At 64.1% G+C, this 57,409-nt stretch carries 49 protein-coding genes, 1 tRNA gene and 1 pseudogene; 29 read left to right on the forward strand and 22 right to left on the reverse strand.

The window, feature by feature from the left end:
- Positions 1-191: 191 nt before the first annotated feature.
- From pimD to AOQ71_RS41245, 4 genes are all read right to left on the reverse strand, one after another.
- A complete protein-coding gene (gene pimD, locus AOQ71_RS41230) occupies positions 192-1,334 on the reverse strand; it encodes a pimeloyl-CoA dehydrogenase small subunit (RefSeq protein WP_057759497.1) in 1,143 nt (380 codons plus the stop codon).
- A gap of 183 nt (positions 1,335-1,517) precedes the next feature.
- Complete coding sequence (gene pimC, locus AOQ71_RS41235; RefSeq protein WP_057759499.1) at positions 1,518-2,708, reverse strand: pimeloyl-CoA dehydrogenase large subunit; 1,191 nt, start codon at positions 2,706-2,708, stop codon at positions 1,518-1,520.
- Between the two features lie 39 nt (positions 2,709-2,747).
- Positions 2,748-4,430, reverse strand: coding sequence for a dicarboxylate--CoA ligase PimA (pimA, locus tag AOQ71_RS41240; RefSeq protein WP_057759501.1), 1,683 nt, complete (start codon positions 4,428-4,430; stop codon positions 2,748-2,750).
- Between the two features lie 109 nt (positions 4,431-4,539).
- A complete protein-coding gene (locus tag AOQ71_RS41245; protein WP_057759503.1) occupies positions 4,540-6,636 on the reverse strand; it encodes a 3-hydroxyacyl-CoA dehydrogenase NAD-binding domain-containing protein in 2,097 nt (698 codons plus the stop codon).
- A gap of 128 nt (positions 6,637-6,764) precedes the next feature.
- Here AOQ71_RS41245 and AOQ71_RS41250 point away from each other — a divergent pair, with 128 nt between their 5' ends.
- The 12 genes from AOQ71_RS41250 to AOQ71_RS49495 all read left to right on the forward strand — a co-directional run bounded on the left by AOQ71_RS41250 (position 6,765) and on the right by AOQ71_RS49495 (position 20,417).
- A complete protein-coding gene (locus AOQ71_RS41250) occupies positions 6,765-7,631 on the forward strand; it encodes an IclR family transcriptional regulator (protein ID WP_057759505.1) in 867 nt (288 codons plus the stop codon).
- Between the two features lie 66 nt (positions 7,632-7,697).
- On the forward strand, positions 7,698-8,495 hold the full coding sequence (locus tag AOQ71_RS41255; protein ID WP_057759507.1) for an ABC transporter ATP-binding protein: 798 nt from the start codon (positions 7,698-7,700) through the stop codon (positions 8,493-8,495).
- The gene (locus AOQ71_RS41260) at positions 8,492-9,205 is read left to right on the forward strand and encodes an ABC transporter ATP-binding protein (RefSeq protein ID WP_057759509.1); all 714 of its coding nucleotides are present in this window, start codon (positions 8,492-8,494) and stop codon (positions 9,203-9,205) included. Before AOQ71_RS41255 ends, AOQ71_RS41260 begins: the two co-directional genes overlap by 4 nt.
- A 12-nt stretch (positions 9,206-9,217) precedes the next feature.
- Positions 9,218-10,096 carry a branched-chain amino acid ABC transporter permease gene (locus AOQ71_RS41265; protein ID WP_057759511.1) on the forward strand — a complete coding sequence of 293 codons (879 nt, stop codon included), beginning with the start codon at positions 9,218-9,220 and terminating at the stop codon, positions 10,094-10,096.
- Between the two features lie 2 nt (positions 10,097-10,098).
- Positions 10,099-11,115: a branched-chain amino acid ABC transporter permease gene (locus tag AOQ71_RS41270; protein ID WP_057759513.1), complete on the forward strand. Its 1,017-nt coding sequence runs from the start codon at positions 10,099-10,101 to the stop codon at positions 11,113-11,115.
- Between the two features lie 40 nt (positions 11,116-11,155).
- A complete protein-coding gene (locus AOQ71_RS41275; protein WP_057759515.1) occupies positions 11,156-12,382 on the forward strand; it encodes an ABC transporter substrate-binding protein in 1,227 nt (408 codons plus the stop codon).
- A gap of 119 nt (positions 12,383-12,501) precedes the next feature.
- A complete protein-coding gene (locus tag AOQ71_RS41280) occupies positions 12,502-13,728 on the forward strand; it encodes an ABC transporter substrate-binding protein (protein ID WP_057759517.1) in 1,227 nt (408 codons plus the stop codon).
- 261 nt (positions 13,729-13,989) lie between these two features.
- The gene (locus AOQ71_RS41285; RefSeq protein WP_057759520.1) at positions 13,990-15,219 is read left to right on the forward strand and encodes an ABC transporter substrate-binding protein; all 1,230 of its coding nucleotides are present in this window, start codon (positions 13,990-13,992) and stop codon (positions 15,217-15,219) included.
- Positions 15,220-15,392: 173 nt separating this feature from the next.
- The gene (locus tag AOQ71_RS41290) at positions 15,393-16,622 is read left to right on the forward strand and encodes an ABC transporter substrate-binding protein (RefSeq protein WP_057759522.1); all 1,230 of its coding nucleotides are present in this window, start codon (positions 15,393-15,395) and stop codon (positions 16,620-16,622) included.
- Positions 16,623-16,824: 202 nt separating this feature from the next.
- Entirely contained in the window at positions 16,825-18,108 is a 1,284-nt protein-coding gene (locus AOQ71_RS41295; protein ID WP_057759524.1) for a glycerate kinase type-2 family protein, read from the forward strand.
- Positions 18,109-18,315: 207 nt separating this feature from the next.
- Positions 18,316-19,811: sensor domain-containing protein (locus AOQ71_RS41300; protein WP_245317435.1), on the forward strand; the 1,496-nt coding region annotated here is incomplete at its 3' end.
- Between the two features lie 27 nt (positions 19,812-19,838).
- The gene (locus AOQ71_RS49495; RefSeq protein WP_283809642.1) at positions 19,839-20,417 is read left to right on the forward strand and encodes an EAL domain-containing protein; all 579 of its coding nucleotides are present in this window, start codon (positions 19,839-19,841) and stop codon (positions 20,415-20,417) included.
- A gap of 24 nt (positions 20,418-20,441) precedes the next feature.
- Here the strand turns inward: AOQ71_RS49495 and AOQ71_RS41305 are convergent, their stop codons facing one another.
- From AOQ71_RS41305 to AOQ71_RS41335, 7 genes are read right to left on the reverse strand one after another with little or no spacing between them, the layout of a single operon-like run.
- Complete coding sequence (locus AOQ71_RS41305) at positions 20,442-20,966, reverse strand: NADH-quinone oxidoreductase subunit B family protein (protein WP_057759526.1); 525 nt, start codon at positions 20,964-20,966, stop codon at positions 20,442-20,444.
- Between the two features lie 3 nt (positions 20,967-20,969).
- Positions 20,970-22,490, reverse strand: coding sequence for a hydrogenase large subunit (locus AOQ71_RS41310; RefSeq protein WP_057759528.1), 1,521 nt, complete (start codon positions 22,488-22,490; stop codon positions 20,970-20,972).
- Between the two features lie 2 nt (positions 22,491-22,492).
- On the reverse strand, positions 22,493-23,932 hold the full coding sequence (locus tag AOQ71_RS41315) for a hydrogenase 4 subunit F (RefSeq protein WP_057759531.1): 1,440 nt from the start codon (positions 23,930-23,932) through the stop codon (positions 22,493-22,495).
- On the reverse strand, positions 23,929-24,591 hold the full coding sequence (locus tag AOQ71_RS41320) for a hypothetical protein (RefSeq protein WP_057759534.1): 663 nt from the start codon (positions 24,589-24,591) through the stop codon (positions 23,929-23,931). Before AOQ71_RS41320 ends, AOQ71_RS41315 begins: the two co-directional genes overlap by 4 nt.
- Positions 24,592-24,594: 3 nt before the next feature.
- Entirely contained in the window at positions 24,595-25,551 is a 957-nt protein-coding gene (locus AOQ71_RS41325) for a respiratory chain complex I subunit 1 family protein (protein WP_057759536.1), read from the reverse strand.
- Entirely contained in the window at positions 25,548-27,548 is a 2,001-nt protein-coding gene (gene hyfB / locus AOQ71_RS41330; RefSeq protein ID WP_057759538.1) for a hydrogenase 4 subunit B, read from the reverse strand. Before hyfB ends, AOQ71_RS41325 begins: the two co-directional genes overlap by 4 nt.
- 40 nt (positions 27,549-27,588) lie before the next feature.
- Positions 27,589-27,858: a helix-turn-helix domain-containing protein gene (locus tag AOQ71_RS41335; protein ID WP_057759540.1), complete on the reverse strand. Its 270-nt coding sequence runs from the start codon at positions 27,856-27,858 to the stop codon at positions 27,589-27,591.
- 49 nt (positions 27,859-27,907) lie between these two features.
- Here AOQ71_RS41335 and AOQ71_RS46145 point away from each other — a divergent pair, with 49 nt between their 5' ends.
- Entirely contained in the window at positions 27,908-28,144 is a 237-nt protein-coding gene (locus AOQ71_RS46145; protein ID WP_057759543.1) for a hypothetical protein, read from the forward strand.
- Between the two features lie 81 nt (positions 28,145-28,225).
- Here the strand turns inward: AOQ71_RS46145 and AOQ71_RS41345 are convergent, their stop codons facing one another.
- Positions 28,226-28,759 carry a MarR family winged helix-turn-helix transcriptional regulator gene (locus AOQ71_RS41345; RefSeq protein WP_057759545.1) on the reverse strand — a complete coding sequence of 178 codons (534 nt, stop codon included), beginning with the start codon at positions 28,757-28,759 and terminating at the stop codon, positions 28,226-28,228.
- A 177-nt stretch (positions 28,760-28,936) separates the two neighbouring features.
- On the opposite strand from AOQ71_RS41345, the gene AOQ71_RS41350 reads away from it, so the two are divergent.
- The 3 genes from AOQ71_RS41350 to AOQ71_RS41360 are packed head-to-tail and all read left to right on the forward strand — an operon-like array spanning position 28,937 to position 32,482.
- Positions 28,937-29,977 carry a branched-chain amino acid ABC transporter permease gene (locus tag AOQ71_RS41350; protein WP_057759547.1) on the forward strand — a complete coding sequence of 347 codons (1,041 nt, stop codon included), beginning with the start codon at positions 28,937-28,939 and terminating at the stop codon, positions 29,975-29,977.
- A 7-nt stretch (positions 29,978-29,984) separates the two neighbouring features.
- Complete coding sequence (locus AOQ71_RS41355; protein ID WP_083514877.1) at positions 29,985-31,754, forward strand: branched-chain amino acid ABC transporter ATP-binding protein/permease; 1,770 nt, start codon at positions 29,985-29,987, stop codon at positions 31,752-31,754.
- Positions 31,751-32,482 (forward strand): ABC transporter ATP-binding protein, encoded by a 732-nt coding sequence (locus AOQ71_RS41360; protein WP_057759551.1) that lies wholly within the window; start codon positions 31,751-31,753, stop codon positions 32,480-32,482. The genes AOQ71_RS41355 and AOQ71_RS41360 overlap by 4 nt, the downstream gene beginning before the upstream one ends.
- Here AOQ71_RS41360 and AOQ71_RS41365 read toward each other — a convergent pair whose 3' ends face one another.
- On the reverse strand, positions 32,483-33,025 hold the full coding sequence (locus AOQ71_RS41365; protein WP_057759553.1) for a disulfide bond formation protein B: 543 nt from the start codon (positions 33,023-33,025) through the stop codon (positions 32,483-32,485).
- A gap of 218 nt (positions 33,026-33,243) precedes the next feature.
- Here AOQ71_RS41365 and AOQ71_RS41370 point away from each other — a divergent pair.
- The 5 genes from AOQ71_RS41370 to AOQ71_RS41390 all read left to right on the forward strand — a co-directional run bounded on the left by AOQ71_RS41370 (position 33,244) and on the right by AOQ71_RS41390 (position 38,405).
- Positions 33,244-33,328: transfer RNA gene (locus AOQ71_RS41370), tRNA-Leu, on the forward strand.
- A 613-nt stretch (positions 33,329-33,941) separates the two neighbouring features.
- Positions 33,942-34,961, forward strand: a complete 1,020-nt coding sequence (locus tag AOQ71_RS41375; RefSeq protein WP_057759555.1) for a substrate-binding domain-containing protein — start codon at positions 33,942-33,944, stop codon at positions 34,959-34,961.
- Between the two features lie 38 nt (positions 34,962-34,999).
- A complete protein-coding gene (locus AOQ71_RS41380) occupies positions 35,000-36,475 on the forward strand; it encodes a sugar ABC transporter ATP-binding protein (protein WP_057759557.1) in 1,476 nt (491 codons plus the stop codon).
- 35 nt (positions 36,476-36,510) lie between these two features.
- The gene (locus AOQ71_RS41385) at positions 36,511-37,458 is read left to right on the forward strand and encodes an ABC transporter permease (protein ID WP_162268473.1); all 948 of its coding nucleotides are present in this window, start codon (positions 36,511-36,513) and stop codon (positions 37,456-37,458) included.
- On the forward strand, positions 37,458-38,405 hold the full coding sequence (locus tag AOQ71_RS41390) for an ABC transporter permease (protein WP_057759926.1): 948 nt from the start codon (positions 37,458-37,460) through the stop codon (positions 38,403-38,405). Before AOQ71_RS41385 ends, AOQ71_RS41390 begins: the two co-directional genes overlap by 1 nt.
- Before the next feature lie 98 nt (positions 38,406-38,503).
- On the opposite strand, the gene AOQ71_RS41395 is transcribed toward AOQ71_RS41390, so the two are convergent.
- The 6 genes from AOQ71_RS41395 to AOQ71_RS44500 form a co-directional block, all read right to left on the reverse strand.
- Positions 38,504-41,602, reverse strand: a complete 3,099-nt coding sequence (locus AOQ71_RS41395; RefSeq protein WP_083514878.1) for an EAL domain-containing protein — start codon at positions 41,600-41,602, stop codon at positions 38,504-38,506.
- 380 nt (positions 41,603-41,982) lie between these two features.
- Positions 41,983-42,315: a hypothetical protein gene (locus AOQ71_RS41400; RefSeq protein ID WP_057759560.1), complete on the reverse strand. Its 333-nt coding sequence runs from the start codon at positions 42,313-42,315 to the stop codon at positions 41,983-41,985.
- Positions 42,316-42,511: 196 nt separating this feature from the next.
- Positions 42,512-44,134, reverse strand: a complete 1,623-nt coding sequence (groL, locus tag AOQ71_RS41405) for a chaperonin GroEL (RefSeq protein ID WP_057759563.1) — start codon at positions 44,132-44,134, stop codon at positions 42,512-42,514.
- Between the two features lie 34 nt (positions 44,135-44,168).
- The gene (gene groES, locus AOQ71_RS41410) at positions 44,169-44,483 is read right to left on the reverse strand and encodes a co-chaperone GroES (RefSeq protein WP_057759566.1); all 315 of its coding nucleotides are present in this window, start codon (positions 44,481-44,483) and stop codon (positions 44,169-44,171) included.
- Positions 44,484-44,747: 264 nt separating this feature from the next.
- Positions 44,748-45,641 (reverse strand): RNA polymerase sigma factor RpoH, encoded by an 894-nt coding sequence (gene rpoH, locus AOQ71_RS41415; protein ID WP_057759570.1) that lies wholly within the window; start codon positions 45,639-45,641, stop codon positions 44,748-44,750.
- Between the two features lie 472 nt (positions 45,642-46,113).
- A complete protein-coding gene (locus tag AOQ71_RS44500; RefSeq protein ID WP_083514881.1) occupies positions 46,114-46,380 on the reverse strand; it encodes a hypothetical protein in 267 nt (88 codons plus the stop codon).
- Positions 46,381-46,680: 300 nt separating this feature from the next.
- Between AOQ71_RS44500 and AOQ71_RS45820 the strand changes: the two genes are divergently transcribed.
- Positions 46,681-46,863 carry a hypothetical protein gene (locus AOQ71_RS45820; protein ID WP_157083817.1) on the forward strand — a complete coding sequence of 61 codons (183 nt, stop codon included), beginning with the start codon at positions 46,681-46,683 and terminating at the stop codon, positions 46,861-46,863.
- A gap of 52 nt (positions 46,864-46,915) precedes the next feature.
- Here AOQ71_RS45820 and modD read toward each other — a convergent pair whose 3' ends face one another.
- Entirely contained in the window at positions 46,916-47,848 is a 933-nt protein-coding gene (modD, locus tag AOQ71_RS41425) for a ModD protein (RefSeq protein WP_057759576.1), read from the reverse strand.
- A 236-nt stretch (positions 47,849-48,084) separates the two neighbouring features.
- Between modD and AOQ71_RS46760 the strand changes: the two genes are divergently transcribed.
- Positions 48,085-48,360: a hypothetical protein gene (locus tag AOQ71_RS46760; RefSeq protein WP_057759578.1), complete on the forward strand. Its 276-nt coding sequence runs from the start codon at positions 48,085-48,087 to the stop codon at positions 48,358-48,360.
- 49 nt (positions 48,361-48,409) lie between these two features.
- Here AOQ71_RS46760 and AOQ71_RS41435 read toward each other — a convergent pair whose 3' ends face one another.
- Positions 48,410-49,249: an SDR family NAD(P)-dependent oxidoreductase gene (locus AOQ71_RS41435; protein WP_057759580.1), complete on the reverse strand. Its 840-nt coding sequence runs from the start codon at positions 49,247-49,249 to the stop codon at positions 48,410-48,412.
- Positions 49,250-49,566: 317 nt separating this feature from the next.
- Between AOQ71_RS41435 and AOQ71_RS41440 the strand changes: the two genes are divergently transcribed.
- Together AOQ71_RS41440 and AOQ71_RS44510 are read left to right on the forward strand one after the other, a co-directional pair.
- A complete protein-coding gene (locus AOQ71_RS41440) occupies positions 49,567-50,403 on the forward strand; it encodes a hypothetical protein (RefSeq protein WP_057759583.1) in 837 nt (278 codons plus the stop codon).
- Positions 50,400-50,561: pseudogene (locus AOQ71_RS44510) on the forward strand ((2Fe-2S)-binding protein); the annotation flags it as partial. The gene AOQ71_RS41440 and the pseudogene AOQ71_RS44510, both read left to right, overlap by 4 nt.
- Positions 50,562-50,871: 310 nt before the next feature.
- Here AOQ71_RS44510 and AOQ71_RS41445 read toward each other — a convergent pair.
- Positions 50,872-51,321, reverse strand: coding sequence for a DUF6314 family protein (locus AOQ71_RS41445; protein WP_245317437.1), 450 nt, complete (start codon positions 51,319-51,321; stop codon positions 50,872-50,874).
- Between the two features lie 108 nt (positions 51,322-51,429).
- Here AOQ71_RS41445 and AOQ71_RS41450 point away from each other — a divergent pair, with 108 nt between their 5' ends.
- The 4 genes from AOQ71_RS41450 to AOQ71_RS41465 all read left to right on the forward strand — a co-directional run bounded on the left by AOQ71_RS41450 (position 51,430) and on the right by AOQ71_RS41465 (position 57,403).
- On the forward strand, positions 51,430-51,663 hold the full coding sequence (locus AOQ71_RS41450) for a hypothetical protein (RefSeq protein WP_057759589.1): 234 nt from the start codon (positions 51,430-51,432) through the stop codon (positions 51,661-51,663).
- Positions 51,664-51,930: 267 nt separating this feature from the next.
- A complete protein-coding gene (locus AOQ71_RS41455; protein ID WP_057759592.1) occupies positions 51,931-54,642 on the forward strand; it encodes a T6SS phospholipase effector Tle1-like catalytic domain-containing protein in 2,712 nt (903 codons plus the stop codon).
- Between the two features lie 173 nt (positions 54,643-54,815).
- Entirely contained in the window at positions 54,816-55,487 is a 672-nt protein-coding gene (locus AOQ71_RS41460; protein ID WP_057759597.1) for a response regulator transcription factor, read from the forward strand.
- Positions 55,484-57,403 carry a sensor histidine kinase gene (locus AOQ71_RS41465; protein ID WP_057759600.1) on the forward strand — a complete coding sequence of 640 codons (1,920 nt, stop codon included), beginning with the start codon at positions 55,484-55,486 and terminating at the stop codon, positions 57,401-57,403. Before AOQ71_RS41460 ends, AOQ71_RS41465 begins: the two co-directional genes overlap by 4 nt.
- Positions 57,404-57,409: the final 6 nt, after the last annotated feature.

Below are 57,409 nucleotides of genomic sequence, written 5' to 3' on the forward strand. Positions count from 1 at the left end.
GCGCGCAATTGCGCGCTAGGCCGGGACGACGCGGAAAGAGATTCTGCGAGGCTTACACCGCCTCTCCAGTGCGTCATTCCGGGGCGTGCGTAGCGCGAGCCCGGAATCCATTTCACCGCGCGTGACGCCGCCCGATGGATCCCGGGCGCATCGCTGCGCGATGCCCCGGGATGACAGTCGTTGTGTGTCGACTAGATCAACCCGCCCGCATCCGCGACGCGGCGCTGGTGGTAGTCGGTGTCGCCGAACGTGTTCTCGATCATGGTGAGGCGCTTGAAGTAGTGGCCGATTCTAGCCTCCATGGTCATGCCGATGCCGCCGTGGAGCTGGATCGACTGCTGGCCGACGAATTTCAGCGACTTGCCGATCTGCGCCTTGGCGGCGGCAATGGCATTGCTGCGCTCCCTGGCGTTCTCGAAATCGTTCGCCATGGTCGCGAACATCGACATCGAGCGCGCCTGTTCAGTGGCGACGAACATGTCGGAGGCGCGGTGCTGCAGCGACTGGAACGAGCCGATCGCGACGCCGAACTGCTTGCGCGTCTTGATGTACTCGACGGTGGTCTTGAGCGACTCATCCATCAGCCCGACCGCCTCGGCGCAGAGCGCGACGCGGGCTTCGTCCACCACGCGCTCGATCAGGGCCAGCGAGTCGTCGGGGTTGCCGATCGCCGCATCCGCGCCGACCTCGACACCGGTGAAGGTGATGTCGGCGGCGTGCAGGCCATCCTGGGTCGGGTAGGACTTCTTGGTGATGCCCCTGGCGCTGGCAGGCACCAGGAACACGCCAATGCCGGTCGTATCACGACGATCGCCCCTGGTGCGCGCGGTGACGACAAGCGTATCGGCGTTCTCGCCGTTGAGCACGACGAACTTCTCGCCGTCGATCACCCAGCCGTCGCCCTTCTTCTTCGCTGACGTGGCGACGTCGAACAGATCGTAGCGCGAATTCTTCTCGAGCTGGGCAAAGGCCAGCGTCTTGCTGCCGTCGACGATCCCGGGCACATGCGCCGCCTTCTGCGCCTCGGTGCCGGCATGACGCAGGAAGCCGCCGCCGATCACGACAGTCGCCAGATACGGCTCCAGCACCAGCGCCTTGCCGAGCGCTTCCATCACGATCATGGTCTCGACGCCGCCACCGCCAAAGCCGCCATCGGCTTCGCTGAAAGGCAGGCCCAGCAGGCCCTGCTCGGCGAGCTTGAGCCAGACGGCCTTGCTCCAGCCACCCTTCTCCTTCATGTACTTCTTGCGGCTCTCGAAATCGTAGGAATCGGTCAGCAGGCCGTCGATGCTGTCCTTGAGAAGCCGCTGCTCCTCGGTCAGGTCAAAATCCATTTCTTTGGTTCCTCGTACCCGGATCATCAGACTTCGTCATTCCGGGATGGCCCGAAGGGCCAGGCCCGGAATCCATTTCGCCTCAGCGTATGCGGCCCGATGGATTCCGGGTTCGCGACTTCGTCGCTTCCCGGAATGACGGTGGAAACAATGTCCTCCCCGCCGCGGCGGAGAGGAAGCAGATCAGAGCCCCAGCACCGCCTTGGCGATGATGTTGCGCTGGATCTCGTTGGAGCCGCCGTAGATCGAGACCTTGCGGTTGTTGAAGTAGCTCGGCGCGATCTGGGCGGTCCAGTCCATGGCTTCGTTGGAGCCGTCATCGCCGTGCACGTCGTAGGGAGCCGCGAAGGGGCCGATGACTTCCATCAAGAGCTCGGTGGTGGTCTGCTGGATCTCGGAGCCCTTGATCTTCAGCACCGAGGACGCCGGATTGGGCTTGCCCTTGCCGTGCTTGCCTTCGTCGGCGACGACGCGCAGCTGCGTCAGCTCGAGCGCTTTCAGCTCGATCTCGCAGGCGGCGAGCTTCTCGCGGAAAGCCGAATCCTGGATGATCGGCTTGCCGCCGGATTCGACCTTGCCGGCGAGATCGCGGATGCGGCGCAGCCGCTCCTTGGAAACGCCGACGCGCGCGATGCCGGTGCGCTCATTGCCGAGCAGGAATTTTGCGTAATCCCAGCCCTTGTTCTCCTCGCCGATCAGGTTCTCGTAGGGCACCTCGACGTCGTCGAAGAACACCTCGTTGACCTCATGGCCGCCATCGATGGTCTGGATCGGGCGCACGGTGACGCCCTTCGACTTCATCGAGAACACGATGAAGGAGATGCCCATCTGCTTCTTGGCGGACGCATCCGTGCGGCAGAGGCAGAAGATCATGTCGGCATGCTGGGCCAGCGTGGTCCAGGTCTTCTGGCCGTTGATGATCCACTTGTCGCCACGGCGCTCGGCTTTTGTCTTGAGCGAAGCGAGATCGGAGCCGGAGCCGGGCTCCGAGAAGCCCTGGCACCACCAATCGTCGACATTGGCGATGCGCGGCAGGTACTTCTTCTTCTGCTCTTCATTGCCGAAGGTGTAGATGACGGGGCCGACCATGCTGACGCCGAAGGCGAGCGGCTGCGGCGCCGGATAGGACTGCAGCTCCTCATTGAAGATGTAATGCTGCACGGAGGTCCAGCCGGTGCCACCATATTGCTTCGGCCAGTGGCTGACGCCCCAGCCCTTCTTGTTGAGGATGCGCCACCACGTCACCATCTCGTCCTTGGTGAGATGGCGGCCTTCCACCAGCTTGCGCCGCGTATCCGGCGGCACGTTGTCGCGGAAGAATGCCCGCACTTCCTCGCGAAATGCCTGCTCTTCCTTCGTGAATGCGAGATCCATCGGATCCTCCTGTGAGCGAAACCAAGCTTTTATTCTTCGTCATCCCTGGCGAGAGCCAGGTGTTGGGGCGGATTGTGCGGATTTCTGCTGCTGGCGCAATTCGTGGCGCGACAGTTTTCCGACCGGCGTGCGCGGCAGATCGTCGACAAACTCGACCGCAGCAGGCATCTCGTGCTTGCCGACCTTGCCGGCGAGCTGCGAGCGCAGCTCGTCGAGCGAGAACGGCTTTGCGTCCGGCCTGAGCTTGATGAAGGCTTTGGCGGCTTCGCCCCTGTATTGATCGGGAATGCCGAGCACGATCACCTCGTGCACGCCCGGGACGGTGTAGATCGCCTGCTCGATCATCTGCGGATAGACGTTGAAGCCGCCCGAGATGATCATGTCCTTCTTGCGGTCGACCAGGAAGAAATAGCCGTCGGTGTCGACATAACCGATGTCGCCGGTGAGAAAGCGGCCGTCGATGAAGGCCTCCGCGGACCCCGCCGGCTTGTTCCAATAGCCCTTGGTGACGTTCGGGCCCTTGATGCGGATCTCGCCGACTTCGCCCGGCGGCAGCACTTTTGTCGGATCGTCCAGCGAGACCACGTCGAGCTCGATGCCGGGGAGCATGAGGCCGATCGAGCCGGGCTTGTCGGGACCTGCAGGCGGATGGCCGGTGCCGGGCGAGCAGGTCTCGGTCATGCCCCAGCCGCTCCTCAGCTTCTTGCCGACCTTGCGCTCGAAGAAGCTTGCGACCTCGACCGGCAGCGGCGCGCCGCCGGAGCCGATGGCGGCGAGCGACGAAAAGTCGCGCTTGTCGAGATCCGGCAGCGCGGCGATCGCGATCCACATGGTCGGCACACCCGGGAAATAGGTGGCGCGCTTGACCTCGATGTCGCGCATCACGGCTTCGACGTCGAAGCGCTGGTGCAGCGAGATCAGATTGCCGCGCCTGATCGAGGACAGCAGCACGACGGTCAGCGCAAAGATGTGGAACAGCGGCAGCACGCAGATCACGCGCTCGACGACGTCGCCGCGGGCCGCACGGGCCGGCCTGCCCCAGACGTCGTAGATCGACACCGCCGAGGTGAGATTGCCATGCGTCAGCATGGCGCCTTTCGGCAGGCCGGTGGTACCGCCGGTATATTGCAACAGCGCGACGTCATCGGCCGCAACCGCCGGCCACTCTGCCGGCGCGGTGGCACCTTCGACGAAGGCCTTGAAGGTGACGATGCGGGGATCATCGGGAATCACCGCCTGCGGCGTGCCGATCTTGCCCCAATGATCGTCCTCGCAGACGACGAGGCGGTCGATCAGCCCCTTCTGCAGAAATTTCAGTGCCGTCGGCAGCAGGGCCTGGAGGTTCGAGGTGACGAGCAGGCGCGACCCGGAATCGGAAATCTTGTGCGTGAGCGCGATCTCCCCGTCCAGCGGCGACAGATGCGCAACGCGGGCGCCTGCCTTCAGCGCGCCGAAGAAATTGACCGGATGATCCGGCGTGTTGCCGAGGAACAGCGCGACGGACGTGCCCTTGCCGCAACCGGCGCGGAGAAACGCAGCCGCGGCGCGATCGGCTTGAGCTGCGAGCTCGGTATAGGTGATCGGACGGTCGCGGAATTCCAGCGCGGTGCGCGGGCCGTAATTTGCAGCGGCCGTCGCGAGCAGGTCAGGCAGCGTGCCCTGGACGATGGTGTCGTCCCAATGCACGCCCTCGGGGTAAAACTGTTCGCCGGGATGGGTCATGGATACCTTAAACCACACAAACCGTCATTCCGGGGCGCCCGAAGGGCGAACCCGGAATCTCGAGATTCCGGGTTCGATGCTGCGCATCGCCCCGGAATGACGCCAATCATCAAGCCGCCTTCGACTCGGCGGCCAGCGAGGCGAAGGTCTTGCCCTCCGCGGCGAGCTTCTTCAGCAGCGGGGCGGGTTCGAGGCTCGGGTCGTTGGTCTCCTTGGCGTAGTAGGAGAGACGATCGGCGATGTGCTTGAGGCCGACGCTGGCGGCCCAGTACATCGGGCCGCCGCGGTAGATCGGCCAGCCATAGCCGTAGAGCCAGACCACGTCGATGTCGGAGGGACGCGCCGCGATGCCCTCTTCGAGGATCTTCGCGCCCTCGTTGATCATCGGGTACATCATGCGCTCGAGGATCTCGTCGTCGCTGACCACGCGCTTCTTGCGGCCGAGACGCAGCAGCGTCTCGTCGATCAGCTTCTCGACCTCAGGATCGGGCAGCGGCGCGCGCGAGCCGGCTTCATATTTATAGTAGCCCTTGCCGGTCTTCTGGCCGAAGCGGCCGGCCTCGCAGAGCGCGTCCGCGATCTCCGACTTGATGCCGCGATCTTTCCGCGAGCGCCAGCCGATGTCGAGGCCGGCGAGATCACCCATCGCGAACGGGCCCATCGGCATGCCGAACTTGGTCACGACGGCGTCGACCTGCTGCGGCAAGGCGCCTTCGAACAACAGCTTCTCGGACTGCTTGCCGCGCTGGGCCAGCATGCGGTTGCCGACGAAGCCGTCGCAGACGCCGACCACGACCGGCACTTTTGCAATCTTGCGCGCGATCGAGACGGCCGTCACCAGCGCATCCGGCGCGGTCTTGTCGGCACGCACGATCTCGCACAGCTTCATGACGTTCGCGGGCGAGAAGAAGTGCATGCCGAGCACGTCCTGCGGACGCTTAGTCGCCTTCGCGATCTCGTCGATGTTCAGGTACGAGGTGTTGGAGGCGAGCACGGCGCCGGGCTTGGCGTACTGGTCGAGCTTGCCGAATACCTCCTTCTTCACCGCCATGGTCTCGAACACGGCTTCGATGACGAGGTCGGCATCGCCGACATTCTCGATCCCGACAACGCCGTTGATCAGCGCCATGCGCTTGGCCGGTGCATCCGCCGGAATGCCGCCGCGCGCGGCGGTCGCTTCCCAGTTCTTCTGCATGATGCCCATGCCGCGCTTGAGCTGCTCCTCGCCGGTCTCGATCAGAGTGACGGGAACGCCGGCATTGGCAAAGGACATCGCGATGCCGCCGCCCATGGTGCCGGCGCCCAAAATCGCAACACGGTTAACGGGACGCGACTTGGTGCCTTCGGGAACGCCTGCAATCTTGTTGGCCTCGCGCTCGGCGAAGAAGGCGTAACGCTGCGCCTTGGACTGGTCGCTGGCGACGAGCTTGAGGAAGCCCTCGCGCTCCTTCTTCAGGCCTTCGTCGAACGGCAGGTCGATGGCATAGCCGACGGCGTCGGCTGCCGCGAACGGCGCTTCCAGGCCACGCGACTTCTTGGTCATCGCGGCGACGGCATTGGTGAAGATCGAGCGGTCGGCCTTCGCGGCTGCGATCTTGGAATCGTCGTCACGCAGGCGGCGCAGCGGGCGCTTCTCGGCCAGCAGTTTGCGCACGAAGGCTTCGCCGCCGGAGGCCGGGCCCTCGATGATCTCCTCGATCAGGCCGGCCTTGAGCGCTTCGGCCGCGCCAATGGGGTCGCCGCCGACGATCATCTTGACCGCGAGCTCGGGACCGACGGCGCGCGGCAGCCGCTGGGTGCCGCCGGCGCCCGGCAGCAGGCCGAGCTTGACCTCGGGCAGGCCGAGCTTGGCTTCCTTGACCGCGACGCGGAAATGACAGGCGAGCGCGACTTCGAGACCGCCACCGAGCGCGGTGCCGTGGATCGCGGCAACGACGGGCTTCGGCGAATTCTCGATCTCGGACAGCACGTCGTTGAGGGCCGGCGGCTTCGGCGGCTTGCCGAATTCGGTGATGTCGGCACCCGCGATGAAGGTGCGCCCGGCGCAGGTCAGCACGATGCCCTTGATGGCGGGATCGGCGACCGCGGCCTTGACGCACTCCAGGATACCGCCACGGACTGCGGCACTCAGCGCATTGACCGGAGGGCTGTTGACCGTGACGATCCCGACTTCGTCATGACGCTCAAGCTTGACCACTTCGCTCACGGTTTCCCTCCTTGGTGGGATTTACTTTTGTTCGATTTCGCGGTGCGGAATTTAATTCCGCATCTTGACGGCAGGGTTATTTTGAAGCACGGACGTTGTCAACGACTCCGCGCAAGAGCAGATCAGGGATGAAGCGTACAGGAAAGAAGACCGCGAACGATCGGAATTTCGTCGTCGCGCTTTCCCGCGGGCTTGATGTCTTGCGCGCATTCCAACCCAGCGACGGACTTCTCGGCAATCAGGAGATTGCCGCCCGCACCAATCTGCCGAAGCCGACCGTTTCGCGGCTGACCTACACGTTGACGAAGCTCGGCTATCTGACGCCGGTTCCCCGCTTCGAGAAATATCAGCTCGCGCCCGCCGCAATGGCGCTGGGCTACGCGGCGCTCGCCAATCTCGGTGTTCGGCATTTGTCCGAGCCGTTCCGCGAGGAAGTGATGCGCGCGACGGGTGGCGCGGTCGCGATCGGCGGCCGCGACCGTCACAGCATGATCTATTTCGGACAGAGCCGCGGCAGCGAGACCGTCGGCGTTCAACTTGACGTCGGCTCGCGCGTCCCGATTGCAACCACTGCGATGGGCCGCGCCTATTTCTGGGCGCTGGGCGAGGACGACCGCGCCGAGCTGTCGCGCGTGCTGCGCGAGCATTACGGCAGCCGCTGGCCGAAGATGCGCGACGGGCTGGAGCGTTCCGGCGAAATGGTCGCCAAGCATGGCTTCGCGATCTCGGTCGGCGACTGGCACGACGACATCGGCGCCGCCGGTGTTGCGCTCAAGCTCAACGACGGAACCGGGCCCTACGCATTCAATTGCGGCGCACCGGCATTCCGCTTCACGGAAGAACGATTGATCAACGACATTGGACCGCGTCTGCTTGCGATGGTAAGGAACATCGAAGCGGCACTTGGCGGTCTGATGTCGCTATCCAAAAAAGACGACAGCAAAAAGCTGAAATCAGGAGGAAAAGTTGCGCGTGTGGCCGAGGGGATCAGATAGCCTTTGTCATGTCAGGGAGCGGTTCGCATCGCCCCTTCGCCCACTGCACAGTGTGGGCGAGACGAGATGACGCAGGTACAGCTCGCGCAGGGGACATCGCCTCTGCTCGCCGTTCGCGACGTCAGCGTCGTGTTCGGCGGCATCGTCGCGCTCAACGGTGTGTCCTTTGACATGCACAAGGGCCAGATCCTCGGACTGATCGGCCCCAACGGCGCCGGCAAGACCACGCTGTTCAACTGCCTGTCCCGCCTCTACCAGCCGTCGTCAGGCGACATCCTGATGGAAGGCGCGAGCATTTTGAAACGCCCGCCGCACCGGATCGCCGAGATCGGCATCGGCCGCACTTTCCAGAACGTGGCGCTGTTTCCGAACCTGTCGGTGATGGACAATGTCCGCGTCGGCACCCATGCCCGCACCTCCTCCGACATCATCAGCGACTCGCTGCGCCTCGCCTGGATCCGCCGCGGCGAGAGCAGCGTGAACAAGAAGGTGCACGAGATCCTCAGCTATCTCGACCTCGAGGAGGTCGCTCACACCACCGTCTCCGGCCTGCCCTTCGGCACGCAGAAGCGCGTCGAACTGGCGCGGGCGCTGGCGGCAGACCCGAAGATCCTGCTGCTCGACGAGCCCGCCGGGGGCCTCAACCACGAAGAGGTCTACATCCTCGGCGACCTCATCCGCAAAATTCGCGACGAGCGCCACATGACGGTGCTGCTGGTCGAGCACCACATGGGCCTCGTGATGTCGATCGCCGACCACGTCGTCGCGCTGAATTTCGGCAAGAAGCTCGCGGAAGGCACGCCTGCCCAGGTGCAGGCGGACCCCGACGTCATCAAGGCCTATCTCGGGAGCAAGGACCAATGACCGTTCTGCTCAACGTCAAGGACCTGCGCGCCTATTACGGCCAGGTCCAGGCGCTCCACGGCCTCACCTTCTCGCTCAACGAGGGCTCGCTGACGACGCTGCTCGGGGCCAACGGCGCCGGCAAGACCACGACGCTGCGCGCGATCTGCAACATGGTGCGCTCCACCGGCGGCATCGAGTTCGACGGCAAGCCGCTGAACAACCGCTCGACCGAAAGCATCGTGCGCTACGGCATCGCACACGTGCCGCAGGGCCGCGGCACCTTCACCACCATGACGGTGGAGGAGAATCTCCAGTTAGGGGCCATCACCCGCAAGGACAATGCCGGCATCGTCTCCGACATCGAGCGCATGTACGCGCATTTCCCGGTCTTGAAGCAGCGCCATACCCAGCAGGCCGGCACGCTCTCCGGCGGCGAGCAGCAGATGCTCGCGGTCGCACGCGCGCTGATGCTGCGGCCGCGGCTGATGCTGCTGGACGAGCCGTCCTTCGGCCTTGCGCCACTCGTCGTGCGCGACCTTTTCGGCATCCTCGGCAAGATCAACCGCGAGGACAAGGTGTCGATCCTGGTGGTCGAGCAGAACGCCCAGCTCGCGCTCGAGCTGGCCGACCAGGCCTATGTGATCGAGACCGGCCGCATCGTGATGTCCGGCAATGCCAAGGACATCGCCAACAACGAAGAAATCCGCAAATCCTATCTGGGCTACTGAGGAGCCGGCACCATGGAACTGTTTACCAACCAGGTCCTGGCCGGGATTGCCACGGGCGCGATCTACGCCTGCATGGCGCTCGCGGTGGTCATGATCTACCAGGCGATCGACCATCTCAACTTCGCGCAGGGCGAGATGGCGATGTTCTCGACCTTCATCTCCTGGCAGCTGATGCAGTGGGGATTGTCGTACTGGGTCGCCTTCCTGATCACGCTGGTGCTCTCCTTCGTCGCCGGCATCGCGATCGAGCGCATCCTGTTCAAACCGCTGGCGAAGGCGCCTGTTCTGACCAACGTCGCCGGCTTCATCGCGCTGTTCGCGATCATCAACTCCTCCGCCGGCCTGATCTGGGACTTCACCATCAAGCAATATCCGACCCCGTTCGGCTCCGCGCCGTTCCTCGGCAGCCAGCTGATCTCGACCCACCAGGCCGGCATGATCGGCGTCACCGTGCTGCTGCTGCTCGGCCTGTATTTCTTCTTCCAGTACACCCGGATCGGCCTTGCCATGCGCGCGGCCGCCTCGGTGCCTGAATCGGCGCGCCTCGTCGGCATCAACACCAGCTGGATGATCGCGCTCGGCTGGGGCATGGCGACCGCGATCGGCTCGATCGCCGGCATGCTGATCGCGCCGGTCGTGTTCCTCGAGCCCAACATGATGGGCGGCGTGCTGATCTACGGCTTCGCCGCGGCCGTGCTCGGCGGCCTGACCTCACCGTTCGGCGCCGTGGTCGGCGGCTTCCTGGTCGGCATCTTCGAGAACCTCGCCGGCACCTACATCCCCGGCGTCGGCAACGAGCTGAAACTCCCGATCGCGCTCGCGCTGATCATCTCCGTCCTGGTCGTCAAACCCGCTGGTCTGTTCGGCCGGCACATCGTCAAGCGAGTTTGATCATGAGCGCTGTCGAAGACGTCGTCACGGAAGCCCCTGCCGTCGAGGCCGTGCCGAAGCGGGCCATGACGCTGGGCACCGGTACCTCGGTGGTGGTGCTGCTGCTGCTCCTCGTCGTGCCGGTGTTCGCGAAGAATTTCGTGATCTTCCAGCTGACCCAGCTGCTCTATCTGGGCCTCGCCGTGCTGGCGCTCAACATCCTGACCGGCGGCAGCGGCCAGTTCTCGCTCGGCCAGAGCGCGTTCTACGGCATCGGCGCCTACATCACCGCCGTGATGATGGAGCAGTTCAACATCCCCTACTTCCTCTGTCTGCCGGTCGCGGGCGTGCTTTGCTTCGGCGTGGGCTTCCTGTTCGGCCAGCCGGCGCTGCGGCTTTCCGGCGTCTATCTCGCGCTCGCGACCTTCGCGCTGGCCACCGCGATGCCGCAGCTGCTCAAGCTGAATTTCCTCGAGAAGTGGACCGGCGGCGTGCAGGGCCTCGTCGTCACCAAGCCGGATGCGCCGTTCGGGCTGAAGATGTCGCAGGACATGTGGCTGTATTACTTCACGCTGGTTGTCGTGCTCGCGATCTACATCTTCTCGGTCAACCTGCTCCGCTCGCGCTCGGGCCGCGCCTTCATGGCGATCCGCGACAACGAGATCGCAGCCTCCGCCATGGGCGTCAATGTCGCGCTCTACAAGACGCTCGCCTTCGGAGTCTCGGCCGGCATCACCGGCGTTGCCGGCGGCCTCAGCGCCATCGCGGTGCAGTTCGTCGCGCCCGACAGCTTCACCATCACGCTCGCGATCCAGCTGTTCCTCGGCATGGTGGTCGGCGGCGTCGGCTGGCTGCCGGGCTCGATCATCGGTGCCGCCTTCATCATCTTCGTGCCGAACATCGCGGAAGGCATCTCCAAGGGCCTCTCCGGCGCCGTGTTCGGCGTGCTGCTGTTCCTCGTCATCTATCTCGTGCCGCATGGCGCAAGGCAGGTCGCGATCCTGGGTCAGCAATTCGCAAGCAGGCTCAGAAAGAACTAACCCCGCAATCAAGACCGTCGTTTCAACCAAGGAGACCGAATTGCCTTTCGCAAGAACACTTCGAACCGCCGCACTCGTAACGGCGGTCGCCACGCTCGCCTCCACGGCCGCCCTCGCGCAGAAGAAATATGACACCGGCGCGACCGATACCGAGATCAAGATCGGCAACATCATGCCGTATAGCGGTCCGGCATCGGCCTACGGCATCATCGGCAAGACCGAAGAAGCCTATTTCAAGATGATCAACGACAAGGGCGGCATCAACGGCCGCAAGATCAACTTCGTCACCTATGACGACGGCTATTCGCCGCCGAAGGCCGTGGAGCAGGTCCGCAAGCTGGTCGAGAGCGACGAGGTGCTCGCCGTGTTCAACCCGCTCGGCACGCCCTCGAACAGCGCGATCCAGAAATATCTCAACGCCAAGAAGATCCCGCAGCTGTTCGTCGCCACCGGCGCCACCAAGTGGAACGACCCGAAGAACTTCCCCTGGACCATGGGCTGGCAGCCCTCCTACCAGAGCGAAGCCCATATTTATGCCCAATGGCTGCTGAAGGAGAAGCCCGACGCCAAGGTCGCGATCCTCTATCAGAACGACGATTTCGGCAAAGACTACCTCAAGGGCACCAAGGACGGTTTCGGCGCCAAGGCTTCGAACATCATCCTGGAAGAGAGCTATGAGGTCTCCGAGCCGTCGATCGACGGCCACATCGTCAAGATCAAGGCCGCCAATCCCGACGTCCTCATGATCTACACGACGCCGAAATTCGGCGCCCAGACCATCAAGAAGACCGCCGAGCTCGGCTGGAAGCCGCTGCAGATCATCACCAATGTGTCGGCCTCGGTCGGCAGCGTGATGAAGCCGGCCGGCTTCGAGGCCTCCCAGGGCGTGCTGTCGGCGGCCTATGCCAAGGACGGCGCCGATCCGCGCTGGAACGACGATCCCGGCATGAAGAAGTGGGCCGAATTCCTCGACAAATACATGCCCGGCGCCGACAAGACCGACGCCAGCATCGTCTACGGCTACGGCGCCGCTCAGACGCTGGCCAAGGCGCTGGAACAGTGCGGTGACGATCTCACCCGGGCCAATTTGATGAAACAGGCGGCCAGCCTCAAGGACTTTGCGCCTGATACGCTGCTGCCCGGCGTCAAGATCAACACCGGACCGAACGACTTCGCACCGATCAGCCAGCTGCAGATGCAGCGGTTCAAGGGCGAGAAGTGGGAACAGTTCGGCGAGATCCTGAACGGCGACGTCGCTCCGGAGTGACGCGCTGACGCTTTAGGCCAAGGCTGAAAAGCCCCCGCGAACGATCGCGGGGGCTTTTTGTTGACGTCAGACATCAATCTTGTTCAATGCGGCGCCGATCCAGGTGAGGCAGGAGTGCGATGATCGTCGTTCGATTTCAGGTTGCGGTGCTTTTCGCCGCATTCGCGTTGTGCACTGCGGCGAGCAATCCCGTGCAGGCGCAGAAATCCTATGACAGCGGCGCCTCCGATACCGAGATCAAGATCGGCAACATCATGCCCTATAGCGGCCCGGCCTCGGCCTATGCCGTGATCGGCAAGACCGAAGAGGCCTATTTCAGCAAGGTCAATGCCGAGGGCGGCATCAACGGCCGCAAGATCAAATTCATCTCGTATGACGACGCCTATTCGCCGCCGAAGACGGTGGAGCAGGCGCGCAAGCTGGTCGAAAGCGACAACGTGCTGCTGATCTTCGGCTCGCTCGGCACCTCCACCAACAGCGCCATCCGCAAATACATGAACGAGAAGAAGGTGCCGCAATTGTTCGTGGCGAGCGGCGCGTCCAAGTGGAACGACCCGAAGCAATATCCCTGGACCATGGGCTGGCAGCCGAGCTACGCGGGCGAGGCGAAGATCTACGCCAAATACATCATGAAGGAAAAACCGGACGCGAAGATCGGCGTGCTCTATCAGAACGACGATTTCGGCAAGGATTATCTGAACGGACTGAAGGAAGGGCTCGGCGCCAAAGGCTCGATGATCGTGCTGGAGGAGCCCTACGACACCTCCGAGCCCGCGGTCGACGAGCACGTCGTGAGGCTGAAGACCGCAGGCGCCGATGCCCTCGTCAGCATCACCACGCCGAAATTCGCAGCGCAGGCGATCAAGAAGGCCGCCGAGATCAACTGGCACCCGATCCACATCATCTCCAACGTCTCGGCCTCCGTCGGCGGCGTGATCGAGCCCGCGGGCTTCGAGATCTCGCAAGGCATCCTGTCGGCGACCTACATCAAGGACGGCTCCGACCCGCAATGGAACGCCGATGACGGCATGAAGAAGTTCTACAACTTCCTCGCGGCATACGACCCGAAGGCCAACAAGCTCGATGCCGGCATCGTGTTCGGCTACGCCGCGGCGCAGACCATGGTGAAGGTGCTGCAGATGTGCGGCGACAATCTCACCCGCGACAACGTCATGACGCAGGCAGCTTCCCTGAAGGACTTCGCGCCCGACACGCTTCTGCCCGGCATCAAGATCAACACCGCACCCGACGATTTCGCGCCGATCAAGCAGCTTCGGATGATGCGGTTCAAGGGCAAGGCCTGGGAATTGTTCGGCGAGGTCATCTCGAGCGAGCTGGGCCATTAGCGCGGCTCGCGCACGGCACAGTCTGAACTTTTGAGACCGGCCTGACGCAACTCAAGGTTCGCGCAGGCGCGTGACGGCGGCAGTCCCGCCGACCGGAATATTCCGCGCTGCATCGATCAAATCGCATCCGCGACAGTCCCGCCCGGGGCGTTCTTCTTGCTGGCGCCGCAGGAAGGGTATTCAATATGACTCGGAGCGTCGCAACACCTGCGCTCCCAATCAAGAACAACCGACACATCGAAACGACCAAGGGAGATCAAGATGCCTGCAATGCATGTGCGTTTGGGGGCCCTTGCGGCTGCCCTCGCGCTCTCTGCGTCCCTGTCGACCGGGGCGTCAGCACAGAAGAAATACGACACCGGCGCTTCCGACACCGAAATCAAGATCGGCAACATCATGGCCTATAGCGGCCCGGCCTCGGCTTACGGCGTGATCGGAAAGACCGAAGAAGCCTATTTCCGCAAGGTCAACGCGGAAGGCGGCATCAACGGCCGCAAGATCAACTTCATCTCCTATGACGACGCGTACTCACCGCCGAAGACGGTGGAGCAGGCACGCAAGCTGGTCGAGAGCGACGAGGTGCTGTTCATCTTCAACTCGCTCGGCACGCCGCCGAACTCGGCGATCCAGAAATACATGAACAGCAAGAAAGTGCCGCAGCTGTTCGTCGCCACCGGCGCCACGAAGTGGAACGATCCGCAGAACTTCCCGTGGACGATGGGCTGGCAGCCGAACTACCAGAGCGAGACGCAGATCTACGCGAAGTACATCCTGAAGGAGATGCCGAACGCCAAGATCGCCGTGCTGTTCCAGAACGACGATTACGGCAAGGACTATCTGAAGGGGCTGAAGGATGGCCTCGGCGCCAAGGCAGCTTCGATGATCGTCCAGGAGGAGAGCTACGAAGTTTCGGAGCCCACGATCGACTCGCACATCGTCAAGCTGAAATCGACGGGCGCCGACGTCTTCGTCAACATCACGACGCCGAAATTCGCGGCACAGGCGATCAAGAAGAACGCGGAGATCGGCTGGAAGCCGGTGCATTTCCTCAATAACGTCTCGATTTCAATCGGCAGCGTCATGAAGCCGGCAGGAATAGAGAACGGACAGGGCGTCATTTCGTCGGCGTATCTGAAGGATCCGACGGACCCGCAATGGAAGGACGATGCCGGAATGAAGGCCTGGAACGAGTTCCTCGACAAGTACTACCCCGATGCAAACCGGACAGATAACTCCGTCGTCTATGGCTATACCGTCGCGCAGACACTGGCCCACGTATTGAAGCAGTGTGGGGACGACCTGACCCGAGAGAATGTCATGAAACAGGCCGCGAGCATCAAGGATCTTGAACTCGGAATGATGCTGCCGGGGATCAAGGTCAACACGTCCCCGACCGATTTCGCGCCGCTCTCGCAGCTCCAATTGATGCGCTTCAAGGGCGAGACCTGGGAACGATTTGGCGACGTCATCAGCGGCGACGTCGGCGGCTGACGGCATCATCGGCGCCAACAGCGACTAAAGAAGCAGCCCCTGCGGCCTCCTCGCAGGGGCTTTTCCTTGAAGCTTCCGGCCAAATCGGGTTGAATTGCACCGCGCCGCCAACAACCATGGCGACAAAGAAAAGGAGCGCGCGCACACCAAGAAATTGAAAAAGGGAGATTGGAATGCCCGCTGTCACCGGCAAGCTTGCGGTCGCGTCACTGGCACTCGCGCTCATTGCGGCCTCGACCTCCATCGCATCGGCCCAGAAGAAATACGATACCGGCGCGACCGACACCGAGATCAAGGTCGGCAACATCATGCCCTACAGCGGACCGGCCTCCGCCTACGGCATCATCGGGCGGACAGAAGCCGCCTATTTCAAGAAGATCAACGAGGAAGGCGGCATCAACGGCCGCAAGATCAACTTCGTCTCCTACGACGACGCCTATTCGCCGCCGAAGGCGGTCGAGCAGGCCCGCAAGCTGGTCGAGAGCGACGAGGTGCTGTTCGTCTTCAACTCGCTCGGCACGCCGTCGAACTCGGCGATCCAGAAATACATGAACTCGAAGAAGGTGCCGCAGCTGTTCGTCGCCACCGGCGCCACCAAGTGGAACGATCCGCAGAACTTCCCATGGACCATGGGCTGGCAGCCCAACTATCAGAGCGAAACGCAGATCTATGCGAAGTGGCTGCTCAAGAACAAGCCGGACGCCAAGATCGCCGTGCTGTTCCAGAACGACGACTACGGCAAGGACTATCTCAAGGGGCTGAAGGACGGCCTGGGTGCCAAGGCGGCGAGCATGATCGTCGCCGAGGAGAGCTATGAGACCTCCGAGCCGACCATCGACAACCACATGGTCAAGCTGAAGTCGAGCGGCGCCGACGTGTTCATGAACATCACGACGCCGAAATTCGCGGCACAAGCGATCAAGAAGGTCGCCGAGATCGGCTGGAAACCGCTGCACTTCCTCAACAACGTGTCGGCCTCCGTCGGCAGCGTGCTCAAGCCCGCGGGCTTCGAAAACGCGCAGGACATTATTTCCGCCGACTATCTGAAGGACGTGTCGGACCCGCAGTGGAAGAATGATCCAGGCATGAAGGATTTCATCACTTTCATGGACAAGTACTTTCCGGATGGCGACAAGCTCGACCATGGCACCATCGTCGGCTACGGCGTGGCGCAGACCCTGGTCCAGGTCCTGAAGCAGTGCGGAGATGATCTCACCCGCGCGAACGTCATGAAGCAGGCCGCGAGCCTGAAGGACTTCCGCACCGAGGTGCTGCTGCCGGGCATCCAGATCAACACCTCCCCGACCGACTTTGCCCCGATCAGCCAGCTGCAGCTGGAGCGGTTCAAGGGCGAGAAGTGGGACCTGTTCGGCGACGTGATCAGCGCCGACGTCGGCGGCTAGACCCGACAAGCCCGACAATAGCAAGGCCCCTGCGAGACGATCGCAGGGGCCTTTTGCTATCTGCCGTTTTTGATTACGCGATTGCACAATCGAATGATGGTAAAGGCTGCTTACCCTTTCGCGCCCGATGCGCTAGGCAGGGGCATGGCGACGTCCTCGCCACAGCTTTAGTCTGCTCAAGAGTTAGCCGAAAGCCATCGTCATGACCGACCGACGTCCCCTGCTCCGCGCGCTCTATGATGCCGCGGTGGCCGCCGCCCATCCGAACACGATCCTGGCGCCTCACTTGCGTCCCGCACCGAAGGGGCGCGTGATCTGCCTCGCCGCCGGCAAAGGCGCCGCCGCGATGGCTGCGGCCGCGGAGCGGCACTATCTCGACACGCTGGGGCTCGCGCCGGAACGCCTCGTCGGCATCGCCACCACGCGCCACGGCTACGGCGTGCCGACGCGCCGGATCCGCGTGGTCGAGGCCGGCCATCCCGTGCCCGACGAGGCCGGCCTGAAAGGCGCCGCCGACACGCTCGCGCTGGCGAGCGAGGCCGGCCCCGACGATCTGCTGCTGGTGCTGCTCACCGGCGGCGGCTCGGCAAACTGGATCGCGCCGGTGGACGGGATCAGCTTTGCGCAGAAGCAGGCGGTCAACAAGGCGCTGCTGCGCTCGGGCGCGCCGATCGGCGAGATGAATGTCGTGCGCAAGCATCTGTCGCGCATCAAGGGCGGACGTCTGGCACGCGCCGGCCAGAACGCCGCGGCAATCGTGACGCTCGCGATCTCCGACGTGCCGCATGACGACCCTTCCGCGATCGCCTCCGGTCCGACCGTGCCTGACACGACCACGCTGGCCGACGCGCGTGCGATCGTCGCGAAGTACAAGCTCGCCATCGACGATGCCGTCGCGCACGCGCTCGACAATCCCGCCAACGAAAGCGCCAAGCCCGGTGATGCGGCCTTCGCACGCGCCTCGTTCGAGCTGATCGCGCGCCCCAAGCAATCGCTGGATGCCGCGGTGAAACTTGCGAAGGAGGCCGGCTACGAGGCCATCGATCTCGGCGCCGATCTCGAAGGCGAGGCCCGCGAGGTCGCGGCCGATCACGCCAGGCTTGCGCTCCAGGCCCGCGCGCAAGGCAAGCGTGTCGCCATCCTCTCCGGCGGCGAGCTCACGGTGACCGTGCGCGGCCAGGGGCGCGGCGGCCCCAACCAGGAATACGCGCTGGCGCTGGCCTCGCTGTTGAAGGACACGCCTGACATCGCGGCGCTTGCCGGCGACACCGACGGCGCCGACGGCGGCGCCGGCCATCCCACCGATCCCGCCGGCGCGCTGATCGATGCGGCGACGTTCGCCAAGATGAAGGCGCAAGGGCTTCAGCCACAGGCCTATCTGGACAACAACGACGCCACGACCTTCTTCGAAGCGACGGGCGACCTGCTGCAGCCGGGACCGACATTGACCAACGTGAACGACATCAGGGTGATCCTGGTCGACTGACGCCGCGGCGGCCGAAACCGTCTGCGACCGAGGGATCGCCATGGTTAAGGATCTCTGACTCCGCGCCGTACTGCGCCAAGCCGGTCACCGGAATCGCTGTCCTTAACCTCGCGTTCGCCGCAGTTTGAGGAACCTGCTGCTTATTTGGGCAAATCGTTGGGCTCGTTCACCACCGCCTGCTCTAATGCGCGCTCGGGGGCAATGCGCATGACTGAGAGTGACAGGCAGGTGGAAGGCATCGATCCGCTCGTGCTCGGCGAACTGCTGGCGTGCGCCACCAGCAATCTGTGGCTTGGAATCATCCTCTTCAGCAGCGACCGCAAGGTGATTTTCTGCAATCCGCGCTACCGCGAGATGTACGGCCTGTCACCCGAACAGGTTCGTCCGGGCACGCCGATCAAGGACCTGATCGAGCATCGGCTCAAGCTGGGCCTCAACATTCGCGGCGAAGCCGGCGCCTATGTCCGCGCCCGTACCGAAGGTTCGATCGCCAGCGAGCGGACCGTCCAGCAATTCGACGACGGCCGGATCATCGCCTACACCATCCACCCCCTGCCCGGTGGCGGCGGCATGGCGACCCACGAGGACATCACCGAGCGCGAGGAGCTCAGCGCGCGGCTGCAGGAACGCAATTTCCAGTTCGACATCGCCATCAACAACATGTCGCACGGGCTCTGCTTCTTCGACGCCGACCATCGGCTGCGGGTCTGCAATGCGCGCTATATCGACATGTACGGCCTGTCGCCCGATCACGTCGGGCCCGGCACACCGCTGGCGGAGATCCTCGACATGCGTTTCGAGGCCGGCAGCGTGCCGGCGATGACGCGCGAGGAATATGCCAGATGGCGGACCGATGTCGCCACGTCGGCCGAGCCCACCGACAGCATCGTCGAGATGCGGAACGGACGCACCTTCAAGATCAGGCACCGTCCGATGCCGGATCTCGGCTGGGTCGCAACCCACGAAGACATCACCGAGCAAAGGAAGGCGGAGCTGCAGATTGCGCATATGGCGCATCATGACGCGCTGACGGACCTCGCCAACCGTGCGCTGCTCGGCCAGCGGCTCGGCCAAGCGCTCGAACAAGGCGGCCTGTTCGCCGTGCATCACATCGATCTCGACAAGTTCAAGGCCGTCAACGACACGCTCGGTCACCAGGCCGGCGACATCGTGCTCCGGGAGGTCAGCCGCCGCCTGCGGCGGCTCGCACGGGAGAGCGACACGATCGCGCGCATGGGCGGCGATGAATTCGTGATCCTGCAGACGCCGATTTCAGGCCAAGGCGACGCAGAGGTGCTGGCGCGCGAGGTGGTGAGCGCATTGAGCGCACCGTTCGAGCTCGACGAACACCAGGCCATTGCCGGCGCGAGCGTCGGCATCGCCGTTGCGCCGCGCGACGGCACGACGCCCGAGCAACTCCTGCACAATGCCGACGTCGCGCTGTACCGGGCCAAAAGCAACGGTCGCGGCGTCCACCGCTTCTTCGATCCGACCATGGACGAAGAGGCGCAGAACCGTCGCGCGCTGGAGCGCGATCTGCGCAAGGGCCTTGCGGCCGGCGAGTTCGAGCTGCACTACCAGCCGATCGTGAAAGCCAGCGGCCACGAGATCAGCGGGTTCGAAGCCCTGATCCGCTGGCACCATCCGCGGCGCGGGCTGGTCGCGCCCGGCGGCTTCATCCCGCTCGCGGAGGAGATCGGCTTNGCTTGATCGTGCCGATCGGGGAGTGGGTGATCCGGCAGGCCTGCGCCACCGCGAGCCGGTGGCCGAACCATCTGCACGTCGCCGTCAACATCTCGGCCGTGCAATTCCGCCAGCCGGGCCTGGCTGAGGTGATCGTCAGCGCGCTGGCGGCCACCGGGCTTGATCCGGGACGACTCGAGATCGAGATCACGGAAAGCGTGCTGATCCAGGACCGCGATGGCGCGCTCGCGACGCTGCGCCAGCTCCGCGCGCTGGGTGTCAGGATCGCCATGGACGATTTCGGCACCGGCTATTCGTCGCTGACCTATTTGCAATGCTTCCCGTTCGACAAGATCAAGATCGACAGGTCCTTCGTCGGCGGCGTCGGCAACGATGCGGGGTCGCTCAGCATCGTGCGGGCGGTGGCGGCACTGGCGCAGGGCATGGGCATGACCACCACGGCAGAGGGCGTCGAGACCGACGAGCAGCGCGAGCGGATTTCGGCGGAGGGCTGCAACGAGATGCAGGGCTATCTGTTCAGCCCGCCTTTGCCCGCCGCGGAGATCGAGCGCCGTTTCCTCGCCGCTGACAGGCCCGCCATGCCGGACCGGATCGCCGCGGCGTAGTGGGCGCTCGCCCCGCCGTGGGGCTTACCGCTTGGCGCTGACGTGCTCGAGCAGCGCGAGCAGGCCCCTCAACAGGTCCGTCGGCGACGGCGGGCAGCCCTTGATGTGCAGATCCACCGGAATGGTCTCGGATACACCGCCGACGCAGGCGTAGCTGCCTCGGAAAATGCCGCCGTCGATCGCGCAGCCGCCGACCGCGACGACCCACTTCGGATCGGGTGTCGCGTTGTAGGTCCGCTCCAGTGCCTGTCGCATGTTCCTGGTCACGGGACCCGTCACCAGCAGCACGTCGGCATGGCGTGGCGAGGCGACGAAGCGCAGGCCGAAACGTTCGACATCGTAGAAGGCGTTGGACAGCGCGTGGATCTCCAATTCGCAGCCGTTGCAGGACCCGGCATCGACCTCGCGAATGGCAAGAGAACGCCCAAGCCTGGCCTGGGCGGCGCGATCGACTTTCGCGGCGAGCTCGGCCAACGCCGAAGCGTCCGGCGCCGGCGCGGGCTCCGTCAGCGAACCATGGGTGAGGCTTTCGAGCAGGGTCTTGCGCATGGCTCAGAGGTCCGCGCCCGAATAGGAACAGTTGAACGACTTGTTGCAGAGCGGGAAGTCGGCGATGATGTTGCCCTCGATCGCGGTTTCCAGCAGCGGCCACTGGAACCACGACGCATCGCGCAGATGGCAGCGTTCGACGCGTAACTCGCCATCGAGCCGCAGCCACGCCAGGACGTCGCCGCGGAATGCCTCCGTCAGCGCCAGACCTTCGCATCCGCCGCGCCCCGCCGGCGGTGCGGTCCTGATCTCCCCCGGCTCCATCAAGCCCAGGATCTGCGCGATCAATTCGACGCTCTGCTCGACCTCGCGGATACGGATCCAGACCCGCGCGTTGACGTCGCCCATATCCAGCACCGGCACCTCGAACGACAGATGATCGTAGGGCGCGTAGGCAAGTGTGCGGCGTGCATCGAAATCGCGGCCCGAGGCGCGGCCGACATAGCCGCCGGCGCCGAACTGCCGCACATAGTCCGCCTTCACGACGCCCGTGGTGACGGTGCGATCCTGCAAGGATGCGGTGTTGTCGTAAAGCTCGATCAGGCGCGGGAAGACCTTGTTGATTTCCGCAAGCAGCATTCGCAGCGCCGGGAGACCGTCCGGCGCGATATCGCGCGCCACGCCACCGGGCACGACGACGTCCATCATCAGGCGATGGCCGAACGCAATGTCCGCAGCGCGCAGGGTCCGCTCGCGCAGGATACCGGTCTGCGCATGCATCAGCGCGAACGACGCATCGTTGCAGATCGCGCCAATGTCGCCGAAATGATTGGCCAGACGCTCCAGTTCCGCCATCAGCGCCCGCAAGTAATTCGCCCGCCGCGGCACCTGGATATCGAGCGCCGCTTCCGCTGCGCGTGCAAAAGCGAAGGCGTAGGCTACCGCGCTGTCGCCGGAGGTACGGTTGGCGAGCTTTGCCGCGGCCTCGAGGTCAGCGCCCTGCATCAAGGACTCGATGCCCTTGTGGGTGTAGCCGAGCCACTGCTCCAGCCGCACCACGTGCTCGCCATTGGCGCTGAAGCGGAAATGGCCGGGCTCGATGATCCCGGCATGGACGGGGCCGACCGCGACCTGGTGCAACGCCTCGCCCTCGGCCGGAAGGAACCGGTATGGCTGCGCGTCGCGCGATGCGTTGCGGCCGGAGAGCGGATAAGACCGGCCCCAGGCATCGTGATCGAGCCATGGCCGCAAATCTGGTCGCAGATCGTCAGCGGCGTCTGGAACAAGCCCGAACAGATCATGGATGGTCCGTTCCAGCCGAAGCGCAGGCGGATGACGGCTGGCGACGCTTGGAAACGTGCCGGCCGGACACGCGTAGGTGACGACCGCGATCTCGGCCGAGCTGCCATCGAGCATTGCCATATGCACTGCGGTCGGCTCGCCCCAGAAGCCGAGCAGCGTGAGGCCTCCCTCGACCAGCCGATCGATCGCCGCCTGCCAGCCCGCCTCCGTCACGACCGCACGTGGCCAGGGCCGGTGCGACGGCACCGCATGAACATGGGGGATGCTGTCGAGGATGCCCATCGCTACCCCAGGAGCTTTGCGACGTTCTGGAAGCCGGCGACCAGCCCCGGCGGCAGATAGATGCCGGCCATCAGCACCAGCGCAAGATGCGTGAACATTGGTACATAGGACGCCTCCGCCGGCGCGGTAGGTCCCTTGGGCTCGCCGAACATCACGGCGCCGATGCGCAGCAACAGGCCGCCGAGCGCGATGATGATGCCGAGCACCAGGATGACCGTCAGCCAGGGCGCGTGCGAGAAGGCCGAGCTCACCACCAGGAACTCGCTCATGAAGATGCCGAGCGGCGGCAACCCGACGATGGCGACGACGCCGAGCATCAAGCCCCAGCCGAGCACGGGATTGGTCACCGTCAATCCGCCGATGTCGGCGATCTTCTGCGTGCCCTTGACCTGCGCGATATGGCCGACAGCGAAGAAGATCGCCGACTTGGTCAGCGAATGCATGGTCATGTGGAGCAGGCCGGCAAAATTCGCCAGCGGCCCGCCCATGCCGAAGGCGAAGACGATGATGCCCATATGCTCGATCGAGGAGTAGGCGAACATGCGCTTGATGTCGCGGCGGCGGTAGAGCATCAGCGACGCGAAGATCACCGAGATCAGGCCCATCGTCACCATCAGCGGCCCCGGCGCGATGGCGGCGAGATTGACCGCGAGCATCATCTTGAAGCGCAGCAGGGCGTAGAGCGCGACGTTGAGCAGGAGGCCGGAGAGCACCGCCGAGATCGGCGTCGGGCCTTCCGCATGGGCGTCGGGCAGCCAGGCGTGCAGCGGCGCGAGGCCGACCTTGGTGCCGTAGCCGAGCAGCAGGAAGACGAAGGCGACGTTGAGCAGCGCCGGGTCGAACTGTGCGGCGTGCTTCACCAGCACCGACCACACCATGCCGTCGAGCCCCTCGCCGACCACCGGGCGCGCCGCCATATAGACCAGGATGGTCCCGAACAGCGCCAGCGCGATGCCGACGCTGCCGAGGATGAAATATTTCCAGGCCGCTTCCAGCGCCTCGTGGGTGCGGTAGATGCCGACCATCAGCACGGTCGTCAGGGTCGCCACTTCAACCGCGACCCACATCAGGCCGATATTGTTGGCGATGAGCGCGAGGTTCATCGCGAACATCAGCGTCTGATACATTGCGTGATAGAAGCGCAGGAACGCCGGCGTCAGGCGCCCGGTCTCGATCTCGTGCTGGATATAGCTCGCGCTGAATACCGACGTGGTGAAGCTGACGAAGGTGGTCAACACGATGAAGACCTTGTTGAGATCGTCCACCAGCAGATACTGCCCCGACACCGGCTCGACCACGAACAGCGAAAGCGAAGTCAGGAAGGTCGCGAGCGCCGCCACCACGTTCAGCTTCGCCGTTTGCCGATAGCCCGGCAAGATCGCCAGCAGCGCGGCCGAGACGGCCGGGATCACGAGGATGGCGCTGAGGACGTCAATGCTCATCGCCGCTCCCCGCGAAATCGATCGAGGGCCTGCACATCCACGCTGTCAAACCGCTCGCGGATGCGGAACAGGAAGATACCGATCACGATGAAGGCGATCAGCACCGAGAAGGCGACGCTGATCTCGACCACCAGCGGCATGCCCTTTGCGCCGGTCGCCGCCAGCACCAGCCCGTTCTCCAGCGACATGAAGCCGACGACCTGGCTGACGGCGTTGCGCCGCGTCACCATGACCAGGAGCCCCAGCAGCACCACCGACAGCGCGAAGGCAAGGTCCTCGCGCGCGAGCGCGTCGGCGCCCGGCGTCACCCGCAGCATCACCACCATCGACAGGGCGACGAGGCCGATGCCGGCCATCATGGTCAGCCCGATCCCGATCACGTTCTCGATCTCGCGGTGGATGCCGAGCCGCTTGATGATCCGGTGCAGCGCCACCGGAATGATGATGGCCTTGAACACCAGCGCGATCAGCGCCGTGAGATAAAGATGCGGGGCTTGCTGCACATAGGCCTGCCACGCCACCGACAGCGCCAGCACGCCGGCATGCAGCGCGTAGACGTTGAGCAACGCATAGAGCCGGTCCTGGTAGAGCATCATGAAGCTCGCCAGCACGAGGGAGCCGGCGAGCAGGTGGGCGATGTCGAATTGCAGGCTGCTCATCTGTCAGAGGCTCCCCGACACGAAGCGCAACAGGGTGGCGAGCAATGCCAGCATCAGCGCCGCGCCCAGAAACTCGGGAATCCGGAACACGCGCATCTTGGCGATTGCGGTTTCGAACAATGCGAGCAGGAAGCCAAGCACCGTCAGCTTGCCGATATAGAGCAGCGCGCCGAAGACGAACCTGCCAATGCTCGCGTCCGCAGTCGCGATCCCCCATGGCAGGAACACGCAGGCGATCAGCGATACGTAGAGAAGGAGCTTGAGCTGCGAGGACAGATCCACCAGCGCGAGATGTCGCCCCGAATATTCCAGAACCATGGCCTCGTGCACCATGGTGAGCTCGAGATGAGTGGCGGGGTTGTCGACGGGGATCCGGGCATTTTCCGCCAGCGCCACGATGGTCAATGCCACGAATGCCATGCCCAGCGACACGCGCAGGCCGACGGCGTCCGAGCCCATGAACTCGGCAACGTTGGCGAGCTGTGTCGAGCCGGCGATCATCGCAACCGAAAACACCGTGATCAGCATCGCGGGCTCGGCGAGGGAGGCGATCATGACCTCGCGGCTGGAGCCGATGCCGCCGAAGGCGGTGCCGACATCCATGCCGGCGAGCGCCTGGAAGAACCGGGCGCTGCCGAGCAGCGCGATGATGGCGATGAGGTCGGCGGTCCAGGAGAACAGCAGCCCGTTGCCGAAAGTCGGCACCAGCGAGGCCGCGACCCAGGTTCCCGCGAACATCAGATAGGGAATGACGCGGAACAGCCAGGATGCATTGTCCGCGAGCACGACGTCCTTGCGCATCAGGCGAATGAGGTCGCGATAGGGCTGCAGCAGCGGCGGCCCGCGCCGGCGCAGCAGCCGCGCCTTGACTTTGCGCACGAACCCGGTCAGCAGCGGCGCCAGCCCCAGCACCAGCAACATCTGGGCGCCCTGGGAGAGGATGTCGCGCAGCGCATTCATAGCGCCACCACCAACAGCAGCACGATCAGCGCCACGAAGACCAGGGTCAGGTAGCGGCGGATGGTGAGAAACTGCAGGATATTGATGCGGTCCGTCGCAAAAGAGACGGCCTTCGCGATCGGCGCGTACAGCGCATCCCAGATCAAATCGCGCAGCTCGACCCGAAGTCGCGCAGGGCGCGGCGAGGACGGCGGCGGCATCTCGCCGATCTCGCGCGCGGCAAAGATGACGCTGCCGAACACGCGGCGGATCGGCTGCGAGAAGCTGGAAGCCGAGTACTGGATCGCCGGGTTCGGATCGGGATAGCCGCAATCCCAGGCCGGTGCGCGGCGCAGGCGGTCGGAGGCCAGACGGTGAATGGCCGACGCCGCCGCCGTGCCGCAGAGGGCTGCGAACACGAACACCAGAAGGCCGTTATAGGAGCTGCGGCTTTCCGCGATCGGCACGATGGTGAGCCACTGCAATCCGACCTGATGCGGCATGACGTTGCCGACCATGGCCTTGCTCACCGGCGCCAGCGCATCGATGAGCAGCCCGGGCAGGATGCCGGCAATGAGGCAGAGGGCCGCGAGCAACAGCATCGCGGTCAGCGAGAAGCGGTCGGTCTCATGCGCTGACGCCGCGACATCCGAACGCGGCCGGCCGAGAAAGCTGATGCCATAAAGCTTGACGAAGCAGGCCGCGGCAAAGGCGGCCGCGAGCGCCAGCAGACCGCCGACCGCCGGAATCGCCAGCTTGAGGCCCCAGGAGGGCAGTTGCGGCGAGAGCAAAATCGCCTGGAAGGTCAGCCATTCCGAAACGAAGCCGTTGAACGGCGGCAGCGCCGAGATTGCGACGCAGCCGATCAGCACCGCGAACGCCGTCTTCGGCATGCGATGGATCAGCCCGCCGAGCTTCTCCATGTCGCGCTCGCCGGTTGCTCCGAGCACCGCGCCGGCGCCAAAGAACAACAGACTCTTGAACAGCGCGTGGTTGAAGACGTGCAGCATCGCCGCGGTGAAGGCGAGTGCCGCCACCCAGTCGAGCCCTTGCGCCTTGAAAGCCAGCGCCAGCCCGAGCCCGGTGAAGATGATGCCGATATTCTCGATCGTCGAATAGGCGAGCACGCGCTTGATATCGCGCTGCATCAGCGCATAGAGCACGCCCAGCGTCGCCGTCGGACCGCCGACCAGCAGCACCACCATGCTCCACCACCACACCGGTTCGGGCAGAAGGTCGAACACGATGCGCACGAAGCCGTAGACGGCGACCTTGGTCATGACGCCGCTCATGAGGCCGGAGACATGGCTGGGTGCAGCGGGATGGGCGAGCGGGAGCCAGGCGTGCAGCGGCACCAGGCCGGCCTTGGAGCCGGCGCCAAGCAGCACGAGGATCACCACCATGCCGGTCAACGCAGCGGAAGGATGCGAAGCCCGGATCGCATCGAAATCGTAGCCGGCGCCGCTCGCGAGCAGGCCGAAGGCGAGCAGCAGCGCCAGCGTGCCGAAACTCGCCATCAGAAGATAGACGTAGCCGGCGCGGACATTCTCGGCTTCCCGATGATGCGACACCACCAGCGCCCAGGAGGTCAGCGACATGAATTCCCAGGCGACCAGGAAGCTGAAGGCATCGTTCGCCAGCACGACCACGTTCATCGCTGCGAGATAGGCAGGATAGAACGGCAGCACGCGGCCGGGGGAATCCTCGTGCTTGGAGTAACCGAGTGCAAACAGGCTCGCGGCGGCGCCGCCCAGATTGACGACGACGAGGAAGAAGGCAGACAACGCGTCGAGCCGGACATGGGCACCGAGCCAGGGCAATCCGATCGGCAGCGTCGCGCTCAACACCGGATGCGCGGGATCGAGCAAATGGAGGAGCGCGGTGGCGCAGAGCGTCGCCGTGATGACGAGGCAGGCGCCATAGAGCACGACCGAGCCGCGCGGACGCATCGACAGCGCGATTGCAGCCGGCGTCAGCGCCAGCAGAACCGCCACTGACCATAGCGCCACCGCGATCATGGCCGCTCCCGGATCATGATCTGCGCGCGCGTCATCATCGCTATTGGCTGCCCGCGCTCGGAGGTGGGGACTTCAGCCGCACGCCGCGCCCTCCCGCACTCGACGCCGCACCCTCGGCGATCAGCTCGATGCCCGCCACCGACAGGGCCTCGACCAGCTTCATCAGGGAATCGACATTGCCGCGGATCACCCCTTCGGAGGCCTCCATGCGCTGGATCGTCGGCAGCGATAGCGAGCTGCGCTGCGCAAGTTCGCGCTGGTCGATCCCGAGCAAGGCTCGGGCGGCTCGAAGCTGCGCGGCGGTGATCACGGGCGGGATCTCCGTGCAATGAGGATGATTGATTTGCCAAGCTTAAGGTATGCAAAATGATGTTTCAAGCATCATTTTGTATTTTCAGCGCATCAATCCGACGACTTCGTCGGAGCTCACGCCCTGCGGGCGCCTGTTGCGCACTGATCGATGCTGCGACCTTCGCGACTATGAAGGCGATCTGCTGCAGCCCGACCCGACGCTGACGAGCGTGGATGATATCAGGGTAATTTTGGTGGATTGGGGTCGCACCTCTCCCGTCATTCCGGGGCACGCGCAAGCGTGAACCCGGAATCTCGAGATTCTCCGGTGCGCAAGTGCGCACCATAGTTCGATGCTTCGCATCGCCCCGGAATGACGAAATCGCTCAAAACTCGTTCGCGATCTTCGAGAGCATCCCGAGCAGGGCTTCGCGGTTGGCTTGCCCGAGCAGCTCGTTCAGCCGCGACTCGTGCTTGGTGGCGACGAGCTTCTTGGCGCGGGTCAGCACGGCCTTGCCCTTGTCGGTCAAGACCAGGATGTGCGAGCGGCGGTCGTTGGTGGAGCGGATCCGGGCGCAGAGGTCGCGGCTCTCGAGATTGTCGAGCAGCGCGACGAAGTTGGGCCGGAGGATGCCGAGGGTGGAGGCAATCTCGGTCTGGTTACGGCCCGGATTCTTCTCGACCAGAAGCAGCACCGAGAACTGCGCCGGCGTCAGCTGGAGCGAGGCCATGCAGCGCAGGAAGTTCTCGAATACCTTGAGCTGCGCCCGCTTCAGCACGTAGCCGAGCTGCTCGGAGAGCTCGCCGAGCTGGAGGGCTTCGGCAAGACCTTGGCTTTGCCCTTCCGGCGCCTCCTTGCGGCCCTTGGTCGCCTCCGACGCCTTTTCGGCGGACTTTTCAGCGGGTTTGGAAACGGTCATCGCCTCGTGCTCGTAATCCCGTTAAATTCGGGACGGGTCGTCCCCCACCCTTGAAGTTATATTCGATAATTGTTATGGATCATATCAAATATCGTCAGCGTATTTCAATGGCTGTGTGAGGACCATCCACCGCAATTGCGGAGATCGGTCCTCGATCTTGAGGGGGAGCGTCCGGTCTTGAACACCACTATCATGCTGTTCCTGCTGCAGGACGGCATCACCAATGGCGCGATCTATGCGCTGCTCGGCCTGGCGCTGGTGCTGGTGTTTGCCGTCACCCGCGTCATTCTCATTCCCCAGGGCGAGTTCGTCACCTATGGCGCGCTGACCTATGCCTCGCTGGCCTCGGGCCAGATGCCGGGCACTGCCAAGCTGGCGCTGGCGATGGGCATCACCGCCTGCGCCTTCGACCTGTTCGTGGCCCGCAAGACGCTGCATGGCCGGCTGATCCTGCGCAGCGTCCTCGCCAATGTGGTGCTGCCGGCCATCGTGCTGGCACTGACGATCAGCCTGGCGGCGCAGAAGCCGCCGGTCGCGGTCTGCATCGCGCTGTCGCTGGTGATCGTCGCGATGATCGGCCTCTATCTCTACCGCATCGCCTTCCAGCCGCTGGCACACACCTCGGTGCTGGTGCTGCTGATCGCATCCGTGGGCGTCCACCTCGCGCTCCAGGGATTGGGCCTGCTGTTCTTCGGCGCCGAGGGCCAGCGCGGACCGGCGGTGCTGTCAGGCGCCTTCACCGCGGGCGCGCTGCGCTTCACCGGCCAGAGCCTCACGGTCTACGGCATCACCATCGCCTTCATCGTCGGTCTCTGGCTGTTCTTTGGGCTCACGCTGTACGGCAAGGCGCTGCGCGCCACCGCCGTCAACCGCCTGGGGGCGCGGCTAGCCGGCATCCGCACCACGCTCTCGGGGCAGATCGCCTTCCTGCTGGCCTCCATCATCGGCGCGTTGTCGGGCATCATGATCGTGCCGATCACGACGCTCTATTATGACAGCGGCTTCCTGATCGGCCTGAAGGGCTTTGTCGCCGCGATCATCGGCGGCCTCGTCAGCTATCCGCTGACGGCGGTCGCGGCCCTGTTCGTCGGCATCGTCGAGGCGTTCTCGTCCTTCTATGCCTCCAACTACAAGGAGGTGATCGTGTTCATGCTCCTGATCCCGGTGCTGCTGCTGCGCTCGCTCGCCGCGCCCGCGGTCGAGGAAGAGAAGGACTGAGGCCAAGATGCAGAGCCGGCTCCCCATTCTCGTCTTCGCAGGTGTCATGGCGGCGATCCCGTTCATCCCGGGCATGCCACCGTTCTGGATCGTGCTGCTCGACAATATCGGCCTTGCCGCGCTGGTCGCGATGGGCCTCGTGCTGCTCACCGGCGTCGGCGGCCTCACCTCGTTCGGCCAGGCCGCCTTTGTCGGCTTCGGCGCCTACACCACGGCGCTGCTGACGACGGCCTACGGCCTCTCACCCTGGCTGACCTTGCCGCTGTCGCTGCTGGTCAGCGGCCTGCTGGCGGTGCTGCTCGGCCTCGTCACGGTCCGCCTCTCCGGCCATTATCTGCCGCTCGGCACGCTGGCCTGGGGCCTCGGCCTGTTCTACCTGTTCAGCAAGCTGGAATTCCTCGGGCGCAACGACGGCATCTCGGCGATCCCGCCGCTGTCGATCGGCTCATTCAAGATGCTCTCACCGGGCTCGATCTATTTTGCGATCTGGGTCGCGGTGATCCTCTCCGCTCTGCTGACGATGAACCTCCTGGACTCGCGCACCGGCCGCGCCATCCGCGCGCTCCGCCGCGGCCATGTCGCAGCCGAAGCTTTTGGCGTGCACACGCCGCGGGCCAAGCTGTTGGTGTTCATCCACGCCGCCGTGCTCGCGGGCCTGTCCGGCTGGCTCTACGCGCATCTGCAGCGCGCGGTGAACCCGACGCCGTTCGGGGCGCAGGCCGGCATCGAATATCTCTTCATCGCGGTGGTCGGCGGCGCCGGCTATGTCTGGGGCGGCGTGCTGGGCGCGGCGATCGTCGTGATCCTGAAAGAGGTGCTGCAGAGCTATCTGCCGCTGATCCTGCCCGGCTCCGGCCAGGTCGAGACCATCGTGTTCGGCATCATGCTGGTGGCGCTGCTCCAGCTTGCCCCCGGCGGCGTCTGGCCCTGGCTGGTGTCGTTCCTGCCTGAACGCGCCGGCGGCAAGAAGCCCGATACCTCGCTGAAGCTGGAGCAGCGCAGCCGCGCGTCAGGCGAAGCGGGCGTCCTGCTCCAGGTCGAAAAAGCGCGAAAACAGTTCGGCGGCGTGGTCGCGGTCAACAACGTGTCCTTCGACGTCCAGGCCCGCGAGATCGTCGCGCTGATCGGACCCAACGGCGCCGGCAAGAGCACCACCTTCAACCTGATCACCGGCGTGCTGTCGGCGACATCGGGCTCGATCTCGGTGCTCGGCAGGAAGGTCGATCGCGCGCCGCCGCAGGAGATCGTCAAGCTCGGCATCAGCAGGACGTTTCAGCACGTCAAGCTGGTGCCCGACATGACCGTGCTGGAGAACGTTGCCATTGGCGCGCATCTGCGCGGCCATTCGGGACCGCTCGCTTCGATGCTGCGCCTCGACCGCGCCGATGAAGCAAAGCTGCTGGCGGAAGCCGCCCGCCAGATCGAGCGTGTTGGGCTTGCCGAGCAGATGCACCAGCTCGCAGGCTCGCTGTCGCTGGGACAGCAGCGTATCGTCGAGATCGCGCGTGCGCTGTGCGTCGACCCGATGCTGCTGCTGCTCGACGAGCCGGCCGCGGGCCTTCGCCACATGGAGAAGCAGCAGCTCGCCAAGCTGCTGCGCGAGTTGCGCGACGGCGGCATGTCCGTCCTTTTGGTCGAGCATGACATGGGCTTTGTGATGAACCTGGCCGACCGTATCGTGGTGCTCGACTTCGGCACCAAGATCGCCGAAGGCACGCCCGCCACGATCAAGACCAATCCCGAAGTGATCAAGGCCTATCTCGGAGTGGCGGCATGAGCGCGCTGTTGTCAGTCACCGACGCGCATGTCGGCTACGGCAAGGTCGAAGCCGTGCGCTCGGTCTCGCTTGAGGTCGGCACGAACGAGATCGTCACCATCGTCGGCGCCAACGGCGCCGGCAAGACCACGCTGCTGTCGGCGATCATGGGCATCCTGCCGCTGAAGGGCCGCGTCGCCTTTGCAGGGCAGGACCTCGCCCGGCTCGACATCGAGGATCGCGTCGCGATGGGCCTCGGCCTCGTGCCTGAACATCGCGAATTGTTCGTCACCATGAATGTCGAGGACAATCTCGAGCTTGGCGCCTTCCGCATCGAGAAGAGCCGGGCCAAGGCCTCGATCGAGCGGATCTACACGCTGTTTCCACGCCTCAAGGAGCGCCGCAAGCAACTCGCCGGCACCTTGTCCGGCGGCGAGCAGCAGATGCTGGCGATGGGGCGCGCGCTGATGGGCGAGCCGAAACTGCTGATGCTGGACGAGCCGAGCCTTGGCCTTGCGCCGATCATCGTCGCCGACATTTTCCGCATCGTCACCGAGCTCAAGGCCAGCGGCGTCTCCGTGCTGCTGGTCGAGCAGAACGCGCAGGCCGCGCTCAAGATCGCCGACCATGCCTATGTGATGGAGCTCGGCGAGTTCGTGCTGAGCGGCAAAGCCAGCGACATCGCGGCGAACGAGCGGGTGGCGGCGAGCTATCTCGGCTTCCAGCACGAAGGCGCGAGCGTGCTGTAGTTACGCGCGCGATGCCGTCCGTACGAATCCCCAGGCCGCGATCGCGGCCATCAGCAGCGAGATCAGCACGTTGTAGCCGGCGAGCGAGAGGCCGAGGAAGCGCCACTGCACCTCGTCGCAGCGCACCACCTTGACGGTGTCGAGCCGAGACAACAGGTCGCCGGCACTGCCGAGATTGACGACCGGGCCGGAGCAATCGGTCGGGCCCTTCCAGAACCCCCATTCGACGCCGGAATGGTAGGTGCCGAGGCCGGCATTGGCGAGCGTTGCCAGCACGAGAATCGCGAGTCCCGCCAGCAGCAGCGGCCGCGGCGACCCGCTCCGTGCCGCAAGCGCCGTGAGCGCCCCGAGCGGGATCGCGAGATAATAGGCATAGCGCTGCTCGAGGCAGAGCGGACAGGGCAGGATTTCCAGAACCAGCTGGAAGAACCAGGCTCCCGCGATTGTCGCCGCCGCGATCAGGGTGACGGCCAGCGAGGCGGTCAGCGCGGGGCCGCCGACTGCGGGGCGAGACGCTGATATTGCGGCACTCTGGGTCGTCACGGCGGCCTCTCCGGCTAGGGGCTTGGCTATAGATCTTGACGCGTTTTCTTGACGCGAACCGGCATCCACTTCGCTCGAAAACGCAGATAGCCTCTAACCCCGGCCCAAGCCCCTGTCGAGAACGATGGGGATCACTTTGGCGCGGGTTGACCCCGCCTTTCCCATGGCTATAGTCCGCCGGCTTCGCGACGCTCTCCTTTCGGAGGGGCCGACCGAGGGCCCCTGTGGCGGAACTGGTAGACGCGCTCGACTCAAAATCGAGTTCCGCAAGGAGTGCTGGTTCGATTCCGGCCAGGGGCACCAACTTCCCGCAACCAGATCCGCTTTGGATTGGCGGCCGCACATCGTTCTTGCGGACCATCCGCTCGATTCCGTCGTTCGGAATAGCGAAATTCGCTGCGATCACCTTGCTGCCCGATGCCGGCAAAAATACCAACAAATCGGCCGAGGCGCGCAGGTCCGAGTTGCCTGTCATCAGCCTAAGTTGATGTCGGCCAATTCACCCGAAGCAAAGTCACAATAGTCGACGCTTGTGCATCTCGTGCCGGAAGCGGATTGATTTCTCGGCTTTGCAATGCGTTGCGCTTCGCCGCCGGAGTTCGCGTGCATATGCCGTGACGAAGAGATCGTCTGTGCGTCTGGCTCTGCCTTTCCGAAGGCACGTGTCGAGCCGGGAGGCTTCGTCCGGACCCAGGCACTTCGGAGAGCGGGGACATCGGCCGGCCGGGTCGCCGCCGATTCAGAGCAGCCTCAAAATGGTTACCGCACTGCGGGGAGACTTCCCGTTTGACGGAGGATCAGCGAAAATGAGACTAACTGGGAAGCGCCACCTCGGGCGGGACTTGCTTTTCCGCCAATCTTTCGTGTGCAGTCTCTCGTCTTCGAGAATATCAAACAATGACTTGGGAGAGAAACCATGAAGCCTGCTATCCTAATCGTGGCCATGTCAGCTATCGGCAGCGCGATGCTCGCCGGATCGGCCCTGGCCGACACCACCGGCAAGAAGATCGCGTTCTCCAACAACTACGCCGGCAATTCCTGGCGCCAGGCGATGCTCAAGAGCTATGACATCGTCACGAAGAAGGCAGTCGCGGACAAGGTCGTCGCCGCGGCGGACGTGTTCACCACCGCCGACAAGGAAGTGCCGACCCAGGCCGCGCAGATCCAGAACCTGATCCTGCAGGGCTATGACGCGATCGTCATCAACGCGTCTTCGCCGGACGCCCTCAACGGCGCCATCAAGCAGGCCTGCGACGCCGGCATCGTCGTCGTGTCCTTCGATGGTATCGTCAGCGAGCCCTGCGCCTATCGTGTCGTGGTGGATTTCAAGGACATGGGCAAGCAGGAAGTGGCGCAGATGGCCAAATTCCAGCCCAAGGGCGGAAACCTCCTGGAAATCCGTGGCCTCGCCGGCACCTCCATTGACGAAGCCATCCACAACGGCATCCTGGAGGGGGTCAAGGATCATCCGGAGTTCAAGATCGTCGGATCGGTGACTGGCGATTGGGACCAGACCACGGCGCAAAAGGCGGTTGCTACCGTACTGCCTTCACTGCCCGAGGTCGTCGGCGTGGTCGACCAGGGCGGCGACGGCTACGGAGCCGCGCAAGCTTTCGCGGCGGCTGGCAAGCCGCGGCCGACCATCATCATGGGCAACCGGCAGGACGAACTGGAATGGTGGAAGGAGCAGAAGGCCAAGGACGGTTACACGACATGGTCCGCCTCGATCGCGCCGGGCGTATCGACATTGGCATTCTGGGTCGCCCAGCAGGTGCTGGATGGCAAGAAGGTTCCGCACGATCTTCTGGTGCCCTATCTCGCCTTCACGCAGGCCGACTTCGAAGCCGAACTGCCTAAAATCCCGAAGGGCAGTGTCGCGAGCCACGAATACACCCAGCAGGACGCCATCGATGCGATCAAAGCCAACATGAAGTGATGGGGCCATGGCTGACAGCCGCTCGGCGCAGGCAGTGAATGACCCTCGGAGCATCTGATATCGTCAGACTGGACGGCGTCGAAAAGCGTTTCGGCGCCGTCCGTGCGCTTGATAGCGTCGATCTGACAGTCCAGAGGGGCGAGTGCCTCAGCCTGGTCGGACACAATGGCGCCGGCAAATCCACGCTGATGCATATACTGGCAGGAACCGTCGCGGCGGATCGCGGGCGCGTGGTCATTGGCGGCGACGAGCAGAAGGCCTACTCGCCGGCGCGGGCCAAGCATCTCGGCATCCGCTGCGTCTTTCAGGAGCTGTCGCTCTGCCCCAACCTGACGGTGGCCGAGAACACACGGGTGTTTCATCCGGTGCTCACCGGCCTGAACTGGCGTCGCAAGGCCGGCGCGCTGATCACAAGCAAGCTCGACGAGATCTTCCCCGGTCACGGCGTCGGCGCCTCCGACCTGATTCAGGATCTTCCAATTGCGCGCCGCCAGATGGTCGAGGTGGCGCGGGCCTTCACTGCGACCGATGAGCCGGTGCGTCTCGTCATTCTGGACGAGCCGACCTCCTCGCTCGATAGTCACACGGCCGGGCAGCTGCTCGCCTTCATGCGGCGGGCCGTCGCCAATGGCATCAGCTGCATTTTCATCTCACACCTGCTCGGCGAGGTCCTGCAAAACAGCGACCGTATCGTGGTGATGCGTGACGGGCGGACCATCGCTGCCGATCGCGCCGAGGCCTTCGACCGCAACCGGCTGGTCACCACCATGGGCGGCACGGAAGCGCCGACGACCGAGGCGAACGCCGGCGACCGTTTGGCGCGAGGGAAAACGCCCCTGCATGTTCGCGCGCGCCCGCGACAGCAGGGCGGATCCACAGACCTGGTCGCCCACGAGGGAGAGATCATCGGCCTTGCCGGGCTTGCCGGCCACGGCCAGACCGATCTGCTGCTGGCAATTTTCGCGGCTGCGACGAGCCCGCGCCCGGACGTCGCGGTCAACGCAACGGTTGCCTTGGTGGCCGGCGATCGCCAAGCCGACGGCATTTTCCCGTTATGGTCGATCGCGGAAAATATCGGCATATGCTCATTGCGCAAGCTGCGCCAGGGAGTTTTGATTTCGCGCCGGCGGGAGGACACGCTAGCCAATTTCTGGCGCGACAGGATCAAGATCCGCACGCCCGACATCCACAACAACATTCTGTCACTGTCAGGCGGCAACCAGCAGAAGGCGCTGTTTGCGCGCGCGCTTGGGTCGGAGGCGCGCATTGTATTGATGGACGACCCGATGCGCGGGGTCGATGTCGGCACCAAGCTCGAAGTTTATGATCTCATCCGCGAGGAGGCGCGCGGCGGGCGGACCTTCATCTGGTACACGACGGAGACCGACGAATTGAAGAAGTGCGACCATGTCTACGTGTTCCGCAACGGCGCTATCGTCGCCGACCTCGCCCGCGGTGAGTTGACCGAGGAAAAGGTGATCCAGTCCTCCTTCATCGGGACCGACCCGAGATGACGGCCAAGTCGAGTGTCGCGGCGCGGCCAGCATTCATGCCGTTCGGCAAGACTGATTCACCGCGGCTGCTGCGCGCGTTGCTGCCGGCCCTGTCGCTGGCCCTGGTGCTGCTTGCCATCGCCTGGCTGAACCAGCGCGCGATCAGCTATTTCGGCTTCACTCTCATGCTCAATCTGGCGATCCCGATCGCGCTGGCGACGGTCGCGCAGATGTTCATCATTACCGGCAACGACCTCGACCTCTCGATCGGCGCTTTCGTAGGTTTCGTCGGCTGCGTCACGGCGACCTGGCTGCGCGACACCCCTATCTTGGGAATCCTCACGCTGCTCGGCTGCGTCGGCGTATATGCGGCGCTCGGTGCGCTGATTCATTGGCGCAACCTGCCTTCGATCGTGGTGACTCTCGGCATGAACTTCGTCTGGCAGGGCCTCGCCGTGCTTCTGCTGCCTAAACCCGGCGGTCGGGCGCCGGACTGGCTATTGGCGTCGATGAGTGTCAAGCCGCCCCTGGTTCCGTTTCCGGTGCTGGCCGCGCTGATCATCGCTGCGGTCACCTATTTCGGCCTGATGCGAACATCCTATGGAGCCATCTTGCGCGGCTCTGGTGGCAACGCCACCGCGATCGGTCGCGCCGGCTGGTCGCTGCTGAAGGCCAAGATCGTGCTATATGCGTGCGCCGGCCTGTTCGGCGTGCTGTCGGGGCTCTCATTGATCGGCATCACGACGTCCGGCGACGCCAACATCGGCAACGGCTACACCCTGCTCTCGATCGCGGGCGTCATCCTGGGCGGCGGCGAATTCGTCGGCGGACGTGTCTCCCCGATCGGTGCCGTGATCGGCGCGCTGACGCTGGCGCTGGCGGCTTCCCCGCTTCTCACCTTCATGCATCTTCCGCCGGACTGGCAGGTCGCCGCCAACGGGGCCATCCTGATCGTGGTGCTCGCCGCGCGCGCGTTGATCAGCCGCAGGGAGGTCGAACAATGATGGCGGCGCGGCGTTGGCTGTTCGCGAGTCCCTGGATGTGGTCCTATCTCGGCGCGGCCCTGGTGTGGATCGCGGCGATTATCTTCACTCGCGGCTATGGCGCCGGCGGCATGCTTATCGCCGCGCTGTCGCTTGCGGTGTTCACCGTGGTGGTCGGCATCGGGCAGATGTTCGTCATCACGCTCGGCCCCGGCAACGTCGATCTGTCGTTGCCGGCCAATATCGGGCTTTCCAGCGCGGTGGCGATGACCGTGATGGCCGGCGATGACCGCCTGGTCGCCATCGGCCTCGCCGCCGCACTCGGCTGCGGGCTTGCCATCGGCATCGTCAACTATCTCCTGATCCGCGCGCTAAGCATCCCACCAATCATCGCGACGCTTTCGGCGAGCTTCATTATCCAATCGATAGACATCAGCTACGGGCGCGGTCTGCAAATCAAGCCACCGCCGGGCTTTGCCGATTTCACCAACATCCAGATCCTCGGCATTCCCTTGCTCGCCATTCTCACGGCGGTCTTCACCGTCGCCGCCGGCATTGCTTTGCAGCGCACCGTTTATGGACGATCGGTGCTGGCGATCGGCCAGAACATTCGGGCGGCAAGGCTTGCGGGAATCCGGGTCGGCTGGGTGCGCTTTGCCACCTACGCGCTGTCGGGCATGCTTGGCGGTCTCGACGGGGCATTGCTGGCCGGCTATTTCCGGGGCGCGAACGTCGATATCGGCAATGAATATCTGCTCGCCTCTGTCGCGGTGGTCGTGATCGGAGGCACCTCGGTTGCCGGCGGCAAAGCCAATGTCGCGGGGCTTTGGGGCGCGGCGCTCTTCCTCGTCCTGCTCCTGACCATGTTGAACACTTTTGGAGTCAGCGCCGGCGTCCGGCTCCTGGTGACCGGCTTCGTCATCGTCGCCGTCATCTCGGCCGCCGGTGGAGAGAAAAAGCGGGACTAGGGTCAGGCACGATCGGAAAGGTCCCGACCTCGTCCTGCGAAGCTGCGTTGGTCCCTTGATTCACGACCGATTCTCGCGAGCCAGGCAGCAAACGACCTTCACTCGGCAGCGGCTGCGCGACGATGCGCTTGACTTGAAGCATCCCTCATTCGCTTCGTCGGTAGGAGGCTCCGCGGCCGGCCAATGAGATATCCCTGCATCTCGTCGCAGCCTTCCTGGACCAGGAGGGCCATCTGAGCGCTCGTCTCGATTCCTTCCGCGAGAACCGGAACTCCGAGCCCATGGGCAAGACCGATCACAGCCCGCACGATCGCGAGCGAACGCTCGCTCTGGCCGAGCGAGGCGACGAAGGACCTGTCGATCTTGATCCGGTCCAGCGGAAACGCTTCGAGATAGGACAGCGAAGAATATCCTGTGCCGAAATCGTCCAGCGCGATCAGGACACCGAGTGCCTTGAGCGCCTCCATCGTTCGCTTGGCTCGAGGAACATCTTCGATCAGGACGCCTTCGGTGATTTCCAGCTCCAGGCGACCCGCCGAAAGGCCGCTCTGCCGCAGCGCCTGGCGGACCTGCCGATCGAGGTTTTCGCGGCGGAACTGAGCGGCCGAGACGTTGACCGCGACCCGTAGCGGCTGATCCCAGGAAGCCGCTTCCAGGCAAGCCTCCGTCAGGACCCAGTCGTCAATTTGCGCGATCGCGCCGCTCTGTTCGGCGATCGGAATGAAGTCTCCAGGCGGAATGACGCCGCGCACCGGATGCCGCCAGCGAACCAGCGCCTCGTAGCCCAGCAGCGCGCCGTCGCGGTCCTGCTGCGGCTGATACTCCAGGTACAGCTCTCCCCGCTCAACGGCGCCTCGCAGATCGTGCTCCAGCGCGCGGCGGTTGCGCAGCTGCTGGTCCATGGCGCTGGTGAACAGGCGAATGGCACCCCTGCCCTCGTGCTTGGCCCGATAAAGCGCTGCATCCGCGTTTGCCAACAGCGCGACGGCGTTGTCCGCATCTCTCGGATACAGGGCGACGCCGACACAAAGGTCGATTTTGAGGGCACGGTCCTCGACCTCGATCGGTTGCTCGAACTGTTCCCGCATGCGCGTGGCGAGCAGCTCGGCGGTCGCTGGCAGCGGCAACTGATCGGCGATCCCGATGAATTCGTCACCGCCGACTCGCGCCACGTAGGCCCCTTGCGCGGCCTCCTGCAGCCGTCTTGAAGCTTCGCGCAGGACGGCGTCGCCGACGGCGTGACCGAAACGGTCGTTGATCTCCTTGAAATGATCGAGGTCGATGCAAAGCACGGCGAAGGCGCCGTCGGTGATCTCCGCGCGCTCGATAGCGGTGCCGAGCTGCTCGTCCAAGGCAGCCCTGTTGGGCAGCTCGGTGAGGGCGTCATGACATGCCAGATAGCTAATCCGCTGCTGTGCTCGATTTCTTTCGGTCACGTCGAAGGCCACACTGACATGAGCCGGTTGCCCATCATACAGCAGCGGCCTGGAATCGATCACGACCTGAATCGCTTCTCCGTCGGCCGTCTTGTGCAGCTCGCAATCCCGCTTGCCATGCTCTTGATCATGAGATTCCAAGTCATGCTCGTACATCACCAGGAGGTCCTGGCGAGAATAGCCGTAGTGCCGGCACATCGCGCCGTTCACAGCCAGCAGGCGCCCCGTGGTCGCCTCAGCCACCCACATGGGAAGAGGGTTTTCCTCGAAAAGGAGGCGGAAGGATGCCTCCCGGCGCTTCAGGTCAGTGATGTCGATCCGCACTCCAATGCTGCCTCCGTCGCTGGTTCGCCTTTCCTCGACCCGGACCCAGCGGTCACCGACCAGATGCTGCTCATGCGAGTAGTGCGGCAATGCGTGGCGGGCCAGGCGGTCGGCAAGCCAATGCTCTTCCCGCCCCACGGCCTCCGGGTACTGTCCCGCCGCCAGGCCGGTGCGAAGAATGGTCTCGAAAGGAGACCCGACGGCAAGTGCTTCGCGGCTTGCCGCGTAGAGGTCGGCATATCGACGATTCCAGAGAACCAGACGATCGTCCTTGTCGAAAACAGCAAGCCCTTCGGGGACGACATCGAGGGCCTCGGTCAGGTGGGTGTGAGCGGCGCGGGCAGCTGCTTCGGCCTGCTCGGCCGCGGCCTTGGCTTCCGTAAGAGCCCTCTCGGTGCGATGACGCTCGGTGATGTCCTCGTGGGTCGCGACCCAGCCCTTTCCCTCCATCGGGCGATGCCGGATCCGCACCATCCGGCCGTTGCTCAATTCGACGGTCGTATCCGAGCTCTCGGCGATGATCGGAGCGCTGTTGCGCCAAACGAGATAGTCCTCTTTCGCCATCTTCGGCGCGCTGCCGACCGAATAGCGGAGATCGACGATGTCGTTCAGCTTCATGCCGGGCCGGACCAGCTTCGGATCCAGATCGTAGACCTCGAGATACTGCCTGTTGCAGACGATCAGGCGCTGATCATCGTCAAAGAAGCAGAGGCCTTGGGACATGTTGTTGAGCGCCCTGTCGAAGCGCTCCGCGAACGCGGTTGCAGTCTGCTCTGCGGCCCGCGCGCGATCTCCCTCCGCGGACAGTCGTCCGTGGGTCTCGACCAGCTTAACGAAGGAGCGGAAATTGGTGTTGATCATCCTGGCGAGCAAAGTGAGCAGCGCCAGCAGATTGATCCCGACCGAGACCAGGACAGCATCGCCGGAGAGCAATAGAAGCGTCGCGATCGGTGCGCCGGCAATCAACATCACCAGACGAGACGCCGGCGGGAAACTGCCAAGACAGTAGGCGATCCCGACGCAACCCATGAAGAGGAGCAGAGCAACCGACGCGCGCAGGCCGGGCTCGACCGTCATGAACAGCGCCAGGATCCAGGTCACGAAGCCAGCGCTGAGCACCACCGCGGCGAGGCGAACTCTTGCGAGTTCTCGGTACGATTCGGCGGCGGTCAGGTCGGCGTTCCTCAACCGGAACCACTGGGCCACCCGAACCAGGCAGGCTGCCAGGAGAACGGCCGGCAAGGCAAATCGCAGCCAGATGGACACGGTGTTCGGAAGGACCAGGCCCACACTGACACTGTTGACCAAGAGCACGGCATAGAGAACCGGCACCTGCTCGCGGAGCACGCGGAACTGCTCGACAAGCACGGAACTGCCGAGCGGATTGGTCGTGTCGCCTATAGCGAAAGAAGCACGTAAGCGCGCGAAGAAGCCCATCAAAGATCGTCCTGCCCGGCCCGAGGCTAGGGGAGAGAGACGAAGGACCCGTAAATGCAGGTGGTGTTTCAGGCCTTAACGGATCGCCGCTTGCGCATCAAAGGACAGGCTCAAGACTAACATATGTTAATGGCAGGGAGCTCCGCAGCACAGCAGTGCGTCTCCCTCGTCGCAGTTGAGAGCAGGCGCTAGTAGAGACCGATCACCTTCTGACTGCCTCGGATGAGGAAGTCGTGGATGCCAAGCTCGAGTGCTGTGCTTGAGGCTGCATCGGAGCTACCGCGCGCGGAATGCCTCGCCGAATTCGGTCCCGGCATGATGGTCGCTCGCTCTTCATGGCATTGCCAAGAGGGCGGCCCTCGCGGGCCGCTCTCTGACGTTCAGCTCGTTGCCGCAGGTCCCGCGGAATGGGGCGCCGTCTGCGGCCAAATGCCGGAGGGCGCGGAGGCCGGCGGCAGCAAGGTGTCGATCTTCATCGTTGCTGGCGCGGGCTGCCACTTCAGCCACGGCATCGTGTCGAGATAGCGGATTGGCGGCAGTGGCAGTCCAGTGAAGGCGCCCGGTGTAGCCTCGGCTCCCCGCGGGCTTTCAACGCCGTAAGCACCGAAGGCCGTCAGGGATATTGCGCTGCCCATGAGCAGAGCGAGCAGGCCTCGCCGCAGATTGCGGTTGGTCTCCGTCCGGGCGGAGAACGTATGGTGATGGCTCAGCATCTATACTCCTCCAATCGTTCGAAAACAGATCCAGGCAAGGGTGACAAAGCTCAGGTAGAACATGAACCAGTGGATCGCGTCCTGTCTCATCCTGAGCCGACGACGAATAGACTTGTTCATGGCAGACTCCTTTTCAGAAGTGATCCTTTCTCCTCTCGTTGGGAGAGCCCGGCCTTGATCGGCCGGGCTCTGTTGTTCAGAAGTCCATGGCGGGAGCTGCCGGAGCCGGTTCAGCTTTCTTCGGCTTCTCGGCCACGAGCGCCTCGGTCGTGATCAGCAGCGATGCGACCGACGCGGCGTCCTGCAACGCGGTGCGGACGACCTTGGCGGGATCGATCACACCGGCTTTCACGAGGTCCTCGTACTCGCCGGTCGCCGCGTTGAAGCCCCAGTTGTAGCTCTGGTGCTCCAGAAGCTTGCCGACAATCAGTGAGCCATCCTCGCCGGCGTTCTGCACGATCTGCCGAGCCGGCACCTGGATGGCGCGTCGAACGATGTCGATGCCGGCCTTCTGGTCCGCGTTCGCGGTCTTGATGGCCTCGAGCGCTTTCAGCGAACGCAGAAGGGCGACCCCGCCTCCGGGGAGAATGCCTTCCTCCACCGCCGCGCGCGTCGCATGCATGGCATCGTCGACGCGGTCCTTGCGCTCCTTGACTTCGACCTCCGTCGCTCCGCCCACGCGGATGACCGCGACGCCTCCGGCAAGCTTGGCGAGGCGCTCTTGCAGCTTTTCACGATCATAGTCGGAGGTCGTTTCCTCGATCTGGAGCCTGATTTGCTGGGCGCGCGCCTCGATATCCTTCTTGGCGCCCGCACCGCCGACGATGGTGGTATTGTCCTTGTCAATGACCACCTTCTTGGCGCGCCCGAGCATCTTCACTGTCACTTTTTCCAGCTTGATGCCGAGGTCCTCGCTGATGACATTGCCGCCGGTCAGGATCGCAATGTCCTCCAGCATGGCCTTGCGGCGATCGCCGAAGCCCGGCGCCTTGACGGCCGCGACCTTCAGTCCGCCGCGCAGTCTGTTGACGACCAATGTCGCAAGCGCTTCACCTTCGATGTCTTCCGCGATGATCAGGAGCGGCTGACCGGACTGAACGACCTGCTCCAGCAGCGGCAGCATGGTCTGCAAGCCCGACAGCTTCTTCTCATGGATCAGGACGTAGGGATCCTCGAGCTCGACGCGCATCTTCTCGGTGTTGGTGACGAAGTATGGCGAGATGTAGCCGCGATCGAACTGCATACCCTCGACCACTTCGAGCTCGGTATGCAGGCTCTTGGCCTCCTCGACGGTAATCACGCCCTCGTTGCCGACCTTGTTCATGGCGTCGGCCAGGAAGCGGCCAATCTCGGTATCACCATTGGCCGAGATCGTGCCCACCTGGGCGATTTCGTCGTTGGAGGTGATTTTCTTGGCGTGTGATTTCAGGTCGGAGACGACAGCGTCGACAGCGAGGTCAATGCCACGCTTCAGGTCCATCGGATTCATACCGGCGGCGACGGATTTGCTGCCTTCCCTGAAGATGGCCTGGGCGAGCACAGTTGCCGTCGTGGTGCCGTCGCCCGCAAGATCATTTGTCTTCGACGCGACCTCGCGCACCATCTGCGCGCCCATGTTCTCGAACTTGTCCTCCAGTTCGATCTCCTTGGCGACGGTCACGCCATCTTTGGTGATGCGAGGCGCACCGAACGATTTCTCGATGACGACGTTGCGCCCCTTCGGACCGAGTGTGACCTTCACCGCGTTTGCCAGTGTGTCGACGCCCCGCAGCATGCGCTCTCGGGCCTCGGTTGCGAACTTCACGTCCTTGGCAGCCATCTTGATCTCTCCTTTCTCTATGACTGTCAGCGCGCTATGCGGCCTTCTTGACGGCGCCTGCCTTGTCGACGACGCCCAGAAGGTCGCTTTCCTTCATGATCAGGAATTCCTCGCCGTCGATCTTGACCTCTGTGCCAGACCACTTTGCGAACAGGACATGGTCACCGGGCTTGACGTCGAGTTGAACGAGCTGGCCCTGTTCGTTGCGCGCGCCGGGGCCAGCGGCGACAATCTCGCCCTGCTGCGGCTTCTCCTTTGCTGTGTCCGGAATGATGATACCGCCGGCGGTTTTCTGTTCGGCGTCGAGACGTCGCACGAGCACGCGATCGTGCAAGGGACGGAAATGCATGCACATCCTCCTTGGGTAGGTTCAGCGATGTCCAAAATCCGGGTCCGTAACGGCCCCCGGGCGGAAAAGCACCTAGGAGCGGGGGAACTACTTTCAAGAGGAGGGAAGAAAATTTTTTGCGGTGCAGGCCGGCGCGTCGCTGTCGCGCGCGGCTCGCACCAGAGGCTCCCCCCGGGCATCCGGAATTGCTCGCCGCACGTTGAAAATTGAGACCATCAAACCGAGATGTTTTCTCGGNCGGCCAGCGCCGTTTGTGGACTGCTTCTAGGATGCGCTCGCTGAAGCAGCCTCAAGATCCGGAAGGTGTGCGGACAGCATCGTCTTGATGCGCTTCAAGGCGCGCTGCTCGATCTGGCGGATACGCTCGCGAGAAATCCCGAAGACATGAGCAAGATCGTCGAGCGTGCTTTGCTCCTCCGCCATGTAGCGGGCTTCGACGATGGTGCGTTCTCGCGGAGAAAGCGCACTCAGCGCCTCCGAGAGCGCGGCCTTCCGCCGTTCACGGTCTCCGGTCTCCATCAGCAGGGTTTCAGGATCAGGGGATGAATCGGCCAACCTGTCCTGCCATTGCTGGCCTTCTTCGTCGCTGAGCTGAACGTTCAGCGTCAAGTCGCCGCGGATCCGCCGGTTCATCTCGACGACGTCGGCTTCCTTGACCTGAAGATGCTCGGAGATCTGCTTCGCCTGCTCCGGCGAAAGCTCGCCATCCTCAGGCGCACCAAGGCGTCGCTTCAACTTTCGAAGGTTGAAGAACAGCTTTTTTTGCGCTGCAGTTGTGCCTAGCTTAACGAGTGACCACGATCTCAGGACGAATTCCTGCACGGACGCCTTGATCCACCAAGCGGCATAGGTCGCGAGGCGAAAACCCTTCTCGGGGTCGAACCGCTTGACGGCCAGCATCAGTCCGACGTTGGCTTCCGAGATGAGGTCGGTGATGGGCAATCCATAGCGCCGATATTTCAGCGCGATCTTCGCGGCCAATCGGAGATGGCTCGTCACCAGACGGTAAGCAGCTTCGCGATCCCCGGAATCCCGAAGACGCCTCGCATACATCACTTCTTCGGATGCATCGAGCAGCGGGAAGCTGCGGATCTCCTGCAGGTACCGGGACAACCCGGCTTCCGAATGGATGGCAGGAAGGCCTGACTTGATTGACATGACTTGCCCTCCTTCAGAAACCATCGCCGCCCTCGAGCTCTGGCGAGCGGGCAGAGGGAATATGCGGCCACGAGACCCCACCGACGTGAGTGAGACCGATCGACTGCCAAACGACGTTACGGGTAGCTTTCATATCCAAATCCTCCATGGAGCAAAATGGTACGAGCCGCCGTGTCGCCTGGCTCAGCTGGGCCCTGAGCCGCCCAAGGACGCGCAGGCCGGCGGCGCCCAAAGAACCGCGAACCCAACGGGTTGTTCCTCGTATCAGCTCGCCAATTCGTCGGAAGCCAAACTGTCGCGGCCCGACGAGGCCGGGGACGTTTGCGACGCACGGGGCTTACTCCAGAGAGCGGGCGATGCAGCAGCCAAATCTGGAGGGCTGCACTTGTTGCCGCAGCAACCGAGCCTTGATTTCAGGGGGGTATTGCGGCGTTTTTGACAAAGGCCCGGCAAGAACCGGGCCTTCCTTTCATCACCAGTACCAGTACGGATCAACCGGCGGATAGTAACGGACGGCCCGATACGGGCGCCCGTAGTAGTAAGGCGGGCCGTAGACCGGCCCATAATAGACCGGTGGTGCGGTGGCGGCCGCCAGTGTTCCAGCGAACAGTCCGAGAGCAAGCCCGGGACCGATACCCGGACCGCCCCAGCCATGATGACGCCAATGGGCCGAAGCCGGCGCAACCGATCCGATGAGGAGCGTTGCCGCCGCGACGACTGCAAGAGCAAGCTTTCTCATGTCGTTTCCCTCAATTTACTACGCGCAACTGCGTACTTGTCTCCTTGTCATGGTCCACTTCGCCGAACCTCGGTTCGGCTATTCACTGAATTAGAACTGTAAGGTGCGAGTTCAAGTAACCCGTCGATGAGACCTGTCGATCTTGCCGGCGTTCTGGCGGAGCATCTCCCGGATCAGCAGGTCAATATCGCTCTGCTCCAGCGTCCCTCTCGAGGAGCCTCTTGAAACCTGGCCCGAGTGTTCTAATTCGAAGTGCGCGGTGCGGATCGTGCTGCACCCCGCGGGCCTGGTAGATTGGCGATGGACGATTATCGCGACCTCGTGACGGCTGCTCTGGTGCTGTTCTTCGCGGGTCTCATCTTGGTTGCCGGCCAACTCTATCTCGAACACAGCACCAGGCAGGATCCCGGCACGGAGATCGAACTACGGCATGTGCCGACGTCATCACCAATCTTGAGCTCGCGTGGGTCCAGCCGGGCTTGATGTCGGGGCCGCGCACGCCGTGCCGGATGTGCTTTCTCAGTGGTGGCGGGAGTCAGGCTTCCACTACATCGTCGTCGAACGCCTGCCGCTCCGTCCGACCGAAATTCGACAAGGGCGAGCGTCGCCTTCCATCCGTGGCAGCGATCCATACCTGCACGTCCTTTGGCTTGGCCAGATACGGCGCTGACGTCACCAGGACATCGCTGCCGGCCTCTGCATAGGCTGCAGCATTGGCTGCATTGACGCCGCCGGCAGCAGCGATGATGGGGCGTTCGCGTGTATAGGCCATCGACGCCATGCGTTTGACCAACGCGGCGACCTCGGCTGGCGAAAACCTCTCCGCCTGGATCACGTCGAAACCGGCGACCGCGGCGGCAAGGGCCGCATCGGCCGTCTTCACCTCGATCACGAGTTTCTTCTCTGGCGCGGCCCGGCGTAATCGTTCGACCGCGTGAAACAGCGGCAGCTCGCCGAGAAACGCGCGGTGCTCGGGAAACACCAGCACGGTCTCGGACAGGCCGAGCCGATGCATCACGGCGCCGCCGGCCTTCACCGCCGCGACGGCAAAGCGCTTGGTACCCGGCACGTTCTTGCGGGTGCAAGCGACCGGAATCTGCGGCGCCACCGCCCTCGCCGCGTTGACGATGGCGCGGGTCTCGCTGGCGACACCCGACCAGATTTCGATCAGGGTCTGCGCGACCTTCCAGCTCCGCAGCAGGCCGGCGGCCGGCCCGCGTGCCTCGAGGATCGGCGCACCCTGCTCCAACGTCGCGCCGGATGAAGCGAACAGCTCAACCTCGCAGCCGGCGAGCGCGATGATCGCGGCGGCATCCTCGACGAGCGCCAGGACCATCGATGCGCGCGCGACAAACCGCATGACGCCATCGATCGCACCGATGCCAAGCGCCTCGGTGGTAAGGTCGCCGTAAGGCACATCATCTTCCAGCAGACGCTCGAGCTCGGCACGCGATGCAACGGTTGCCATGGCCCGCTTCCTTTCATTGGCGTCGGCTTGCCGACGACTTTGTCGCAAACCCGACACGGATCGTCGGCGCTTCCGCCGCAAGGGACAGGAAGTTGCGCTTTTGACGATCAATTCTGCAAGGCGCGCACCAGACTCCGCCTGCCCTGTCCGGCACGCCGATTGCTGAGCCCGTAACGGCCGGCGCCTCGCGGCAATCGGGCTCGCGCGGGGGCGGCCACCGTCCGCTGGAGTTCATCATGAGACTGTTTCGCAAGATCGCCGTCGCCACGGGCTTGCTACTCGCATGCGCCGAGGCGCAGGCTGCACAGACCAACGTCGCCGTGGCCGCCAACTTTGTCGATGCCGCGAAGGAGATCGCCGCCATCTTCAAGCAGAATACCGGACACGAGTCGCGCTCAACTTGTCAGCATTGCTGCAAAAAGATTCCGTCGCACTTGCCCGCTTTCTCAGCCGTTTCGCGGATTTTACCATCGCAATGCGCGGCGGGCATAAAAACGAGATTTCCGCCTTGATCCAGCGCAAATCGAACAAGCTTCTTTTTGCGACCGATCCGAATGGCGATCACACGTGCTGCCCGCCGTTGATCGGTACTTCCGCACCCGTGACATAGCTCGCCGCATCCGAGCACAGGAAGAAGATCACTTTCGCGACCTCGTCCGGCGTACCGACACGATGCAGCGGTATGATGGGCGCCAGCCTGGCTTCGGTCTCCGGCGACAGGATGTCCGTCTTGATCTCTCCGGGGGCGATCGCGTTGACGCGAATACCGAACGGCGCATAGTCGTGGGCCATTTCGCGGGTGAGGCAGGCGAGCGCGGCCTTCGAGGTCGCATAGGCGGTGCCGGCGAACGGATGCACCCGGGAGCCCACGATCGAGGTGACGTTGACGATCGCGCCGCCGGCGCGCTTCAGCTCGTCGACCAGACCCTGCGCGAACAGCACCGGCGCAAGCAGGTTGACGTGGAACACGCTCATCCAGGTTTCGACCGGCGTCGTCAGCGAATTCAATCGCGTGCCATCGGCGGCCTTGGGCGAGATGCCGGCATTGTTGATCAACGCATGTAACGGGGCACCGTTGAGCCGCTCCTTGATCTCGGCCACCGCGCGCGGCAGCGCGCGATGGTCGCTCAACTCGACCTGCACATGGTTGTCCGCCCCGGAATCCCATGGACACAGACCACCGTCGAAGGGCTGGCGGGAACAGGTGACGATCCGCCAGCCGGCCTCGGAGAACAGCTTTCCCGTCGCGTGGCCGATGCCCCGGGACGCACCGGTCAGCACCAGCGTCTTCCGCTCGCCAGCTTGCGCGCGCGACTTGTCACCGTGGAACGGACACAGCGCGACGTCGGATGCCGGCGGGCCAGCCGACGCCGCATTGCGATCCAGCAGATCAAGCGTCACGGAAGCTCCTCACTGCGCCCGACTGGACGCAAGTACAATGACGACGCGGGGAAGTTTGCAGGAATTGGGCCACCGGCGGCCACCCAATCGCTGAGGTTTTCGCTGACTTGTGTCGGCTTCGCGACACGCTGCAGGATTTGCAACATGCGCGCGTGCGCTTTCGGACCAAGCGGCGCGGTCGCTGCGTTCTTCTCCTTTGTCAATGTTGGCCGGCAGTTGAGGGGCGGTTTTCAAGCGTTCTAAATGGCCCGGCTCTTGCTCCTTCCGTTGCAAGCTCGATGTGCCTCGCTGCACCTTCCCTGCAAACGCGGTTTCAGATGCTCCAGCCGAATGACCACCAGCTCTTCGCCGTTATCCTCGGCACCAACGAGATCGCATCTGCAGTCGCCATCCGACTCGTGCGCGCCGGATATTGCGTTGTGCTGTCCCACGATCCCGACCCGCCGGTGATCCGGCGCAAGATGGCGTTTCATGACGCCCTCTTCATCGACACCATGCAGGTCGAGGACGTCGTCGCCGAGCGCGTCGACAGCGGCGTACAGGTCTATCAGGCGCTACGCCGGCCGGCGCAGGTCATGGTCACCTGGCTCGGCCTGCTCGATCTGCTGCCGGTACGTCACATCGACCTGCTGATCGACGCGCGCCTGCAGAAGCGCCGGATCACGCCCGACCTCAGGCGGCTCGCCCGCCTGACCATCGGGCTCGGCCCAGGCTTCTCGACCAACTTCAATTGCGACCTCGCAGTGGAGACAAGACCGGGCAAGATCGGGCCCGTGACCGACACGCGCTGGACCGATGCGGCCGATGGTGTAGCGAGCTCGCTGGGCGACGTCGGCGCGGAACGCTTCGTCTATTCGCAATTCGCGGGACGCTGGCACACGCCGATCGAGATCGGCACCCGCGTCTACCGCGGTCTCGTGCTCGGCCATCTCTCCGGTGCTCCGCTGCTCGCGCCGCGCGATGGTATCTTGCGCGGCATCGTCCGCGACGGCAGCGATGTGCCGGCCGGCGTCAAGTTGCTCGAGATCGATCCGCGCGGCCGCGATGCCCAGTGGACCGGAACGGATGACCGCGGACGCGCCATCGCCAACGCCACCATCGCCGCCGTCAGGCTCCACGCCACACGACGCGTCACGCAGCGGAATCCGGCATGATCGTCTGTTCCTGCAACATCATCAGCGATCACGACATCAGGGACGCGGTCGTCGCGACGGACGACGCACTGTTTTCGCCCGCTCAGGTCTACGACTGCCTGGGATGCACCGTCAGGTGCGGACGATGCTCGCAATCGGTAAGACGTATCATCGATGAGTTGCCGCCTCGCGACATGCGATGCACGAAACACCCGAACTCTCTACCGGCGTCGTCCTCACCCGGCGCGATCTAACCGACGAACTTCGCTTGCTGCCAGAGCCTTTTGCAAGACCGCCTGTCCCTTCTTTGTGATGCCTGCGACCGAACGACGGAGATCACCCGTCAGCGCAAGGAAGGCGGCCCCGCTCCGGGCGTCGCCGCAAACTGTTCGCGCATGATCGACAGCAGCTTCGGACCTGCAAGCCCGCGCATTCTTCCGGCGCATTGCGCGTGAACTGCCTGCCGATGTCGCGAGGCGACAGCGGGCCTCACGCCGCCCGCGTATAAGTCGTGATCATCATGTAGTCCTTGCGCGGACCCGACACGACGTGGCGAATGGCGAAGCTGCCTTCGGGGCGAAAGGTGTAGGTCGACTGATAACGATCGAAATGACACAGATGGTCGGCGCTTCCGGTCAAGACGCCGTCATCAGAGCCAGCGAGTTCGATCGCGTGGAAGAGCCGCGACGGGCTCTCCTTGAAGAAGACGTCGAATCCGCGGCGGTGCTCGCGGAAGACGTATTCGCGCTCGGCCTCGAGTTCTGTGCCGGTCAGGAGCTTCAACCGTCCCTGTTCGCGATAGGCGAGGCCGTCCGGGTCCAATGGCGTGAAGGTCGCAAGACCCTGCATGCCCCCCTGCCCCGCGATGAGCCTGTTGAACGACCAGCAGCCGATCAGCCGCTTCATCACCTCGGAGGCATCACCCCAACCGTCGGTCACAGTTCCGTTCCTATCTCTCGGACCCCTAGCCTACCGGCGACGCGTTCGACTTCTCCCGACCAGTACCTATATCCTAAGGCGGACGCGTGTCGATGCAGCGAGCAAGTGATGGCCAGGAGACCCCCGACAGAAGCGGATGCCGACGACCTGCCTCGCTATTTCGTCTGGGTGCGCGGGCTCGAAGGGCCGGAGCCGCAGAAATGGGTCGCCATGGATTTTGGCGTGGGTGACTGGAAGCGGGAGCAAGTGCTGGCCTGGCTGGAGTTGCCGATGGACGAGCGGCGGCTGCCGCTGTCGATGCTGGCACGGCGCTATCCGCCGCCGAAGGTAGAGACGTTGTAGAGGCGTTCGCCGAAATGCACGGCCCGCATCGCTTTCTCAGCCGCCTACTGACCCGACGAGATCCAGGAGCTTGCCCGGGCATTTCTTTCGCCGACTGTGGCCTGGTTCATAGACGGCCCGAGCGAAACAGCGCCATCCTTATTGCTACCTCAGCGCGTTAACAGGCAAATTACATCCAATATTTCATAGTGCGTCTATCGATTGAATTCAGAGGATGCCGCCCTGTCAGGACTTGAGGCGTCCCCGAACGGAATTTCGGAGCGGCCCATGACCCACCATGATGGAATGCCGCACGGCAGTCCTACGGCACCGGACCATCCGCAGGCTGATCGGAGTACGACTGCATCGGGCGCGCGGGCGCCGCGCAAGCTGGTGCTGTTCGCCGATGGCACCGGCAACGCCTTCACGACCCAGGAGTCCAGCGTCTGGCGGCTCTATGAAGCGCTCGACCACACCCAGCCCGACCAGATCGCCTATTACATCAAGGGTGTCGGCACCGCCGGCTGGGCACCACTTGCCGCGCTCGATGGCGCCACCGGCATCGGCGTTCCGGCCAACGTTCGCAAGCTCTATCGTTTCCTGTGCTGGAACTGGCGGCCGGGCGACGAGATCTACATCTTCGGCTTCAGCCGCGGCGCCTTCACCGCGCGCACGCTGGCGGCCCTGATCGCAAGCCAGGGTCTGGTGCCGGCGGTGATCGGCGACGAACCCGTCTCGCATGCCGAGATGGAGCGCAACGCCATGTCCGCCTGGCGCGAATACCGCCGCGAGACGGTGCCGTGGAAGCAAAGCCTGCCGACGATGTGGATCGCGCGCCTGATCCGGGACATCGTCCTCTACTTCTATCATTTAATCTGCGGACACCGCTCCTACACCAAAGTCCGCGCGGCGATGAACGGCCGCAAGGACGTCAATATCGACTTCCTTGGACTGTTCGACACGGTCGAGGCCTTCGGCGTCCCGATCGAGGAGCTGCGCGTTGCGATCGACTGGGCGATCTGGCCGATCTCGTTCCGCAACCACCGGCCTTCACACAAGGCAAAGCACATCTGTCACGCCCTTGCGCTCGACGACGAGCGCACCACCTTCCATCCGCTGCGGATCGACCAGTCTCATCTCGCGGCCGATCAGACGGTCCAGGAGGTATGGTTCGCCGGCGTCCATTCCGACATCGGCGGCGGCTATCCGGACTGCACATTGTCCTTCGTTCCGCTGGTCTGGATGGTCGACCAACTCGGCAACCAGCTTCGCTTCCAGAAGGGCACCGTCGAGCATTTCAGGGACTATCAATCGGCGATCGGGCCGATGCATGATTCCCGCAGCGGGGCGGCGGTGCTGTATCGCTATGGCCCGCGTCCGGTCCTGGCGGGCAAGGCCAACGGCGGCACGCCTGTGGTGCATTTCGCCGTGGTCGAGCGCATGCTGCACGGCTGCGACGACTATGCGCCGATCATGCTTCCCGCCGACGCGAGGGTGCTGATGCCCGATGGCACCAAGCTCGACCTCACCGACGAGGGGACGCGCGAGGCGATGAAAGCCGCCTATCTGGCGAAGGCCAGGGGATCGCGACGGCAGAAGGAAGCCGAGGCGTTCACCGCGATGAGCATGCCCGACGCCGAAATGGCCTCGCTCACGCGCGACACCGTATGGTGGCGGCGCGTCGCCTATTTCGCGCTGCTGTTCATGGTCGGCGTGATCGCCGCCTGGCCGTGGATCTCTTATCCGCTGGTGCAATGGTCCAAACAACCGGTGGGCCATGAGGGGATCTCCCTCATCGCGAACATCGACTGGGTGCTGGGAGCCGTGGTGGCTCCGTTCGCCAATCTCGTCAGGGCCGTGATGCCGTCCTATGCGGCACCCTGGCTCGACATTGCGATCTATTATCCGTTCATGACGTCGATCGTGGGCGCCCTGGCCTGGTGGATCTGGAACAAGAATTCGGAGCTGCGTGACACCATCCAGGAACGCGCGCGCCTCGCCTGGAATACGCCCCGCCGCAAGGCGAGTCTGAGCCATATCGACAAGCCGGGCCCGCTGTTGAGGTTCGGCCATTGGATGCGGACCAATGCCGGACCGGCAGGCCTCGTCATCACCAAGGGCCTCGTGCCGGCCATCTTCCTGCTCACGATTTTCGGCTCGACGGCTCTGATCCTGTCGAACAGCCTGTTTACCGGCCGCGTCGCGCTCGGAAAGGTCTGCACCGCAAGCCAGGATGCTGCCGGATCACCTCAGATCGGCACGCCGGTGCGTGACGACCCGACCGATGCGATCGCGCTGTTCGATACCAGGACGTTCTGCTGGTGGAGCGGGCTCGCGGTCGAGAAAGGCCGCAAATATCGCGTCTTCATCGATGTCAAGGAGCCCTGGTTCGACCGCACCACCTTGAGCGGAGCGAATGGCTTCCGGACGCATGGGCTGCGTCATACCATCGCTTTGCCCGAGCTGCGTCTGTATGCGGCAGACTGGTTCCAGCCTGTGGTTCGCATCGGGACGAAAGGAGTGATTGAGCTTCCCTTGCAGGCAATCAACGTGATCCCGGCCGACGCATTGCCGCGGCGGACCAAGCCGACGCTTCCTGCGGAAGACGATGTTGCAGGACGGGATCAATATCCTGTCAGCCTCGACGATATCGACCGGTTCAAGGACGAGCTGAAAACGCTCGGCAATTTCGAGCCGATCCCGCAGGACATGCTCGCGGATGCAGGGCAGGTCTGGCGGAACGAAGGGCTGACCGACCGCATCGTCGCCGAGTTCATCGCCCCCGACTCCGGCGAGCTGTTCTTCTATGTCAACGATGCGGTGCAGGTCTTTCCGCAGCTCCTGCCGGCATCGATGGTGCCGCCGTGGCTCATGGCGATCCAGGGCCCACCGGACCTGTTTTATCGCAACAACACCGGTACGGCGAAAATCTCGGTGCAGCGTCTGCCCGCCCCTGCGCTGCCGGCTGCGAAGACCACCTCGCCGCTGGCAAGCAAGTAGCGGCGGGCGAGTTGGGCAAACGAAGCCGTTGGGCTCTCGACGCATTGCTCCGCCCCCATGATTATGGGTGTCGCAGCATTGCTCCGCCCCCATGATTATGGGTGTCGCGCCCATCCTGCCGCCGCTAGACTGGCCGCACACGCCGCGGGGGACACGCGGCCGGGACCCTGATCATGACGGACCAGGACGAGACCGGTGAGGCCATCACCATCCTCCTCGTCGAAGACGACGCACCGACCTGCTGGCGCCTTCAGGACGCCCTGACCAAGGCTGGCTACGAGGTGCGCACCGCCGGCACGCTCGGCGAAGCCCGCAGCGCGCTTGCCGCCGGCGCGCCCCGCGTGCTGCTGACCGATCTGCGGCTGCCCGACGGCCATGGCGTCGAGCTGATCCGCGAGACCAGGCAGCGCTTTCCCAACACCGAGATCATGGTGATCTCGGCGCTGGGCGACGAGGAAAGCGTGATCTCCGCCATCACCGTCGGCGCCACCGGCTATCTGCTCAAGGACGCCTTCCCGACCGACATCGCGACAACCGTGCGCGACCTGGTCGCCGGACATTCGCCGATCTCGGCCTCGATCGCGCGCCTCATCGTGCGACGAACGCAGAATTCGGCCGAGCCGGCGCCGGGGCCGGTGCTCAACACCGCAAAGCTGACGCCGCGCGAGATCGACATCCTCTGGGGCATCGCCAAGGGATTCAGCTACGCCGAAATCGCAAGCCACCTCGGTCTGTCCAGGCAGACCGTCCCCGGCCACATCAAGAGCATCTATCGCAAGCTCGAGGTGCACACGCGCAGCGAAGCGGTGTTCGAGGCCGTGCAGCAGGGCCTGATCAAGCTGTGAGCGAGGTCGCTGCGAAGGCGGTGATCATCAGGCACGGGCTGCGGCCCGCGCGCATTGTGCCCTATCTGCTGCTCCAGATACTGATCGTGATCGCCACCCTCCTCGGGCTGCGGCTGCTGCAGCCGCGCGACCCCGATGCTTTTGCCGTGAGCGAATTCTCACTGCGCGAGGCCGGCACGACACGGCCCGTGACGCTGCCTGAATTCACCGCGTCGCGCTATTCGCTCGCCGAGCCGCCGCTTTATTCGGGCAGCTTCGTGTTCAAGGCCGATGGCGCTGACACGACCTGGTCGGTCTTCCTGCCACGCTTCAGCAACGGCGTGGAGGTCGCGATCAACGGCGTCGCGATCCTGGACTCCCGGCGCGATCCCACGGCCAACCGGCCCGACCGCAATACGCCGGAGATCGCGGTGATCCCGGCTTCGCTGCTGCACGAAGGCAGCAATGAGATCACCGTGCGGCTGTTCGTGTGGGGACCGCTGCGCGGCTTCCTCGACACGGTCTATGTCGGCCCGGACGCCGCCTTGCGGCCGGCCTACGAGACCCGCACGCTGCTGTTCGTCACGCTGCCCGTGGTATTCTCCGCCTGGCAATCGATCCTCGCCGTCATCCTCGCCATCATGTGGCTGATGCGGCGTCACGAGCCTGTCTATGGCGTGCTCGCGGCGGCAATGGTGCTCGGCGTCGTGCAAGCCTTCATCACGCCGCCGGTGCCACCGGCCGCCTCGTCCAGACTTGTCGCAGTGCTGCTCTCCTCCGCGCCGATCGAGAGCGCACTGATCGTGGCGTCAGCCGTGCTGTTCCTCGGCTGGCACTGGCCGCGTCATGGCGTGCTGCTGTTCGTGCCTGGGCTCATCGTGATCGCGGGCGGCCTCATCGCTGGTCCGCCACTGCCGCGCATTCTCTTCATGCTTCTGGGCATCCCCACGGTTGGATTGTGTCTGGTCCTGATGGCCGGCATCGCGGCCTATGCCGTGCTGCGACGACAGGACGTCGTCAGCTTCGCGCTTGGCTGCGCGGCGACCATCGTGCTGACCTGCTGGGCCCACGACATGCTGTCGGTGTTCGAGATCCTGCCCAACGAACGCACCTTCGTCTCGCGACTGTCCTATTCGGCGCTGCTGATTGCGATCGGCGCCGGCCTGACCTGGCGCTTCGCCCGGGCGCTGAACCAGGTCGACAGCTTTGCCGGCCAGCTCGTCGCCCGCGTGCGCGAGGCCGAGGAACGGCTGAAAGCGAGCTTTGCCCGCGAGGAGGCGCGCGCCCGGGCCGCCGCGCTGGCCAACGAGCGCACCCGGCTGATGCGCGACTTGCATGACGGCCTCGGCGGCCAGCTCATCAGCATCGTCGCGCTCTCCGAGCGCGGGCAAGAGGGGGCGACCATCACGGACGCTGCGCGCGCCGCGCTGAGGGATCTGCGCCTGGTCGTCGATTCCATGGACGACATCGGCGGGGACCTCATGCTCGCGCTCGGTTCCTGGCGCGAGCGCGCGGTCATGCAGCTGCGGCCGCATGAGATCGCGCTTCATTGGCGCGTGGCAACGCCGCAGGGCCTGCCGCTGCACCCCGAGCTGCGGCCCTGGCACGTCATCCAGGTCGTGCGCATCCTGGACGAGGTCGTGACCAACGCGGTCAAGCACGCGGCCGCGCGCCACATCACCGTGACGGTGGAGACGCGCAACGACGGCCTGGGACCATATGGCGTCATCAGCGTCGCGGACGATGGCCGCGGCTTTATGCTTGGCGACGACGGCGAAGCTGCGGGTGCGGGCCAGACCGCGCGTGGCGTGCACAACATGAGAAGCCGCGCGAGACGTTGCGGCGCGGTGCTCGAGCTGAGCTCGGATGGATCGGGCACACGCGTACGGCTGCAATTGCCGCAGATCTTTCCCGACAATGATGCGGCCGGCGGCTGAAAAGCC

The sequence above is a fragment of the Bradyrhizobium manausense genome, from assembly GCF_001440035.1.
GTDB lineage: Bacteria > Pseudomonadota > Alphaproteobacteria > Rhizobiales > Xanthobacteraceae > Bradyrhizobium > Bradyrhizobium manausense.

Excerpts from the sequence above, each read along its gene's own strand:
- pimD (WP_057759497.1), bottom strand. The coding sequence starts at position 1,334 with ATGGATTTTGACCTGACCGAGGAGCAGCGGCTTCTCAAGGACAGCATC.
- pimC (WP_057759499.1), bottom strand. The coding sequence starts at position 2,708 with ATGGATCTCGCATTCACGAAGGAAGAGCAGGCATTTCGCGAGGAAGTG.
- pimA (WP_057759501.1), bottom strand. The coding sequence starts at position 4,430 with ATGACCCATCCCGGCGAACAGTTTTACCCCGAGGGCGTGCATTGGGAC.
- AOQ71_RS41250 (WP_057759505.1), top strand. The coding sequence starts at position 6,765 with ATGAAGCGTACAGGAAAGAAGACCGCGAACGATCGGAATTTCGTCGTC.
- AOQ71_RS41255 (WP_057759507.1), top strand. The coding sequence starts at position 7,698 with ATGACGCAGGTACAGCTCGCGCAGGGGACATCGCCTCTGCTCGCCGTT.
- AOQ71_RS41260 (WP_057759509.1), top strand. The coding sequence starts at position 8,492 with ATGACCGTTCTGCTCAACGTCAAGGACCTGCGCGCCTATTACGGCCAG.
- AOQ71_RS41265 (WP_057759511.1), top strand. The coding sequence starts at position 9,218 with ATGGAACTGTTTACCAACCAGGTCCTGGCCGGGATTGCCACGGGCGCG.
- AOQ71_RS41270 (WP_057759513.1), top strand. The coding sequence starts at position 10,099 with ATGAGCGCTGTCGAAGACGTCGTCACGGAAGCCCCTGCCGTCGAGGCC.
- AOQ71_RS41280 (WP_057759517.1), top strand. The coding sequence starts at position 12,502 with ATGATCGTCGTTCGATTTCAGGTTGCGGTGCTTTTCGCCGCATTCGCG.
- AOQ71_RS41285 (WP_057759520.1), top strand. The coding sequence starts at position 13,990 with ATGCCTGCAATGCATGTGCGTTTGGGGGCCCTTGCGGCTGCCCTCGCG.
- AOQ71_RS41290 (WP_057759522.1), top strand. The coding sequence starts at position 15,393 with ATGCCCGCTGTCACCGGCAAGCTTGCGGTCGCGTCACTGGCACTCGCG.
- AOQ71_RS41295 (WP_057759524.1), top strand. The coding sequence starts at position 16,825 with ATGACCGACCGACGTCCCCTGCTCCGCGCGCTCTATGATGCCGCGGTG.
- AOQ71_RS41305 (WP_057759526.1), bottom strand. The coding sequence starts at position 20,966 with ATGCGCAAGACCCTGCTCGAAAGCCTCACCCATGGTTCGCTGACGGAG.
- AOQ71_RS41310 (WP_057759528.1), bottom strand. The coding sequence starts at position 22,490 with ATGGGCATCCTCGACAGCATCCCCCATGTTCATGCGGTGCCGTCGCAC.
- AOQ71_RS41315 (WP_057759531.1), bottom strand. The coding sequence starts at position 23,932 with ATGAGCATTGACGTCCTCAGCGCCATCCTCGTGATCCCGGCCGTCTCG.
- AOQ71_RS41320 (WP_057759534.1), bottom strand. The coding sequence starts at position 24,591 with ATGAGCAGCCTGCAATTCGACATCGCCCACCTGCTCGCCGGCTCCCTC.
- AOQ71_RS41325 (WP_057759536.1), bottom strand. The coding sequence starts at position 25,551 with ATGAATGCGCTGCGCGACATCCTCTCCCAGGGCGCCCAGATGTTGCTG.
- hyfB (WP_057759538.1), bottom strand. The coding sequence starts at position 27,548 with ATGATCGCGGTGGCGCTATGGTCAGTGGCGGTTCTGCTGGCGCTGACG.
- AOQ71_RS46145 (WP_057759543.1), top strand. The coding sequence starts at position 27,908 with ATGCAAAATGATGTTTCAAGCATCATTTTGTATTTTCAGCGCATCAAT.
- AOQ71_RS41345 (WP_057759545.1), bottom strand. The coding sequence starts at position 28,759 with ATGACCGTTTCCAAACCCGCTGAAAAGTCCGCCGAAAAGGCGTCGGAG.
- AOQ71_RS41355 (WP_083514877.1), top strand. The coding sequence starts at position 29,985 with ATGCAGAGCCGGCTCCCCATTCTCGTCTTCGCAGGTGTCATGGCGGCG.
- AOQ71_RS41360 (WP_057759551.1), top strand. The coding sequence starts at position 31,751 with ATGAGCGCGCTGTTGTCAGTCACCGACGCGCATGTCGGCTACGGCAAG.
- AOQ71_RS41375 (WP_057759555.1), top strand. The coding sequence starts at position 33,942 with ATGAAGCCTGCTATCCTAATCGTGGCCATGTCAGCTATCGGCAGCGCG.
- AOQ71_RS41380 (WP_057759557.1), top strand. The coding sequence starts at position 35,000 with ATGACCCTCGGAGCATCTGATATCGTCAGACTGGACGGCGTCGAAAAG.
- AOQ71_RS41385 (WP_162268473.1), top strand. The coding sequence starts at position 36,511 with ATGCCGTTCGGCAAGACTGATTCACCGCGGCTGCTGCGCGCGTTGCTG.
- AOQ71_RS41390 (WP_057759926.1), top strand. The coding sequence starts at position 37,458 with ATGGCGGCGCGGCGTTGGCTGTTCGCGAGTCCCTGGATGTGGTCCTAT.
- AOQ71_RS41395 (WP_083514878.1), bottom strand. The coding sequence starts at position 41,602 with ATGGGCTTCTTCGCGCGCTTACGTGCTTCTTTCGCTATAGGCGACACG.
- AOQ71_RS41400 (WP_057759560.1), bottom strand. The coding sequence starts at position 42,315 with ATGCTGAGCCATCACCATACGTTCTCCGCCCGGACGGAGACCAACCGC.
- groL (WP_057759563.1), bottom strand. The coding sequence starts at position 44,134 with ATGGCTGCCAAGGACGTGAAGTTCGCAACCGAGGCCCGAGAGCGCATG.
- groES (WP_057759566.1), bottom strand. The coding sequence starts at position 44,483 with ATGCATTTCCGTCCCTTGCACGATCGCGTGCTCGTGCGACGTCTCGAC.
- rpoH (WP_057759570.1), bottom strand. The coding sequence starts at position 45,641 with ATGTCAATCAAGTCAGGCCTTCCTGCCATCCATTCGGAAGCCGGGTTG.
- AOQ71_RS44500 (WP_083514881.1), bottom strand. The coding sequence starts at position 46,380 with ATGAGAAAGCTTGCTCTTGCAGTCGTCGCGGCGGCAACGCTCCTCATC.
- AOQ71_RS45820 (WP_157083817.1), top strand. The coding sequence starts at position 46,681 with ATGGACGATTATCGCGACCTCGTGACGGCTGCTCTGGTGCTGTTCTTC.
- modD (WP_057759576.1), bottom strand. The coding sequence starts at position 47,848 with ATGGCAACCGTTGCATCGCGTGCCGAGCTCGAGCGTCTGCTGGAAGAT.
- AOQ71_RS46760 (WP_057759578.1), top strand. The coding sequence starts at position 48,085 with ATGAGACTGTTTCGCAAGATCGCCGTCGCCACGGGCTTGCTACTCGCA.
- AOQ71_RS41440 (WP_057759583.1), top strand. The coding sequence starts at position 49,567 with ATGCTCCAGCCGAATGACCACCAGCTCTTCGCCGTTATCCTCGGCACC.
- AOQ71_RS41450 (WP_057759589.1), top strand. The coding sequence starts at position 51,430 with ATGGCCAGGAGACCCCCGACAGAAGCGGATGCCGACGACCTGCCTCGC.
- AOQ71_RS41455 (WP_057759592.1), top strand. The coding sequence starts at position 51,931 with ATGACCCACCATGATGGAATGCCGCACGGCAGTCCTACGGCACCGGAC.
- AOQ71_RS41460 (WP_057759597.1), top strand. The coding sequence starts at position 54,816 with ATGACGGACCAGGACGAGACCGGTGAGGCCATCACCATCCTCCTCGTC.